Genomic DNA, 56,979 nt, shown 5'->3' with positions numbered 1-56,979 from the left:
AATATCAGTAACGACCCATTGTTCCTGTGAATAATAGAAAGATATGCTGAGAATAAACAGTGTTAAACTTAAAATTTTCTTCATATTCAAAATTAGTGAAGAATTTACAAACATCTGAAGTGAAGCTGTTAAACTTTGTTAATTAAATAAATCACAATTTTTTTAATTAAATAGATTCTGCTCGCTTGCGAATTGTTGGTATTAAGTTTGATGCCCATTCAACAACTATACATCTGAAAACATCTTCAGAATAAGTATTAATACCATAAATTTAATGAAAAAAGCGATTTTTTTATATGTCTTGTGCGTCTCTTGCTTCGTTTTCGCGCAGAAAAAGAATTCTGCGATTACGACCGACAATAGTAATTCAGTTTTTTCAGGAATTCCTGATTACGAAATCATTAAGACTAAATTAGATTTAAAACAAGTCGTTACAAAAGCAGATTCCTTACCTGAATTTCCCGGCGGAATGAATGCTTTCAAAAGAAAATACTTCGAAAATATAGAAACGCTCGATCTTAAAAACAATGAGAAAGTAGATACACATCTCTATTTTATTGTTGAAAAGAACGGTTATGTGAGAAATGTTACTGCAGTTGCCAACAACAAAAAACACGCAGAAGCTGCAGAGATAGGAGTACGCAGAATCTTTGCAAGATGGAAACCAGCAAAAATCAACGGGCAGGCTGTTCGGTATTTATTTTATTTTCCTTTGACAGGTAAAAAATATAATTAATAAATACTTTCATCTTAAACATAATCGAAGTCAGAATTTGATATAGTTTTTTTGGAATAGAATTGAATAGTCTTAACTTTACATATTATCTGTTGTCACTTTTCTTTCTTCTCTAAAGGCAAAGTATGCCAAACTACCATAATACAAACCGAAAAGCAAAAACCTTCCAAAATTGGTCATTACTTTTCCGTCACCTTTAATTTCCGGGGTTGTAATACCCAAATATTCTAAAATATTTTCGGCTAAGACAGTAATTAAGATAATCGGTAAAAGAATTAATATTTTCAAAAATCGAAACTTCATTAATTTCCCATGCTGCTTTTCAGAGAAATTAAAAACAAGAAATCTGTTAGCCAGAAAAATTGAAACAAATGTGTTGAAAACAATAGAATTAAATCCCAAATTGCGATAAAAATAAATGAGACCCGCGATAAAAATCAAAGACACAGCAATAATTCGAAATTTCTGAGGAAAAAATAAAAGAAACAGAACAGGAAAGAAAATCACTAAATCATAAAACCAAAGATTCGCATATTGCCTGGAAACTTCCGGATCAATGTTTTCACCAAAAACCAAAACATAAAGATATTGAAAACATAAAACAACGTAGGATGCAGTAGTTTCATACTTCCAAAACGTCGGCTTTTTATGAATGATACCTTTCATTTTTTATTTTCCAATCATCTTTTTAATAGAATTTAACTTCATCAGAGCTTCAATTGGCGTCAAGGTATTAATATCAATTTTCGTTAGTTCTTCCCGAATATTTTCCAAAACAGGATCGTCTAACTGAAAGAAAGACAACTGCATATTTTCTTCAGTCACTCTTTTAATACTTTCAGATGAACCGCCTTGAGAACGGCTTGCTTCAAGCGTTTTCAGGATTTCGTTGGCTCTGTTGATTACCTTAGAAGGCATTCCCGCCAATTTTGCCACGTGAATACCAAAACTGTGCTCGCTTCCACCCGGAATTAATTTTCTTAAAAAGATAATATTTCCTTTGTTTTCCTGAATGGAAACGTGGAAATTTTTTATCCTCTCAAAATTAACGGTCATTTCATTCAGTTCATGATAATGTGTTGCAAATAAGGTCTTTGCCTGCGTCAGATGTTGGTGAAGATATTCTGCAATTGCCCAAGCGATGGATACACCGTCATAAGTAGACGTTCCACGACCGATTTCGTCTAAAAGAATCAAACTTCGGTCTGAAATATTATTTAAAATATAAGCCGCCTCATTCATTTCCACCATAAAAGTTGATTCCCCTGCAGAAATATTATCTGAAGCTCCGACTCTGGTGAAAATTTTATCTAAAACCCCGATTTCGGCGTGTTTTGCAGGAACGAAACTTCCTATTTGAGCCATCAAGCAAACAATTGCGGTTTGACGAAGAATCGCCGATTTACCCGCCATATTGGGACCGGTAACCATAATAATCTGCTGAGAATCTTTATCTAAAAAAATGTCGTTCGGGATATATTTTTCGCCTAAAGGAAGTGCATTTTCAATAATTGGATGTCTCGCTTCTTTTAAATCAATTTTAAAACCTTCATTTAAAACCGGTTTTGTATAACTTTCAGAAACAGCCAGTTCAGACAAACCAACCGCAACATCAAGCTGTGCAATAATATTTGAGTTCTCCTGAATCCTGTCCATATAAATCATCGTTTCCGAACAGACTTTTCGGTACAGTTGATTCTCCAGAATACTTATTTTTTCTTCAGCTCCCAAAATCTGACTTTCATATTCCTTCAGTTCTTCGGTAATATATCTTTCGGCATTTACCAAAGTCTGCTTACGAATCCAATCCCCAGGAACTTTATCTTTATGGGTATTTCTTACTTCAATAAAATATCCGAAAACATTATTAAAATCAATTTTCAGACTGGTAATTCCGGTACGCTCTACTTCACGCTGACACATTTCGTCAAGAAACCCTCTTCCTTTATTTTGTAAACCACGGAGATGGTCTAGTTCTTCGGAAATACTTTGTTTAATAACATTTCCTTTCGCAAGACTCACAGGAAGCTCTTCATTCAGATGATTTTCAAGCAATTCAATCAAATCATCTAACGAATTTAAAGGTTCCAGCCAAGCCAAAACATCGGCATGAGGATGAAGTAAACCCTTTATTTTTTTTATATTAATCAAACTTTGACGCAGATAACCTAATTCTTTAGGAGAAATTTTTTCTGCCGCCAATTTCCCCATCAACCGGTCTAAATCTGAGATGGATTTCAATAATTCTGAAATTTCATACTTAAGCTGATCGTTTTCGTTTAAAAAATCAATCAGAGAAAGTCTTCGGGAAATCTCTTCAACTGATTTTAAAGGTAAAATAATTCGTCTTCTCAACAATCTTCCGCCCATCGGCGTTGAAGTTTTATCGATAATATCCAAAAGCGATTTTCCTTTCGGATTACTTGGATATACGATTTCCAGATTTCTCAATGTAAAATGATCCATCATCAGATAATCTTCCTGCGGAATGATCTGAATTTTGGTAATATGAGCCAATAATTTGTGATGCGTATCTTCAACCAGATAAGCGAAAATGGCTCCTGCAGCGGTAATTGCTAAAGGTAAATTTTCGACTCCAAATCCTTTTAATGAATTGGTTTTAAATTGATTGGTCAGTTTTTCGTAGGCAAAATTATATTGATACGCCCAATCTTCGAGTTTAAAAACATTTCTGTTTTTCAGTTGCTCCGGAATCTGAACGCTTCGCTGATAAATAATTTCACTGGGATCAAAAGTGTTGATAATGTGTAAAATTTTATCTAAATTTCCTTCACTCACCAAAAATTCGCCTGTGGAAACATCGACAAGAGCAATTCCGTACTTTTCTTTTTCTTTATGAAGTGAAAGAAGGAAATTATTCTTTTTTGAAGTCAAAACCTGGTCGTTGAACGTAACTCCCGGCGTTACCAATTCTGTCACACCCCGTTTTACAATTCCTTTTACGGTTTTTGGGTCTTCCAACTGATCACAAATTGCCACACGAATTCCGGCTCTCACCAATTTAGGCAAATAAGAATCCACAGAATGATGCGGGAAACCAGCCAATTCGATATGCCCGTCTCCGTTGGCTCTTTTCGTTAAGACAATTCCTAAAATCTGTGAAGTTCTTACAGCATCCTGCCCGAAAGTTTCGTAGAAATCTCCCACCCTGAAAAGCAAAAGCGCATCAGGATATTTCGCCTTGATGGTATTGTACTGCGTCATTAATGGTGTTTCTTTCTTCGTCGCTTTTGCCATTGAAATCGTTCTTAAAATTGGGTTGGTAAAAATAGGGAATTTAATTTTGGAGGCAAATGAGTTATTTAGAAATCTCCCACAGATCACGCAGATTTTCACGGATGATTGAGAATATTTTTTTAAGCCTCGAATGCACGAATAAAATATTAATAGCTTATCAATACTATTTCACGTAAAAAAATTCGTGCATTCATGGTATACCTATTAAGATAGTGGAAAACTAAAAGCTTCAAAATCTGACACATCCGCATGATCTATGAGAAACATTTAATCAATTTTATATTTCTGTAAAAAACAATAATCTGAATATTTTATCTTTGCACAACACACGCAAACCATGAGAGTTTACAATACAAAGCATTTCCTGAAAATACTAGTCAGCTTGCACAAAAGCGACACGATGAAAATCCTTTTTCCAACGATGGTTTTGATGGGAATTTATTCTTTCGGAATACAATATCTGGAAATTGAATATCTTCATTTAACTTCAAAATCTAAAGTCAGCAATGTTGGAATGATTCACTCTCTACTTGGTTTTGTTTTATCTTTATTATTAGTTTTCAGAACGAATACCGCATACGACAGATGGTGGGAAGGAAGAAAACTTTGGGGCAAATTGGTGAATGACACGAGAAATTTCGCCATAAAAATTAATATTATTCTTGCCGATGACAGACAATCTGCTGATCAGATTGCAAGATATTTAAAATATTTTCCACACTTTTTAGCAAAACATCTTTCGCAGGAATCTACCAGGCTCGCTCTGGATGAAGATTATTCTGAAATTGAAAAATCATTGAGAAGTCACGGACCGACTGATATGATTATTCATTTAACTCACAAACTATATCAGCTTAAAAAAGAAGGAAAAATCTCAGATGTTGAAATGTTGTATTTAGATACTCAGATTTCCGGTTTTCTGGATGTTTGTGGCGGTTGTGAAAGAATTAAAAATACGCCGATTCCTTATTCTTACTCTTCCTTTATCAAAAAATTCATCATCTTATATGTTTTGGCATTGCCGATTGCGTATGTCATTAATCTCGGACTTTTTATGATTCCGCTGACGGTTTTTGTATATTACGTTTTGATGAGTCTGGAATTGATTGCGGAGGAAATAGAAGATCCTTTTAATAATGATGAAAATGATATTCCAATGGAAACTATTGCTCAGAATATTGAGAAAAACGTTCATCAGATAATGGGTGCAAAAAAAATATGAGATTCGATTGTGTGAAAAACCGTATAAACCTACAAGAAAATTTTGCGTCATTTGTGAACAACATTTGTGCAATTTGTGTTTAATAAACTCCCACGGATCTCACAGATTTGCACAGATAAATATTTATTGGAAAATCGAAATCCATTATTAAAGAAGAAGTCGTAAATTATAATAAGAAATAAATTATTTTGGTACACAAATTAAAACTCGAAGAGCTTAACAGAATTGATGTAGAAACTTTTAAAAAAGTTAAGAAAATACCGTTGGTTGTTGTTTTAGACAACATCAGAAGTATGCATAATGTGGGCGCAACTTTCAGAACGGCGGATGCATTTTTGGTTCAGAAAATTATTCTTTGCGGAATTACGCCTCAACCTCCACATCGCGAAATTCACAAAGCTGCTTTGGGAGCAACGGAAAGTGTAGACTGGTCGCATGAAGCAGATATTAATGTAACAATTACTGATTTGAGAAGTCAGGGTTATAAAATTTTAGGAATCGAGCAGACTTCAGACAGCCAAATGATTTCAGATTTTACAATTGATAATACAAAGAAATATGCGGTGATTTTAGGAAACGAGGTGGAAGGAATCAGCGATGAGGCATTACCAAACATTGATACTTTTCTAGAAATTCCACAACTCGGAACAAAACATTCTTTAAATGTAAGCGTTTGCGGAGGAATCATAATGTGGGAGTTCGCAAAAGCTTTAGGTTTAAAATAAATAAAATTTTTAACGAAATTCAGTTAAAACCTTCAGTTCTTTGCTGAGTGAAATCGAAGATTCGATGTAGTCAAACGCCTCTGCCTTAAATATATATTTAATTTATTTGAATCGGCGAAACTTCGTTTTGCGAACGAAAAATATGCAGAATAATATTAAAAAATCTTAGCGAACCTTACTTTGAAAATAATTTTATAAAGATCAAAAAAAGTCTTAAAATAAAAAACTGCGTCTGTCTAAAAGACAGTGCAGTTTGAAATAAATCTAATAAAAAGTAAAAATGAAAGGCGACAAAGATACATTTATTTTCTACACAAACAAATTATTCCGGCTGAATTCTCTTTTTTATTAAAAAAAACCACAATTTTAAGAAAATGATTCGTTTAATTTTTTATAAATTAGCACAATGTTTATCAAAGACTACGTCTCAAAAGATTTTCCCTGTTTTCATCTTACTGACTCTATAGAATCAGCTAGAGAAATGCTTGACGCTTTTGGATACACACACATTTTTATTAAAAAATCGCATCACTTCCACGGAGCCATCGCCAAAGATTTTCTCTACGAAGAAGAGGGTACGTTAAAAAACCTCGAACATCAGATTGAGCGTTTTGCGATTTTGGAGGATAATAATATCATGGACAGTATTCGTCTGTTTTATACCTTCAATACCAACGTAATTCCTGTGATTAATAAAAACGAAAAATATTTGGGATATATCGGCTGCGACGATGTTTTCCAGAATCTTTCGCTATATCCTTTATTTTCTGAATCGGGAGCAACTTTAACGGTTGAGGTTCCGGCAAGAAGATATTCGATGACAGAGATTGCCAATATTATTGAAAGTAATAATTCAAAATTTTATGGCGGATTTATCAGTCTGATGTCTGAAGAAGCCATTCAGGTGACCATAAAAATCAGCAATGAAAATCTTGCGTCTATTGATGCAACTTTTGACAGATACGACTACAGAATTGTTGAAAAATACTATTCTGACGAAAAGACCGATATGTTTAAAGACCGATTTGGCTTTTTACAAAAATTTATAGAAATTTAATATGAAGGCAGCCATCTATTCTCAGAAAAAAGATCTTGATACTTTTTTATATTTAAGCAAATTTATTTCTGAACTGGAAAGCAGAGGCGTAAAATCTGTGTTGTTTGATGAAATGGCAGAAGCCCTTCAATTTTCAAAAATATTTGAAACGTTTGCCAACAAGCAGGATCTTATTGAGAAAAAAGTAGATTTATTTTTCACATTTGGTGGCGACGGAACAATTGTAAACTCATTAACCTTTATTGAAGATTTAGAAATCCCTGTTGTTGGTGTAAATACCGGAAGACTGGGGTTTTTGGCAAGTTTTACCAAAGAGGAAGCTTTTAAAGAACTAGATTCTATTTTAAAAGGTGATGTGAAAACAAGCCGTCGTTCAGTTATTCAGGTGATTTCGCCAGAACTGGATGATTTTTTCCCTTATGCCTTAAATGATGTTACCGTTTCAAGAAAAGAAACTACCTCGATGGTAACCGTAGATTCATATATAAATAATGAATTTTTAAATGTTTTTTGGGGTGATGGTGTTATCGTTTCCACGCCGACTGGTTCAACAGCTTATTCTTTAAGTTGTGGCGGACCTATTATTTCACCAATTAATCAAAACTTCGTCATCACTCCTATTGCACCTCACAATCTTAACGTGAGACCTTTGGTTGTGAATGATACCGTTGAAATTAAATTTAAAGTAGAAAGCAGGGTTCCGCAATATTCTCTTTCCTTAGATTCAAGATTAATTCACATTGAAACTGATAAAGAAATTGTGATTAAAAAAGCTAGTTTTCAATTGTTATTGGTGCAGCCCAACAATTTAAGTTTCTACGAAACCATTCGCCAAAAGTTACTTTGGGGAAGAGATAAAAGAAATTAATCATTTCTTAAAATTGATTATCTTTACAGGAATTTTTAAAATATACCCTAATTTTATATAAAAGCTAAAATATGAGCAGAATTTTCCCGGCAGGAGTTGCCACAGGTCAGTTAGTTACAGATATTTTTCAGTATGCAAAAGAAAATAAATTTGCATTACCGGCAGTAAATGTTATCGGTTCGAGCAACGTGAACGCTGTAATGGAAACGGCTGCAAAGCTAAACTCACCGGTAATTATTCAGTTTTCAAACGGTGGAGCATCTTTCAACGCAGGAAAAGGATTGAGTAACGACGCTCAGAAATCAGCAATTTATGGTGGTATTGCAGGAGCAAGACACATTCACACTTTGGCTGAAGCTTACGGAGCGACTGTAATTCTTCACACAGATCATGCTGCAAAAAAATTATTGCCCTGGATCGACGGTTTAATGGATGCTAACGAAGAATTCTTCAAGCAGACAGGTAAATCTCTTTACTCTTCTCACATGTTGGATCTTTCTGAAGAATCTTTGGAAGAAAATCTTGAAATTTCTGCTGAATATTTCGAAAGAATGGCAAAAATGCAGATGACTTTAGAAGTTGAAATCGGTGTAACAGGAGGTGAAGAAGATGGAGTTGATAACTCTGATGTTGATAATTCTAAATTATATACTCAACCAGAAGATGTAGCTTACACTTACGAAAAATTAAAAGCTATTTCTGATAACTTTACAATCGCTGCGGCTTTCGGAAACGTACACGGTGTTTACAAACCAGGAAACGTAGTTTTAACTCCGAAAATCTTAGACAATTCTCAGAAATTTGTTCAGGAAAAATTCGGAACAGCTGAGAAACCAATCAATTTTGTATTCCACGGTGGTTCGGGTTCTACTTTAGAAGAAATCAGAGAAGCCATTGATTATGGGGTAATTAAAATGAATATTGATACCGATCTTCAGTTTGCGTACACAGAAGGAATCAGAGATTATATGGTAGATAATGTAGAATATCTGAGAACACAGATTGGAAATCCTGATGGAGAAGAAAAACCAAATAAAAAATTCTACGATCCAAGAGTTTGGGTAAGAAAAGGTGAAGAAACTTTCTCTAAGAGATTGGTTCAGGCATTTGAAGATTTAAATAACGTAAATACACTTAAATAATTTGAGATTTGGGGTTTGAAATTTGAGATTATCGCAATATACAGTTTTTATCGCCTGATCTAAATTTCAAACCTCAAATAAATAATTTCAAATCAACAATATGGCATTCGACTGGTTTAAAAGAAAAGCACAAAATATTACCACTTCTACAGACGAGAAAAAAGATGTACCAAAAGGACTTTGGCATCAGACTCCGTCGGGAAAAGTTGTAGAACACGACGAATTAAAAAGAAACAACTATGTATCTCCTGAAGACGGATTCCATGTAAGAATCGGAAGTGCAGAATTTTTTGACATTCTTTTCGACGAAGGAAAATTCACCGAGCTTGATGCAAATGTTGAAAGTATTGATATTCTTAACTTTAAGGATACAAAATCGTACACAGACCGTCTGAAAGAAGTAAAAACAAAGACAAAACTGACAGATTCTATCAGAAATGCTGTTGGAACTGTAAACGGAACAGAAATGGTCGTTTCATGTATGGATTTTGCGTTCATTGGTGGATCTTTGGGTTCTGTAATGGGTGAAAAAATCAGAAGAGCAATTGATTACTGTATAGAAAAAAAGCTTCCATATATGATCATTTGTCAGTCTGGAGGTGCAAGAATGCAGGAAGCAACGTATTCTTTGATGCAATTGGCTAAAGTTCAGGCAAAACTGGCTCAGCTTTCAGAAGCAGGGCTTTTATATATCGCTTATCTTTGTGACCCAACTTTTGGTGGTATTACCGCTTCTTTCGCAATGACTGCAGATATTATTATGGCAGAACCAAAAGCATTGATCGGATTCGCAGGACCAAGAGTGATCCGTGAAACGATCGGCAGAGATTTACCGGAAGGTTTCCAGACCTCCGAATTTTTGCAGGAAAAAGGGTTTGTAGATTTCATCGTTAAAAGAACAGAGATAAAAGATGTCGTTTCTAAAACAGTCAATCTTTTAGCTGTTAAAGCTTAAAATTTGAAACCAAAAAAGATATAATCTCTCTCAATTTGGGAGAGATTTTTATTTAATTATTATAATGACAGTTTGATTTTAAGGCCAAAACACTAAAGTAATTATGAGGACTTTCAGAGTAATTTTCGATACCATCAGAAGCATGAGCTTAAAGAAAATTCTTAAGCTCTTATCGGCTGTTTTGCCTCACCCAATATTTTCAATTTTAAGTTTCTATGCAACAATAAAAGCATTTTCTATTGCTCAGAAACTTTACCCTAAAACAGCATCTAAAAACGGAGAAGGGAATGCTTTTCGTCACGCCTTCTGGTGTTGTTTAATTATGATGTACTGTAGCAAAGTTTCATCACCTCAGAAAGCTTTTGATTTTTGTAAAAAAATTACAGATTTACATGAAGAATTATTCCCCAACAAACCATTAGAAACCAAAATGGATCTTCACAACAATAAAATCGGCATGGATTATTTCATGGAAATTTTACCCGGAATTCACCGTCAGTTTTTTGAGAAAAGTTTTTTCATTGATGAATTACAGAAGAAAACTGCAAATGCAAAAATTTTGAAAAATCTGGATGATGACTTTGAGGGTTTTTTGGTTTATTTGGATGAAGAGTAATTTTAATATTTCTCAATAACAAAAATTAAAAAACAGATTAATTTTGTTATTTTTGAATACAACTATTCAATTTACAATCTCTTCCATCAATGCCTAAAAATAAAATACTTAAAGTTCAGGATATTGAAATATCAATTACTTCGATAAATGATACAGACTATATCTGTCTTACAGACATGGCAAAAGCAAAAGAGGATAATAGCAGAGCCGCCGACATTATAAAAAACTGGATAAGAAACAGAGGTACAATTGAATTTTTAGGAACTTGGGAGTCAATTTATAATCCAGATTTTAAAGTGGTCGAATTTGACCACTTTAGAAAAGAAGCCGGTTTACCTACATTCACTTTGAGCGTTAATAACTGGGTTCAACAAACAAATGCCATCGGAATATTCTCAAAACAAGGAAAACATGGTGGAACGTATGCTCATAAAGATATAGCATTTGAATTTGGTTCTGCTATAAGTCCTGTTTTTAAGCTTTATATCATTAGAGAATATCAAAGACTTAAAGAAATTGAAAACGACAAGTATGGAATTGAATGGGATATAAAAAGGGTTTTAAGTAAAGCCAATTATCAAATTCATACTGATGCAATAAAAAATTATATAATTCCCACTTTGACTTATTCGCAAAAAAAAGATTGGGTTTATGCCGAAGAAGCTGATTTGTTAAATATTGTTCTCTTTGGATGTACTGCAAAACAATGGCGAGAAGCAAATCCTCAAAAAGTACTTACAGGTGAAAACATAAGAGATATGGCGAGTATAAATGATTTAACAATTTTATCAAATCTCGAAAGTTTAAATTCCGCCTTGATCAAAAGCAAGATTGACAAAAAAGACAGGTTTAAAATTCTTTTAGACACAGTGAAAGATCAAAGAAAATCTTTAGAATCTATTGATATTGTTAAATCATTAAAGAAGATTTCCAATTCTACTTTTTTGGATGCACAGAAAAATATAGATTTGGATTAGTACGAAATCAATAAAATAAAATTAAAAAACTCAAATGGTTCTTAGCAGAATTTGGTCGGCTTTCATTATTATTGCCATTGCGATTGCAAGTATAAAGTATATTTCTTCAAGTCATTATAAAACAATTTTCAACGACATGGTTGTTGGGAAAGGTGGTGATAGCGTGCAGATTGCAACCCAAAATATTGGCACAGTTTCTTCGATTGTGAAAGACAGTCTGATGAAAAAAAATGATTTTGCCGAAAACAGAATTCATTATAAAACCGATTCTTTAAAACAAAACGTAAAAGTTTACAGAGTTCAGTCTGCAGATGGCGTTATTAACACGTCAAAAACTGCTGTAGACATCTGTCTTGGCTTAATCGGAATTATGACTTTATTTATGGGTTTCATGAGCATTGCTGAAAAAGCAGGCGGAATCAATTTATTAAGCCGATTAATTCAGCCATTTTTCTCAAAATTATTTCCTGAAATTCCAAAAAATCATCCCGCTTTTGGGCACATGCTGATGAATTTCAGTGCAAATCTTTTAGGTTTAGACAACGCAGCAACGCCTTTCGGATTAAAGGCTATGGAAAGTTTGCAGACTTTAAATCCAAATAAAGACACCGCAAGCAACTCACAAATTATGTTTCTATGTCTTCACGCAGGTGGAATGACATTGATTCCGGTTTCTATCATTGCCATAAGAGCTTCCATCGGTTCTAAAACACCAACGGATATTTTTCTTCCGTGCATGATTGCGACATTTGCCGCTACTTTAGCTGCAATGATTGTTGTTTCAGCTTATCAGAAAATTAATTTATTAAGACCGGTTGTCATCGCTTACGTGGGTGGAATTTCAGCTGTTATCGGACTTTTAGTCGTTTATTTAGTTCAATTAAGTAAAAATGAATTAGACGATTTTAGCAAAGTTTTAAGCAATGGTTTGATTCTTTTTATTTTCGTGGCTATCGTTCTTGGAGCAGTTTATAAAAAAATAAATGTTTTTGATGCGTTTATTGAAGGCGCAAAAGAAGGTTTTTGGACGTGTGTAAAGATTATTCCTTATTTAGTTGGAATGTTAATTGCCATTTCACTTTTAAGAACTTCCGGAGTTTTTGAAGTCATTATCGATGGAATGAAGTGGGCTGCATATGCTTCTAACCTAGACGCAAGGTTTGTTGACGGACTTCCGACAGCTTTAATCAAACCGTTATCTGGTTCCGGAGCGCGAGGAATGATGGTTGATACGATGACAACTTTCGGAGCCGATAGTTTTCAGGGGAAACTGGCAGCCGTTCTTCAGGGAAGCTCAGATACGACATTTTATGTCATTGCTGTTTATTTTGGAGCAGTAGCCGTGAAAAACACAAGATATACGGTAATTGCTATGCTTTTGGCTGATTTAGTGGGAATTATTACTTCTATCGGATTAGCTTATTTATTTTTTGCGTAAAGTTGCTTGTTGATAGTTTTCAGATTTTGAAACTAAAAATATATCAGTACAAACTCTTAATGGGTAGAATAAATAATATATTCAAATTATCCGGCGTATGTAAACAAGCTACCATAAACCAACAACAATCAACCATACTATGATCACAGATAAAGAATTTACATTAAGACTCATCCGCCAGTTAACTCAGGCATTAGAAAAACTTATTCTGGAAAAACCGGAAGAAAGTTTAATGCAGAAAGATTTGGATTTTGATTCTTTAATGAAAGATATTTTCAAAATGGATTTTACTGAAGTTTCTTCAAAAGCCAAAGAAAATGTTATTGAAATCGTCAATGAGAGGCAGGAAAGAGATCATAAAGATTATTACGAAATGCTTGGAAATCTATTCTATTTTAAAGGGAAAGAAGCCAATAACTTAGACTTTCTGGATAAAGCAAAAACATTCTACGAATTATACCTTCAAACCAGCGGAATTTTTGCACTTCCAATTATTAATAGAATTAATGAGTTAAAGAAAACATTATAATGAAAGCTTTAAATATTCTATTGATTTTGTTTTTTGTTTTGAATTGTAAACAGGCAGAAAAACAAATAGAAATTGAAAAAAAACTTTCTACAATTTCTAAAATTCCTCAAAATAGCATTCTAAAAATTAAAGGAGATTTTGTTGTCTTTCTTCGTCCGGATAGTTTAAAATTTAATAGTATGATAAATGAAGAAGGAATTTATGAAGCTGATTCAGATTTTGGATTTGGAATTACTTCCACAACTGATAGTTTATCAAAAAATAAAAAATATAAAGACATAAAGGTTGACGTTACAGAAAAAAGATATGTTCTAATTGAAACGTCAGGAAAGTTAATTGATAGAGATACTATAGATTACGGTATCATTTTCTCATCAGCGAAGAAAAATTACAAGATTTCAACCTTTATACACAGTTATCCTTATATACAGGATATTGATGATTATTTTTTCAAAAATTAGAAGGTAATTTTATAGGTTCCGGTGGAAGATGTGCTTGCTTTTTCAGCTTTCACATACTTTTTAACCCAAGAAACTGATGTAGAAGACACACAAGGATCTGAAATACCTCCCGATCTTCTTGCAGAAACCACATTTCCGGCTTTATCAACGGTATAAGAAATCGTAATTGAACCACTTGCAGAACAATTGTGTGATGGTTGCGCTCCTCCTCTTCCCATAGTTCCTGGAATATATCCGATCAGTTTTCTGTCAATCCCTATTTTGCTGTCTCCATTTCCGTCACCACCTAAAGGATCACCCGCATTTCCAATTCCGTCTCCTGTTCCCTGACTTCCCGCTTTTGTTCCTCTCCCTCTTATCAAATTTCCGATAGCGGCAGTTCCTTTTCCGTCACCACTTCCTGTTTTAGAATTGGCTGTTGTTGCAGAGCTTTTTGTACTCTTCGTAGTCGAACTTGCCGTTGATTTTTTATTCGTTTTGGAATCTTCTTTTTTCGGTGCGGTAACTTTTGTGTTATTACCAGTAATGATTTTATCTTTTACCTCAGTTTTCTTAGATTCAGGTTTTGGATCGGGAGTAATTACGGTTTTTGGTTCAGAAACTACATTTTCAACTGGTTCAGGAGTCGTTTCTACAGCTTTTGCAGCCAAACTTCCTTCCTGATTTGCTGGTTCGTCAATTCCTGCTCCATTTCTGTTGTCTCCGAAATTAACGAGCATGGTTGTAATCACTTCAGGCTCTTTTTCACGCACCGTAGGTTTCATCTTATAAATAAAAACGAAGATCAAAATAGCAGACCAAATAATGATAGAAAGCACTGCGCTTTTTAACTTATCTTTATTTTCTTCGTCCCTATTTATTGTATAACCTCTCATTTTGATTATTGTCTTACATTATAGTTGAAAATATAGTCAACTAATAGTTTTTAATTTCTGCCACGAATACACGAATAAAAACTATATGTGAATTCGTGGGAATTTTTTCACTTATTCTTTAACCGTTGCAATCGCAATATTAAATTTATGTTTTTCTGCAATTTCCATTAAAAAAACAACGTCTTTATGCATGGTGCTTTCATCTGCTCTTATGGTAAACGATTTTGCCGATTTGTTTTGAAGATCATTCACAATTGTTTGCTCTACCAATTCTCTGCTTACCGGTTTATCGTCGACGTAATACGAACCATCCGGTTTTACGCTTACCGTCATCGGATTCGGAATATTGTCTTCCACGCTTCCTGTCTGAGGAAGTTTTACATCAATCGCACTTTGATTAGCCGCCGAAGAAGTAATCATAAAGAATATCAACATCAGCAGAATAACGTCTGTCATTGCTGCTAAGCTGAATTCCGGGTGCGCCTTATTTCTTCTCTGAATTTTCATAGATTTATAAAGGTTTATTAATGATGTCTAAAAATTCTCCGGAAATATTCTGGGTTCTCAACACGAACTTATCAATTCTTGTTAAAAGAAAATTATAAAAGAAGTTTGCAGGAATTGCCACTGCCAAACCGACCGCAGTTTGTCCAAGAGCAGTATAGATCCCTTCAGACAAAGTTTTTGGTGAAAAAGCACCTTCTGCGTGAGACAAATCAAAGAAAGCAATAATCATCCCGATAACGGTTCCCAAAAGTCCCAACATCGGAGCAATACTTGGAACGGCTGCCAAAAGATTCAAGTGCTTTTCCATATTGGCAACTTCTATCTGAGCCTGAGATTCCATTGCGCTTACAATATCAGAAACCGGTCTTCCCAATCTTAAAATTCCTTTTTCCAGAATTCGTGATTCCGGTGAGTTCTGCGTCTTACAATAATCAGCTGCGGCTTCTATTTTTCCGTTTCTTATGAAGTCTTCAATGTTATTCATAAAATTAGAATCTGTTTTAGATGCCATTCTTTGGATAAAGAAAAGTCTTTCAAAAAACAGATACACCGAGAAAACTCCCAATGACAAAACGGTTACCATCACTATCTTAGCGAAAATTCCGCCATGGAAAAGAATATCCCAAAAAGAAAATTCAATTTTCTCGAGAGGTACAGCAGGTACAGCGGCCTGTGCAAATAAAATCTGAGTAAGTTCCGTTAACAGCATTAATTGATTATTTTATAATGGTTTTAAACGACAAAAATAACGGAATATTATTAATACTTATCTTAAAATAAGCTTAAAAAATACATTCCAAATATAATAATGTCACAAAAAAGCAAATTTCTTTCCAAAAAAAGATTTGAAAAGAAATTTACAGTTAATATTTTAAAAGACGATTAGTCTTCGTCTACAATAATTTCGTCTGGAGTAAATTCACACTTAAGCCTGAAAGGAAGCGGTGTATCTGAACCGGTATAAAAATCATCGATTGTTCCTTTCCAGGTTACCTGAAGCTCATCTTCATCATTTTTATCAAAGCAAAGCTCGTTATCATAAATGAAAGCGTCTTCATCGTCAAACAAATTTACTTCTGTATACACCTCATCATCAGAATCGTTGATTTCAAAAGTTTTCCCTTCAATTTCTGAAGAATCTATCGGAAATTCAATCACTTCAAGCGATAGCTGAGGAAAATTATATTGTAAAGAATCATCATCAACATGGTCTAAACTGTCGTCTGTAATGACCTCAACTTCCAGAAAATGTTTTTGATTACTGTAAAACGCTTTGCAATAAGTATTTTTAATATTGTATTTGAGCGTTTCGTCCGGATGGTAAATTTTTAAAATCCCTTTCATTGTTTCTTAAAAAAGAACTGTAATACTATGATTGTTAAATGCTTTAGGCAAAGATAAAAAAATGTGCGAATTTGAAAACTGTTTTGAAAATTATTTTCATTAAAATCTCAGTTTAAAACAGATTTGATTTACAATATTGGTTATTTTTGTTACTTATTTCTTTAAATGAAATGCTGATGACAAATTTTTCTGCATTTCTTCTTACAAACAGAAAATAAAGACTATCAATGAAAAATATTGTATTTAAAACCTTACTCGGACTTGGTTTGGCTGTAACTGTTGCCTCCTGCAAAAAATCAGATTCGCCATTAACGAAAGTGACTCCGACAAATATTGATTCTATCGCCTCAAATTATTATGAGCAATATTTAAAATTATATCCTTTAGAAGCCACTTCACAAGGAGATTTAAGATACAACGACCAACTTCCGATTAATATCGACAAAGATTTTATTTCAGGGGAGGTCGCTTTTTATAATTCAGTTCAGAAACAGCTGGAAAATGTAGATTATAAAAGTCTTTCCGACGAAGATAAAGTGGTTTATGATGTTTTAGATTACACTTTGAAAGATAAAATTGAAGCCTACTCTTTTCATCCTGAATACATTCCGCTTACGCAGTTTGGCGGACTTCCTTTAAATTTCCCTTTGTACGGAAGCGGACAGGGAAGCCAGCCTTTTAATACTGAAAAAGATTATGAAGACTGGTTGAAAAGAATGGAAAAATTTCCGGAATGGATGAATGCTGCAACTGAAAACTTCCGAGAAGGAATTAATAATAAAATTGTTCTCCCTAAAAAATTGGTGGTAAAAATGATTCCTCAGATGAAAGCGGAAGAAATTACAACTCCTGATTTTGAAAAGAATATTTTCTACGGACCGATAAAAAATTTCCCGAAAGATTTCACCAAAGAACAAAAAGAAAAATTAACAAATCTCTATAAGGAAGCGATTACAAAAGATATTATTCCGGCTTATAAAAAAATGGGTGAATTTTTAGAGAAGGAATATTTGCCTAAGTCAAGAGAAACAGATGGTTACAACAGCCTTCCAAAAGGAGACAATATGTATAAATATTATGCTAAAAGCTGGACGACCACTAACAAAACACCCGAAGAAATCAATAAAATCGGACTTCAACAAGTGGCAATGCTTCGTGGGGAAATGGAAAAAGTAAAACAGCAAGTGGGTTTCAACGGAACGCTTGAAGAATTTATCAACTCTGTAAAAACAGATCCGAAAGCGATGCCTTATAAGACCTCAAAAGAAGTTTTAGACGGTTTTAACGGGATTTTAGCCAAAATAACGCCGAAGCTGAAAACGATGTTCAGTGTAACGCCAAAAACAAAATTTGAAATCAGACAGACTGAAAAATTCAGAGAAGCGAGCGCAAGTGCAGAATATATTCAGGGAACTCCGGACGGAAAAAGACCGGGAATTTTCTACATGCCGCTTCCCGATCCATCAAAATTCAATGTTACTTCGGGAATGGAATCTCTGTTTTTACATGAAGCAATTCCGGGACATCATTATCAGGTTTCTCTACAGCAGGAAAATACCAAGCTTCCGAAGTTTATGAGATTCGGCTGGTTTGGAGCTTATGGCGAAGGTTGGGCACATTATTGTGAAACTTTAGGCCCGGAATTCGGTTTATACACCGATCCTTATCAGAAAATGGGATATTTAAGCGATCAAATGCTTCGCGCCGTTCGTTTGGTGGTTGACACCGGAATTCATACCGGAAAAATGACGAGAGAAGAAGCGATAACTTATTTTTTAAACAATATTGCTTACGATGAAGCCGGAGCAACTGCCGAAGTTGAACGTTATATGGCAATGCCCGGTCAAGCTTTAGGCTACAAAATCGGTTCTTTGAGAATCCGTGAATTAAGAGAAAAATATCAGAAAGAATTGGGAAGTAAATTCAGTCTGGCTAAATTTCATGATGAAATTTTAAATCAGGGTTGCCTCCCTTTGGATGTTTTAAACAGAAAAATGGAGCTTTGGGCGAAGAAGCAGAAGTAAAATATAAATTAAATTATTAGAAATAGAAGTCACGAATTAATTTTTAGTGGCTTTTTTGTTTTAGATTTGTTAAATTCGATCATGAAACAAACTTTATATTTTTCATTTATTTTCTACTTATTAATAGTAAGCTGCAAAAAAGAGGATAAGATTAGTCAGACTTTTGAAAAATTTTCCATTGACGAGAATCTCCCACAAAATGATACCATAAAGTTATTTTCAAAATATCCTGAACTAAAACTTTATAAAAAGGAAAAATTAGAAAGTAAGACAAGAACTGCTTATATTATTGAAACAACAGCGCTGTTTCAGACCGATAAATACAAATGTAAAGCCGTTTTAAAAAATGATACGTTAGAAATTTCACTTAATAATAACAATGGTTTTTTTGGAAATGGAGTTTTGGTTAAAGTATTTGATGATAATTTTTTAATTCAAGATATTGACCCGAAAACTTTACATAGCGAAATGAAATTTATTGAAACTGGACCTGTTTATCAGAAATTAATTTTGAATAAAGCTAATTTTCAGAAAAACGACACCATTTATGGCTTCATCAATTACAATACAAAAGTAGAAAAGTTCACCAAAGATTTCAGAGGATATTTTAAAGCGGTTGTTAAATAAATGCACTAAAAAAATTTAATTATAATCTTAAAATTATGACAGAAAGCATAAAATCACTATTCACAAGAGATTTAAACCAATTAAAAAAAGAAATAGAATCTTACCAAAACGAAGATATAATCTGGAAAACAGATAAAAACATTTTAAACTCTGCAGGAAATTTGACTTTGCATTTGGTGGGAAACATCAATCATTTTATCGGATCTGTTTTAGGAAATTCGGGATATGTAAGAAACAGAGAACTTGAATTTTCACTGAAAAACATCCCGGGAACTGAATTGATTGAGAAGATTGAAAAAACAATTGAAGCTGTACATTCTTCGCTTGAAAAAGTTTCAGAAGAAGATTTGAAGAAACACTATCCTATTGAAGCGTTGGGTTATACGATGACGACAGAACATTTTCTGATTCATTTGTTTGGGCATTTAGGTTATCATTTGGGACAGATTAATTACCACAGGAGATTGTTGGATTTGTAATGATTTTTTATTATTATTCTGTTTAACCACCCCGTCAAAAAATCGAAGATTTTTCGCCACCCCTCCATTGGAGGGGAATTTTTCATGATATCAATTTATTTGTTTTCTTCAAACAGCATTTTCGTAATAAAATCTTTTTCACCTTTTCCTCTTGCGGGAGAATATTCTCTTCCATAGAAAATTATCTGAAGATGAAGTTTATTCCAAACGTCTTCTTTCCAAAGAATTTTGGCGTCTTTCTCGGTTTCTACAACGTTTTTGCCGGAAGTGAGCTTCCATTGAATCATTAATCTGTGAATGTGAGTATCGACAGGAAAAGCAGGAAATCCGAATGCCTGACTCATTACGACAGAAGCTGTTTTGTGACCAACTCCGGGAAGCGCTTCAAGCTCTTCATACGTTTGTGGTACTACTCCGTTATGTTTTTCCAGAAGAAGTTCAGCCATTTTTTTCAGATTTTTTGCTTTTGTATTTGAAAGTCCGATTTCTTTGATTAATTCTTTGATCTGATATTCTTCCAATTTTGCCATTCTTTGTGGAGTTCCTGCAACAGCAAAAAGTTCTGGCGTTACCTGATTGACTTTCTTGTCGGTCGTTTGAGCCGAAAGTGCAACAGCAACCATCAAAGTGTAAGGATCGGTGTGATCTAATGGAATAGGAACTTCAGGATATAATTTTTCTAATTCTGACTGAACGAGCGCCGCTCTCTGCTTTTTTGTCATTTAATCATTAAATTTGAACAAAAATAAATCATTATGCTGAAAGTTGGAGATCAATTACCAAAATTTGAAGGAATAAATCAAGACGGAGAAACCATAAATTCTGAAAAGTTAATCGGAAAAAAATTAGTTATTTTCTTTTATCCACAAGCAAATACGCCGACCTGTACGGTAGAAGCTTGTAACTTAAGCGATAATTATTCCCAGCTTGAAAAGGCAGGATTTCAACTATTAGGAATAAGTGGAGATTCCGTAAAAAAGCAGAAAAATTTTCACAGCAAATTTGCATTTCCGTATGATTTAATTGCAGATGAAAATCGTGATATCATCGAGAAATTCGGAGTTTGGCAGGAGAAAAAAACATTCGGAAAAACCTACATGGGAATTGTAAGAACCACTTTTATTTTCGACGAAAAAGGAATTTGTACGAGAGTTATTGAAAAAGTAACTTCTAAAACGGCGGCTGCGCAGATTTTAGAATAAATTTAAACACAAATTGCTCTAATATTTTCACAAATAGCGCACTAATTTCTGTGAGATTTGTGAAAGTATTTGTGGTATTCGTGTTTAATCAGTAGTTTCGTAATACATCAACTCTTCATCTTCATTCGGAAGCGTCACATATTTTTGGAATTTTAAGCCTAATCTTTCGATTAATTTTTGAGATGAAGAATTGTCTTTTGTCGTGATGGCTGAGATTTTCTTTAAACCAAATTCATCCATTCCAATAGATTTTATTTTTTTTGCTGCTTCAAACATCAGACCTTTTCCTTCAAACTTTTCAAGCACTGAAAAACCAATATCTACGACATCCAAACCTTCTCTTTCGAAAATTCCTACTGCACCAATTTTTTGATTTCCTTCTTTTAAAATAATGAGATAATTCCCAAAGCCCGATCTTTCGATTTGCGGTAAAAATCTATTTTTAATGTAGTTTTCAGCATCAGAAAGGGTTTTGATATTTTTATCACCAATAAATTTGATGAAATTCGGCATATTGTAGAGCTCAAGAATTATATCCGCATCTTCTAACGAAATCAGACGAATCAAAAGCCTTTCTGTTTCGTAGAAATTATTTTCTTTTTTTGGCAGGTTGTTTTTTGGGGTCATCTTTTGGTTCTTCTTTCTTTTCTATTTTTAAAAGTCGTGGATTATTTTTGCAGTTTTTAGTATAAACTTCAATATAAGTCCCGTTCTCTTTTACATCTGAAACAACACCTGTAGCTTTATTCACCGTCAATGTAAAATGAGATTTTTGATACGGACATTCTTTCGACGTCACTTTTCCTAAATCCAGATAATAATTGGTTTTATCTTCATAATAATTAGCCGCAACATCCACAAACTGCTCATCTATGATATAACCATCTAAAACTGCATCTATAGCCGCTTCTTCTACATTATCTACCTTACCCACAAATGCCTTTAACTCTTTAATGTCAGTCAGATAGCTTATTTTTCCACCAGTGGAAGACACAATATAGTAAAAGCTTTCTTCACCTGTTCTGAAATTAAATCCGGCAAACTGTGGTAAATAATCTATTTTGTTTCCCGAAAATTTCACTTCTCTATTTTTACCATAATTATTGTGTACCAATACCCAGGAATCAACTTTCCGGTTAGGAATTATTTTAGCTAAAACCCCGTCAATATTAGAGAATTTTTTCTTGTCTTGAGAGAAAACAGAGATTCCCAAAAAAAGAAAAACAAAAAGAAAAATGTGATTTGTATTTTTTTTCATAGTTTGAAATGCAGACAGAAACTATGTCTAAATTTACATAAATTTCTCTCCTTTTTTAAGGCTCTTTAAATCTAAGACATAATCTTTAATCTGCTGATCATGTTCTCTAGGGCAGATTAAAAGTACTTTATCTGTATCTACCACTATAAAATCTTTTAATCCGTCTATAACGACAGCCTTGTTATTTTTTACATGAACGATATTTCCGGTAGAATCGTATGTAATGGCTGTTTTAATATTAACTGCATTATCATTTTCGTCTCTGTCGCTGTTCTCGAAAACGGAAGTCCACGTTCCCAAATCACTCCACCCTAAATCTGCAGGAATCACGTAAACATTTTTTGCTTTTTCTAAAATTCCGTTATCGATTGAAATTTTCTGAATTTTAGGATAAATCAATTCAATACAGCTTATTTCGGCTTCCGCATTGTATTCGCAAGCCGTAAACTGTTGCATCATATCTGGAAGGAAAGTTTCAAAAGCTTTGTGAATAGATTTTACGTTCCAGATAAAAATTCCCGCATTCCAGAGGAAATCACCGCTTTCAAGGAAGCTTTTAGCAATTTCAAGAATAGGCTTTTCGGTAAAAGTTTTAACTTTGTAGTAATCTGAATCTTTTTTGTCAACAAACTGAATGTATCCGTAACCTGTATCGGGCCTTGTTGGCGTAATTCCTAAAGTCACCAAATAATCTTGCTGTGAAGCAATATTAAATGCCAACTCAACTTTTTGCAGGAAAACATCTTCTTTTAAAATCAAATGATCTGCAGGAAGCACAATCATCGTTGCATTTGGGTTGATTTCTTCAATCTTATTTGCCATGTAAAGATTACACGCAGCCGTATTTTTCATCAAAGGTTCTCCCACAACATTATCTTGCGGAATTTCCGGCAATTGCTGATGAGAAAGAGCAATATATTCTTTATTTGTAATTACAAATATATTTTCGCTGGGAATAATTTTACTGATTCTATCGTAGGTTTGCTGAATCATGGTACGGCCCGTTCCTAAGATATCCTGAAATTGTTTGGGAAACTTCTGTGTGCTTAAAGGCCAGAATCTGCTACCGATTCCTCCTGCCATAATTACACAGTATTTATCTGAATTTGACATATTTAACTGCATTTTTTCACTCTCGCCAAAGGTTTGAAAGAATACTTCCGCCCTGTAGCCAGATTTACACAAAGATAGTTTTTTTTGATAAGACCTTCCAACAAATACTTCTCGTTTCTGTAAAGGAAGTGCTCGCCTTTTTTTAATTCTTCAATATACTGAAGTTCATCTTCGTGATTTTCAATATGAAAGTATTTTACCAAATCCGGACTCGCCATAAAGTTGGCTTTGGGAGAATATGAAAATTTAGCAATAATCGGTTTTAAATCTTCTTCATAAACATCGAGGCTTTCCAAAAGCATTTCTCGGAAGGTCAATTTCCACTCGGTTCCGTGCGGAGAAATTCTTCTACCGTATTTTTCGAAAGCAATGAGGTGTGCCATTTCGTGAGTTAGAACGAAAAAGAAAAGCTGTGGAGCTAAAGTTGAATTGATGGTAATTTCATGCGATTGATCACGAAGTTTACGGTAATCTCCAAGCTTCGAATTTCGGTTTTTAGTAACTTTTATGTGAATATAATAGTCTGAAAACCATTTTTTTAAATAGAATAGTGTATTTTGGGGTAGATATTTTTCTAAAGACTGAATAGACATTCTACAAACTTAGCGGAATTCCTGAATAAAAATTCAATAATTTAAGACTGAAAAGATAATTAAATTTCGCCTGTTGCACAGAACCTTGAGCATTGGCATAGTTATTTCGGGCAATATTCAAATCGAAAATTGTTGTACGACCGGCAGCGTAGCTTTTATCTGCAAAATCCATTGCCAGTTTTGTGCTTTTTTCAGCTTCTGTTGCGGCAAGATAAATTTCGTAATTGGCATCTGCATCAAACTGAGCCTGCTGTACATTTTGTCTGACCGTTAATTTTTGCTGCTCTAAAGTTGTTTTAGCAATATTCTCATTGATTTTTGATTGCTCCACCTGAAGTTTTGTAATTCCTTTATTGAAAATAGGAATATTTAAACTTATCCCACCTTGCTGCCCGAAGTTATCTTTATACTGCGAAAAAAAAGAACGTTCATTGGCAGCATTGCCAAATTCATCAAATCCCGAAAAACTTGTGTTTAGTAAATTATTATAAAAACTTCCTATTCCCACACTTGCAGTAAGAGTTGGCCAGAAAGATGTTTTGGTAACTTCAGTCTGTGCTTCTGCAGCTTTTATTCTACTTTCTGCAGCTTTTATCTGAGGCTGATTTCCGTAAGCTTTTTCTAAGACATCTTCTACAGCAATTAATTGCGGCGTTAAGCTTTCAGAAACCTCAACATCTACTACATCAAAGTTTTTATAATCTTTTAACTGGAGCAACTGTGCCAAAGCAAATAAACTTCTTCCAACGTTTACTTCTGCAGTTTTAAGGTTTTGTTTTTCTCTTGCCCAGGCTGCCTCTGCTTCTGCCTTTACTGTTTGAGCAGTTGTACCAACTTCTGTCGTAATTTTTGCTCTGTCTAATTGTTTTTTGGCATTCTCTGCTGCACTTTGAGAAATTTTCACAATTTCTTTATTCAGCAAAGTGGTTAAATATTGCTGGGCAATCTGAAGAGAAATATCATTTTTGATGGTTTCAATATCGTAATGACTAGCTTCTACATCAAACTGGGTTTTTCTGACTGTTTTTTCAAGCCTGCCGTTATTGTAAAGTAAAATATCCGCTGATAGATTCGCAGAATTGCTAAATCTATCGTTTCTAATACTTCCTGTTCCCAAAGAAGCCTGACCGAAACTTACATTATTTCCCATATTTGCGCTTACAGAAGGAAGATAATTTCTCTGAGCAATTTTAAGATTAGAATCCTGAATCTGTTTTGAATATTCATTCTGAATTACCTGAAGATTATGCTTCACGGCATAATCTACACATTCACGCAAAGACCATTTCTCCTGTGCGTTTACTCCTGCAAAGGCTAATCCTAAAACGACTATCAAAACTCTTTTCATAAGGAAATATTTATGTTTTTAACCATTATCATCGTTCTTAAAACTTAAAAAATTGAGCCACGACGATTTTGAATTCTCTTTTTCCCATTAGACGCTAAGATTTAAAAAAAGTTACAGATTTAGAAAAATATTGTTTTATTTTAATGAAAGTTTTGAGAATTTTGCGGCATGACAAACGAACAATATCAGGAAGCTGTAGAATGGCTTTTCGTTCAGGCTCCAAACTATCAGATTGATGGTGAAAAAGCATATAAACCGGGATTAGAAAATATCAGGAAGCTTTGCGCTTTTTTTGGTAATCCACAAGATAAAATAAAATGCATCCATATCGGCGGAACCAACGGAAAAGGCTCTACGAGCAATATGCTGTCTTCTGTTCTTCAGGAATCGGGTTACAAAGTTGGTTTATACAATTCGCCCCATCTTATTGATTTTACCGAAAGAATTAAAATAAACGGGAAAAATTGCGATAAAGAATTTGTCTATAAATTTATTCAAAAACTAAAAAAGCTTCCGGGCGATATTTTACCCTCCTTTTTTGAGTTTACGACCATTATGGCATTTGAATACTTTGCCCAACAAAATGTCGATATAGCAATTATTGAAGTTGGTTTAGGCGGAAGATTAGATTCAACCAATATCATTAAGCCTCTCGTTTCTGCGATTACCAATGTACAATTAGACCACCAGAATATCTTAGGAAATACAATTGAGGAAATTGCAGGCGAAAAGGCAGGAATTATTAAACCTACCATTCCAATTATTTTTGGCGATGATAATGAATCTGTAAAAAATATTATTAAAATCAAAGCCAATAAAGAACAAGCAACGTTCATCGATGCTACTTTACTTAAAACCGAATTAAAATCAGATTTAAAAGGAAATTACCAAGAGAAAAATATTAAGGTAGTTTTAGGTTTAATTGAAGAATTAAGAAAATTATATTTCACAATTTCTGATCAAAATATAGAAATTGGACTTCTTAATGTTCATAAAAACACAGGATTTATCGGTCGTTGGTTTGAATTTTCACAAAACCCTTTGATAATTTGTGATACGGGACACAATCAAGCCGGTCTGGAATATGTCTTTTCACAGTTAAATTCAATTGAAAAGCACAAACACATCGTTTTAGGTTTCGTTAATGACAAAAAAATCGATGAAGTAATGACTATACTGCCCCATAATTCTGAATTTTACTTTGCAAAACCTTCAATCAACAGAGGAAGACATCCGCAAGATTATGAAAATCTATTGATGGATGCAAAAATAATTTACAAAATTTTTGACTCTGTACAGGAAGCGTATCTTTCTGCAAAACAAGAATGTACTTACGAAGAAATGATTTTCATTGGTGGAAGTAACTTTGTAGTTGGAGAATTTTTAGAAAAAAATTTGGAGATTTGTGAATAAGTCGTATATTTGCACCACTCTAAACAACGGCAACGTTGAAAAGGGCTCTTAGCTCAGTTGGTTCAGAGCATCTGGTTTACACCCAGAGGGTCGGGGGTTCGAATCCCTCAGGGCCCACAAAGGTTTACTGAAACCTTTCAAAAAAATTCAGGGCTCTTAGCTCAGTTGGTTCAGAGCATCTGGTTTACACCCAGAGGGTCGGGGGTTCGAATCCCTCAGGGCCCACAAAAACTCTCAGATTATTCTGAGAGTTTTTTATTTTATGCCTATTCATAGGAGTTTTCAGGGCTCAATCTGGATCAGTAACAAAATCGGCTCAATCTCAAAACTTGGGGACTAAGCAAAAAGTTTATATAATCTGAATAGGAAAAACGATTTATCCCTTACGCCTCGCAGCTGTAATCTGAAGTTTTTAATTTTTGCATTGAAAGATTCTGCTGAAGCATTTGTACTGCGTGCATTAAAGTAATTTAGAATACCATTATAGTTTAGCATTATTGTTTTCATTAAGGTGTTGAAAGATTTAAATCCGGATTCCTCAGCGTTCTTGAACCAGTGCGCCAGCTTGAGCATCGCCACCGATTTCGTGATATTTTGATTGTAAATTTTGCGAAGTCCATCAGACAGACTGTATGCTTTTTCCAAATCGGGATACTGATAAAATAAAATTTCCGCTCTGTGAGTTTGTTCCAGAGTCCATTTCTCTTTGCTTTTGTATAAGAGGTATCTGCTTCTTGCCAAAAGCTGTTTTCTGGTATCGCCATTGCTGAAAATTTCAATTTCTGTTTTTACTTCTTTTTCTTTAGATCTTTCCAAAAGCTCATTTTCCAGCTCAATAGCTTCCCAGCGGTGTTTTATTCTTATCTCCTGCAGCGCTTCGGTGGCAAGCTTCTGAACGTGGAAACGGTCTATAACCTGCGTTGCAGCCGGAAAACATCTTTTAGCAATCAGCTTCATTGAACCTGCCATATCAAGAGTGATTTCTTTAACTTTCATTCGTGTTTTTCTACTTAATTTTAAAAGATGTTCAATGACGGTTTCACTTTTTGTTCCCCTGATAACAGCAACAAGACATCCTTTTCTGCCTTTTGCCTTTTTTGAGGTTAAAACGGTGTAGAGTTCACCCTCGGAAAGTGCTACTTCGTCAATGGAGAGCTGTGATGAGATATTTTCAGGATAAAGAATCTGTTCTTCAGCATGCGGTTTTTGTTCCCAATCGTTAAAATTGCTGAGGCTTTGTTTATACTGCCTTTGGAATTTCTTACCATCCACGCCATACATCTCGCCAATTGTTTTGCAGGGAAGTGCTTTAGTATCGGCTGATTTTTTTTAAGAACTCGGCAAAATCCTGTGTCATGCGCGTTCCATTGGCAATAAGATTCCAGTCTCTCTGAATAATCTTTCCGGTTTTTGTTTCCGTCCATCTTCTGCGTTTAATATGGAGTTTTACGGTTTTTCCGCGGAGAGGAAAATCATCTGCCGTAATTTCAGGAACAAATCCTTTTGACTGCAAAATGAGTGTGGAAAACTCTTTGGGAGCTGTATTTTTCTCTTCAAAATAAATATGGAGAATTTTATTTTCCTCTTCAAATTTCACAATCTCAAAATGTTCAATCAAGAGTTCCGGTAAAAATAATTTAAAAAGTTCGGCATTGTTTAACATATAACAAAGTTATTATTTTATTTTGCTCCCCAAGTTTTGAGATTGATCCTTTATTTTCTTCAGTAATAATCCCAGTTTAAACAAATCAAGATATTTAAGATTGGGATTCTCGGAAAGTAAATTCTTTTTAATCCTTTTCTCAGCTAAATTGTAAAAATTTAGAAATACGTTTTTCAATCCTGTTTTTATAATCTTTTTTGCGAATCTGTAAACCTTAATATCATTAATGAACAGCCTATTTTCAGAATCCTGATGAAGTTGGAAAAGAGAATTAATAGCGGTCTCTGTTTTATTTAGAAAAATCTCGTTAGAGGTATCATCAATATGAATAACAGGATTTTGAATTGCAGAAAATTTCACATTTCCAAATTCCAGAGTTTTGGCAAATACAAAATCTTCGTAACCGTAATTTATCAAGTGTTCATTGAATGGAAATTTCTCAAAAACATCTCTTTTAATAGTAAAATTAACTGTTTTCAGAAGTAAAAAGTCAGATGATCTCTCAACTGAAAAAATTTCTTTTTCAACAGAATATCGATTCCGTAAAGTTTTTGAATATGCTGAATCTATTTTGAAATTACCATAAACAACCTCAACATCTCTATTTTCTTCTATTTCCTGTAAATAATTCGTCAGAAAATTTTTGTTATCTATTTTAACATCACAATCCAGAAACAGCAAATAATCGCCGTCTGTATATTTCAAAAATAAATTCCTGATTTTAGACCTGCCAACATTTTTCTCAAGTAAAACAAATTTTTCTACTTGATTTTGAAGTTCGTTATTTATCTGTTTGAAAGCATCATCAGAAGCATCATCAATGAGAATAATTTCAGCGTCAATAGAATTGTTTTGTATCTGTTTTTTTAGGTCATTAACCAGTTCTCTGACATCAAAATTATAGATCGGGATGCAAACAGAAATTTTCATCTGCTAAATTTTATCAATGATTTGCTGCACATTAATTTCTTCAAGACAAGCCCAATCTCCACGGAAACATTCTTTATCTCCGAAAACGGAACAAGGCCTGCAAGTAAGATCTTTAATCTGTACAACATCGCCTTCACTCTGTCCGAAACCCAGAAATCCGGCATAGGGATGAGTAGATCCCCAAACAGAAACACAACGGGTTCCTACAATACTGGCTAAATGCATATTAGCTGAATCCATTGAAATCATTACTTCAAGATGAGCAATTTTATTCAACTCTTCAGAAAGGTTGAGTTTTCCGGCTAAACTTTTTGTATTCGGAATTTGCTGTTCCCAACTTTCAAGGGTTTCAGTTTCTTTTTTTCCGCCCCCGAAAAAGTAAATGGTGTTTTTTTGCGCTAAAAATTTTACAAGCTCAAAAGACTTTTCCAAAGGAAGCATTTTCCCTTTATGCTGAGCAAATGGCGCAAAACCAATTCCGGATTTTTGAATTGATTTTGGCCTTAACTGATGAGAAAGCTCAAGTTTAAAACCCATATCACGAAAAACATCTGCATAGCGTTCTACCGTTTTTCTAAGCTGAGTTTTGTCTAAATTCCAAATATCAGTAAGATTTTCTTTTTCTTCCTTCCCTTTATTGATTTTAAAAACTTTTAACCCTTTTCTTACATACAGTTTATCCAATATTTTAGACCGGATAACATCGTGTAAGTCAGCAACATAATTTGGTTTGTATAATTTCAGCAATTCTTTTCCCAATCTTCTGATTCCTAAGAAACCCTTATATTCATCAAGGTCAATTCCGTGAAATATAACATTCGGAATATCAGCAAATAAGCTCTCAAAATTATTTCGAGAGACCATTACAATTTCCACATCGGGATTTTGCTCTAGAAACTCACGAAAAACCGGCACTGTCATAGCGACATCACCAAAAGCGGAAAAACGGTATGCTAAAATTCTGGTCACAACTAAGATTTCAGTTGATATGCAACAGCGTAAAACTTAATTTGTTTGGTCATTGCCATCAAACCATTGGCTCTGGAAGGCGATAAAAATTCCTGCAACCCGATTTCTGAGATAAATTCAAAATCAGAATCAAGAATTTCTTTTGTAGAGTGACCACTATAAATACTTACCAGAAGAGAAACAATTCCTTTAGGTAAAATCCCATCTGAATCTGCATTAAAGAAGAGTTTTCCATCTTTAAATTCAGCGTCGATCCAAACTTTACTTTGACAACCTTTAATCAGATTCTCATCGTTTTTTTTGTCATCAGACAAACCTTTTAATTCTTTACCGAGATCAATAATATATTCATATTTCTGCTCCCAATCTTCCAAAAAGGCAAATTCGTCGATTATTTCCTGCTGTTTTTCTTTAATGGTCATTCTAAACAATTAATTTCCGCAAAGATACTAAATTTAGAAACTTAAATATTTTGCTGAGATATTTTGAAACACCAATGGTATTGAACGTTTAAGTTTCATTAAAGAAAAATTATCTTTGAGAAGCCTTTTCAAAAACTTCCAGCAATTTTACCTCTTCATTTTCCCAGCAAAGAATATCTGCAGCTTTTTCAAGTTCGTTTTGATAATTTTTTCTTCCTTTATCTAAAACTTTTTGAATCACAGAAGCAATATTTTCAGGTTGATGATTCTCAATAATTTCTCCCACATCAAATTGATTTTTAATATTCAACATCTCCGGCAAATTCGCCATAATTAAAGGAACCCGAGCCTGAATACAATCTAAAACCTTGTTGGGAAGCGAATAAAAATAACTTTCGCCACCATTTTCTTCAATGCTCATTCCCAAATCGGCAGTAATAGTGATTTTTCTTAAATCTTCGGGCAATAATTTTCCTAAAAACTGAACTTTACTTTGAAGATTTTCTTTAATAACTAAATCTTCATATTCTTTTTTTCTTGGTCCGTCTCCTGCAATTTTAAAAATAGCATTTTCGAGATGATGCATTGCCAAAATGGCTTTATCAATTCCACGGAAAGGATTGATTGCGCCCTGATATAAAACGGTTTTAGGCTGATTATTGGGAATTTCGATATCAAAATCTATTTTTCTTGGTGCATTCTGAACAATTATTGGCTTAATTCCGTATTTATTCTGAAACCATTTTCCATAACTTCCACTTGCCGTAATCATGAATTTGATATTCGGAACAATTTTATCCTGTAAATAACGCCACAATTTCTGAGACATTTTTCCCTGAACTGCAGGCATTTCAGAAAAAATTTCATGACTGTCGAAAACCAATGGAATCTTATATTTTTTTGAAATAAGATAATTGGGTAAAAGTGCATCCAAATCGTTGGCATGAAGAATTATATTTTTGTTTTCTTTCACTTTTCCGTACAATTCCCGATACAATTTCCAGTTAAATTCAAAATAAGCCGTTTTCAAAGTTTTAGAAACAAGAAGAATTCTGGAAAATTGATAAGGACGTTCCATTTTTCCTGCTCCGCCCCAGTTATTTCCGATTAAATCAACTTCATAGCCGTTTTCATGTAAAGTTTGGCAGACTTTTTCGATTCTTTGGTCAGTATACAGATTGCTGAATGCGGAAGTAATGACTTTTTTTCGGCTCATTATTTTTTCTTTGCTGTCAGTAAATGATACACTTGTACAAAGCATACAATGGCATTCGGGATAATAACCGGCCAAAGCATTCCGCTGAAAATACCGTAAACGACAAAACAGATGCAGCCTATTAAATTAACGATCCTGATTTTGGTTAAATCTTTAAGGATGAAACTTAAAACAATGAAAACTGAAGCGGCATAGCCTATATAATTTGTAATCTCGGAACTCATGAGAAAAATTTGAGGAAGACAAACTTAGTCATTTTCAATAAGATAAAAAACATTTATCTGCCATAAAGTCATTCTTTGTTTTTTGGTAAAATATTTGTAATTTAGATTACGATTAAAAGTAATACTGCTTTTTTTCTAACGAGATACATTATGGATTATAAGTTTTCACAGGGTTTGAGCCAAGTGTTCAAACAAAGCAAAAGCGAAGCTAAAAGGCTGAAAAGTGAATTTCTTAATACAGAACATCTACTTTTAGGTATTATAAAAACAGAAAACTCTGCAAAAGAAATCCTTCAAGGGCTTAATGCCGATTTAACACAAATCAGAAGAAAAATTGAAACTTTAAACACAGCAAGTTTAAATCCTATTTCTGAGGAAGTCACCAATATTTCATTCACTAAAATGGCAGATCATTCCATTAAACGTGCAGAATTAGAGTGCAGACAATATAAAAGCAACGAGATTAATACCGTTCACTTGCTTTTGGGCATTCTATACAAATATGAAGATCCTACCTCAAATATTTTGGGAGCTTACGATATTGATTACGAAGGAGTTTCAAGAGAATATCAAACGATGCTCAAAAACTCCGGAGAAGCGCCACAAAATTCAGCTTACGATGACGATGACGACAGAGAGGAATTTGAGCAGATGAGAAAACCTACAGGTAATCTCGGTTCTGCAAAAAGCAAAACGCCCACCTTAGATAACTTTGGTAGAGACTTAACTTCTTTAGCAAGAGACGGAAAATTAGATCCCGTTATCGGACGTGAGAAAGAAATCGAAAGAGTTTCTCAGATTTTATCAAGAAGAAAGAAAAATAATCCGCTTCTAATTGGTGAACCCGGAGTTGGTAAATCTGCCATCGCTGAAGGTTTGGCCTTAAGAATTCAGCAGAAAAAAGTTTCAAGAGTTCTTTTTGGTAAAAGAGTAATTACGTTAGATCTGGCGAGTTTAGTTGCCGGAACAAAATATCGTGGTCAGTTTGAAGAAAGGATGAAAGCGATTATGACGGAACTTGAAAAAAACCGTGACGTCATTTTATTCATCGACGAATTACACACAATTGTCGGAGCAGGAAGTTCTACAGGAAGTTTAGATGCTTCCAATATGTTCAAACCGGCTTTAGCAAGAGGTGAAATTCAGTGCATTGGAGCAACAACTTTAGATGAATACCGTCAGTATATTGAAAAAGACGGAGCTTTAGAAAGAAGATTCCAGAAAGTAATGGTGGAACCTACTACAATTGATGAAACGATTCAGATTTTGAATCAGATCAAGGATAAGTATGAAGAACACCATAATGTAGTGTATACCGAAGAAGCAATTCAGGCCTGTGTAAATCTTACGGCAAGATATATTACAGACCGTTTCTTACCAGACAAGGCGATTGATGCTATGGATGAAGCAGGATCTCGTGTTTATATTAAAAACATGAAAGTTCCTACTGCAATCATTGATTTCGAAAAGAAAATCGAAGACATCAAAGAATTGAAGCAAAAAGCGGTAAAAGCTCAGGATTATCTTGAAGCGAGAAAGCTTAAAGATGAAGAAGAACGTCTTCAGATGGAATTAAATTCTGCTCAGGATCAATGGGATAAAGATGTAAAAGAGAAAAAAGAGACTGTTTCTGAGGAAAATGTAGCTGAAGTTGTTTCGATGATGAGTGGTGTTCCTGTAACGAAAGTTGGCAAAAATGAGCTTGATAAATTAGCGAAAATGGATGACCAGCTTAATGGAAAAGTGATCGGTCAGGAAGATGCTGTGAAAAAAGTTGTAAAAGCAATTCAAAGAAACAGAGCGGGATTGAAAGATCCTAACCGACCTATCGGTACATTTATTTTCCTTGGTACAACCGGAGTGGGTAAAACTGAGCTGGCAAAAGTAATGGCAAGAGAACTCTTTGATTCTGACGAAGCTTTGATTAGAATCGACATGAGTGAATATATGGAGAAATTTGCTGTTTCAAGATTGGTTGGTGCGCCTCCGGGATACGTTGGTTACGAAGAAGGTGGACAATTAACAGAAGCTGTAAGAAGAAAACCTTATGCTGTTGTTCTTTTAGATGAGATTGAAAAAGCGCATCCTGATGTATTCAATATTCTTTTGCAGATTTTAGATGAGGGTCATGTTACAGACAGTTTGGGCAGAAAAATTGATTTTAGAAATACAATCATTATTCTTACATCAAACATCGGTACAAGAGATATTAAAGACTTTGGTGATGGTGTAGGATTCGGAACAAATGCTAAGAAAACAAATTCTGATTCCAGAGCGAGAGGAACGATTGAAAATGCCCTTAAAAAAGCATTTGCACCAGAATTCCTAAACAGAATCGATGATATTGTCATCTTCAACTCTCTTGAACAAACCGATATCAAGAAAATTATTGATCTTGAATTAGGAAAACTTTACGGAAGACTTGAAAAATTAGGCTATAAAGTGGAGTTAACTACAGAAGCCAAAGATTTCATCTCTGAAAAAGGTTGGGATAAAGATTTCGGAGCAAGACCATTAAAGAGAGCTATTCAGAAGTATATTGAAGATTTATTGGCAGAAATGTTGGTGAATAAACAATTATCTGAAGGTGAAACGGTTGTTTTAGATGTAAATGAAGCCAAAGATGGATTGGAAGGTAAAACTTCAAAGCCTAAAAAATCGGCTGAAAAGTCACAATCTTAGAGTAATTGATTGATTATAAATGAAAAGCATCGGGAAAAATTTCTCGATGCTTTTTTAATTAATACTTAAAATCCTCTCCTTAATTATACTTAACATTAGGTTTGACAAAATAATGTTATTAAAACCGTTTTTAAAAGAAAAATTTTTCCTCTTTAACATTTTCAATTTGCAGATATGAAATCAAAACTTTACCTTCGCTTCGAAGACAAAGTCTCTCGCAATGCGGGGGGCTTTTTTTGTTTATATACCCTGCAAATTGTCTTTATTGTGTCTAGGGTTGATTATAAATTTAAAAAAATTATTAATGGACTTATTTTTAATTATCAGTTTATTAGGATTATTTGTTCTTTTTACTTTAGGTTTGAATAAAAGAAAGTTTAAAGGATATTTTAAAAATCCATTTTTTGAAATCAAATTTGAATCTGAAAACTAATTTTATTGATTCAATTACTAACAAAAATAACCATGAGAATTTTCATGGCTATTTTATTTACAATCCAACCACAAAACCCACAGTAGGAATCAAACCACCTGAGAAAATACTGCTGTTTTCTTTATACAAAACATTGTACATCAAACCGAGCTGCAAAAAAGAATTATTACCAACCTGCTGCATATAGCCTCCTCCTAAATAGAGCGCAGTTTCCTGTTGATTCGATGTAAAATCATAAAATTTATCCTGATAATTGACGAAAAAGTGCTGCAGATTTCCGCTTACAAAGAATGATCTTGCAAAATAATAATTCACGAACGGACCAACGCCAAACATCGTAGATTTATAAAAATCCGAAGTCTGCCACGAAATACTTCCAATTAAACCCGCTTCCAAATCATTTGTTAAACGATACCCCACTCTGGGTGCAACCTGCAAATTAAAATAAGAATTGCTTCCAAAACCTACGCCTAAACCTCCTCCGAAAGTCCATCTGTTGGTTTCAGAAGTTGGTGTTCCTACTGCAACTTGAGAGAATGATAATCCAAAAATCAAAACACATGAAGTAATAAACAGTTTTTTCATATTTAAATATTTTTGTTTGGCGAAATTAAGCGATAACTGATTTTATCGTTTTTATCAATCCCTAAAATTATCATTTTTTTTGAGAACAGGATTATTGTAATTTTGCAGCTCAACTAAGAACTCCCGTTAAGAGTTTCGTAAAATTGAAATTATGAAAGTAGTAGTAGGCCTTTCAGGAGGTGTAGATTCGAGTGTTACAGCGTATTTGCTGCAACAGCAAGGGCACGAAGTCGTCGCTCTTTTTATGAGAAACTGGAATGATGCTTCCGTAACACTGGAAGATGAATGTCCGTGGATTGAAGACAGCAATGATGCTTTAATGGTGGCTCAAAAGCTTGGAATTCCGTTTCAGGTGATTGATATGAGCGAACTTTACAAGGAAAGAATCGTTGATTATATGTTTGATGAATATCAGAAAGGAAGAACTCCGAATCCTGATGTTTTGTGCAACAGAGAAGTTAAGTTTGACGTTTTCATGAAGACCGCAATGTCTTTGGGAGCCGATAAAGTAGCAACAGGACATTATGCAAGAGTAGATTCTACTTTTGATGAAAACGGAAAAGAAATTTTTCATTTGCTGGCGGGAAAAGACAGCAATAAAGATCAATCGTATTTTTTATGTCAGTTGAGTCAGGATCAATTGTCTAAAGCTTTATTTCCGATTGGAGAATTGACGAAGCCCGAAGTAAGAGAAATCGCAAGAGAAATGGAACTGGTAACCGCTGATAAAAAAGATTCTCAAGGGTTGTGCTTTATCGGAAAAGTAAGTTTACCTCAATTTTTACAGCAGCAACTGGTTTCTAAAGAAGGCGAAATTGTTGAAATTTTTAAAGATTCTCCACTTTTTGCTCAGGAAACTCCGGAATTTTCTTCAAAAGAAGACGAACTGGAATATTTAAGCAAAAAAATCGATTATAAAAAAGCTGACGGAAAAGTAATCGGTAAGCATCAAGGTGCTCAGTTTTTCACAATCGGACAAAGTAAAGGACTTGGAATTGGCGGACATAAAGAAAGCTGTTTTATCGTGTCAAGAGATATGAAAAACAATATCATCTTCGTTGGTGAAAGTCATCGTTTCCCTGGATTGCATAAAAAGGCTTTGAAAATCGATAATTCTGAACTCCATTGGGTTCGTGAAGATTTAAGGTTACAAAACGGAGAATCGATGGAAGTATTGGCCAGATTCCGTTACAGACAGACTTTAGAAAATGCAACGATTTATCAGTTTGAAAATGCGTTTTACATGGAATTTGAAAACCCACAATCTGCAATCGCCGAAGGGCAGTTTGCAGCTTGGTATTTGGATGATGAGTTGATTGGAAGCGGCGTGATTTCGTAGAAAAATATTTTAAATAAAAAATTTTTATTGAGAGGTTTTGAAAAGATTCAGGCCTCTTTTTTTTGTTGATTTAAAACAAATCAATTCACCAGCCAATCTTTGAAATCTTTTACCCTTTCTCGACTAACTGTGATTTCTTCGTTGGGCTGAAAATTCAGTTCCACTTTATAATTGGGCGAGGTATGAATATTTTTGATGTAATCTGAATTGATAATAAACTGTCTGTTCACACGGAAAAACTTCTTATCATCGAGAACTTCAGTAAGCTCATCTAAAGTAAAGTCTGAAGGATAAACTCTGTCCTGAGTTTGTAAATAAACAATCTTGTTTTCACTGTAAAAACAGCTGATTTCGTGAGTCTGAACAATCTTTAAATTGTAGCCAATCTTTACCAAGATTCTTGAAAGTGTAGATTTTTCTTTCTTAATTAATTGCTTAATATCATCAGAATTCACCGATTGATCAGAAGGAATAAACGATTTGAATTTCTCAATTGCTCCCGCAAGATCTTCTTCCATAATTGGTTTTAGAAGATAATCGATGCTGTTGAGTTTGAACGCTTTTAAAGTATACTGATCAAAAGCGGTCGTATAAATGATAAAAGCCTTTGTTGAAATTTTTTCAAAAATGTCGAATGATAAACCGTCTCCTAAAACAATATCAGAAAAAATCAATTGTGGATGTTCATTCTCCGAAAACCAGCTTACTGCATCCTCTACCGATTCGAGGTTTGCAACAAGCTCTAAATCAGGAAATAAACTCAACATTCTTTCTAATTTTCTTGCCGCAGGTTTTTCGTCTTCGATAATGACAGTTCTGATCATTGAGTTTGGTTTTTAGCTTTAATTCTGATAAAATTAATTAAATCTTTTCAGTTTTAAAAATTAATCGGTTTTTTGGTCTTTTGAAGTTCTTTTTCAATGATTTTATTTTCCCATTCAGCATCAAAAACAAAAAGTTTTACGGCTTTTACGGATAAAATAATTCCCCAAACTGTCAGTATAATTGAACCGTGAAAAATATGATCAGTTTCTATATATTTTACGAAATTTCTTATGAAGATAATTCCGGCAACGATTCCGAACCACATACAATTTTTATAGAATGATTTTAAATCTTTTACTCTGTTTTTAGCGTTGTTATAATCCATAATATTAAATTTTTATTGATGATTAATTAAAGTGATTTTTTGCTTCTTCTCTCTTCATCCATCAGTTGCTGGATTTTTTTCTCTTCCCAATCTTTTCCTATTCCGAAAACGTTTACTGCGTGAGCTACAATTCCTATTCCCCAACCTAACATTGGCCAGTAAAACCATAATTCATTCGGAGATGTCAAAAGATTAATGACCAGTAAAAAAGGAATTACCAGACAATAAGAAGTAAGGTTTCCGTAGAATCCTTTTAAATCTTTTACTCTTTTTGCTGCTTTGCGGTATGCTAAATTTTCTTGGTTGACAGATAAATTTTCCATGATGTTTTGTTTTAAAATTAGTATTTGTTTGTTTTCTTGAGTCAAATGTAGGGCGAAAGCTAAGCTCGATTCAACTTTATATGACCGAGCTGTAATTTTTCGATACTGAACTGCAAAAATCCCGACTCAGCCGAATCGGGATTTTTTATTTTTCTTTAAACACAGAGAAATTATACGTTTATCACCTGTATTTCTTTGATAAACGAAGTGCCTTAGTTTTACTTAGTCCAGCATAGTTTTGGAGTTTCTTTCGTTTAACCTTGCGTTTATTTTATCGCAAAACAAAGAATTTAAATCAAAAAGCTTTTTAAAGATCAACAATGGCGTTTCACTTACGGAAGTAAAACAAATTTGTAAATGAACAACAGGTGTTTATCATTTATTTTTATCCATAATTTCTTTAATTTTTTTCTCTTCCCATTTTTTAGCAAAGTCAAAATTGGGTAAGAAAACAAATAAAGCGTGAGCAAGAAGCCCTATTCCCCAAAATGTAGCCGTAAAAAAGTTTTTGAATTGAAAATAACTTTCATTCGGAGCCAGATTGGTATAATTAAAATAAGCAATCATCAAATTTACACCGATGTAAGAAAACAAATGCCCATAAAAACCTCTGAGTTTATCTACCTGCTTTTTTGCCTGTTGATAATGAATATCGTTTTCGTTAAATTTTTCCATGATCTTTGTTTTTTTGTTTGTTCATAATTTCCTGAATCTTTTTTTCCTGCCACGATTCTCCGATTCCAAAAACCTGAAAAGCATGAGAAGCAACGCCAATTCCCCATCCTAAAAGCGGCCACCAAAACCAATGGTATTTATTTTGAGTATAAAGATTTATAAATATTAAAAAAGGAATGATAATGCAGTATGAAGCAAGATTTGCATAAAAACCTTTGATCTCTTTTACTCTCTTTCGGGCTCTTTCATAAGCTTTATCTTCATCATCACTATTTATACTGATAACATTTGGTTTATCATCAAGAACCGGAAGTTTTACTTTAAAATAATCCTCAGATTTTTCTATAAAAACATTTCTGTCTGTCAGTAAAGAATAACGCTGAACAATATTTGCCAAACCAATTCCTGCACTTTCTTTGATCTGTTCACGAATCTGAAGATTATTTTCAATACATACAACATCTCCTTGGGTAAAAATTCTGATCATCAAAGGCTTTGAAGATGTGGCAAGGTTATGTTTAATACAATTTTCCAAAAGCAACTGTAAAGAAAGCGGAACGACAAATTTTCTAAGATTTTCTTTATCCAAATCAAACTCAAAATTCACACTGTCTTCAAATCGGGTTTTCAACAAATCACAGTAGATTTTGGCAAATTCAATTTCATCTTCCAACGTTACTAATTCTTTATCTTTCTGTTCTAAAACATATCGGTAAATCTTTGACATTGACGCAGTAAACTTCTGCGCCTGAACCGGATTTTCATCAATTAACGAACTTAAAACATTTAAAGAATTAAATAAAAAATGAGGATCGAGCTGATTTTTTAAGCTTTCAAACTGTGCATTGGCAGATTTTGCGATCAGTTTCTGCTCTACAACTTCTTTTCTGGATGTTTTTTTCAGCTCATCCATAAAACCTTTTGCATGAAGAAAAGCCGAAATCAAAAGCGCAATATTGATGGTAAACCAATTGATATAATTATATTTTCCCATAAAATATTCCTCCGTCGTCGCTCCTTTCTGAAGAACTACAAAATTCATATAATTACAGAAATATACCATAATAATGTTCGCAATCAGAATCGTTACAATGCTGATGATTCCTCTTTTCGTTGTTGCTTCAGACCACGGAAACTTTTTATTCAGAAAATCGTTTATTAAGCCATTTCCGCCACCCAAAACGAATGAATACATGAATGAAATAATAATGGTATATAAAAAATTCTCAATATTTTTCTCATCTGTGAAGACAAAAAAGAAGAACATCGACGTTCCGAGCGATACCCACGCTAATGTTATAAAATTTTTGCGTTTCATAAATTGGTTTCATGCTTAAGAAAAGCATTAATTCAAAAGTTATTGCAGACAAAATTAAATATTTATTTCTCTGCAGACTGACTGATAAAATATTCTGCCTCAGATTTTCCCCAATTCGGATCTAAAGCAGTTTTTGGCGTGAATGAATTGAATTTATCCAAAGAAGCTTTAAATAGTTCCATCCCTTTCTTTTTACTTCCGCCAAATTGCTCCGGAGTAAAGTAAATATCTTCTGCTTTAATTAAAGTTACCCTTGGGTTTTGAGGATTTAGTTCTTCTGCTTTTTTAAGCATTTCGTCGGCCTTTGTTCCGAAAGTCATATATCTTTCCATCGGATTCACCATCATTTTTAATGAATAGATCATTTTCTGTAAGAGATAAATTTCAGAATTGTTTTTGTCTGCTTCTTTGGCTAAATCTACAAACTTCTGCGCCTGGTCTGCAATGGCATCGAGCTCGGTCATTTTATTTTCACGCATCAACACTCTTCCTTTTTGAATTTGTGAAAATGCTGCATAATAATTCGGTTGCCACTTCCCTTTTTCTTTATCGGCAATTCTCTGAAAATCGTTTGACAGTGCATTAAAGTCTTCCGGTGTTTTGCAGGTTTCGATTTTGGCAATTTTTTCAGTCATTACCTTTTCATAATGGCTCTGTGCAAAAGCTGTTAAACTCAACATACTTAAAGCAAAACTTAAAACTAATTTTTTCATGATTTCTAAATTTTAATTGTTTGATATTTATAATTTTTAAACGCAAAGTGCGCAAAGTTTTTTTAAAATTAATGAGAATATTTTTTGTTCGCAAAACGAAGTTTCGCCGATTCAAATAAATTATATATATATTTAAGGCAAAGGCGTTTGACTAGGTCGAATCTTCGATTTCACTCAGCTAAAACTATTATTTTTCCTGAATGAAAATCTTCGATTTTTAAAAAACTAATGTGTTCTTATCAATGTTTTCATTTTATCTAAAACTATGTGACTCATGTGTCAAAAAGCTTTTGTTATTTTTAAGGTTAAAAATATTTTATGTATATCCGTAATTTGTAATAATTTAATTTTTAGCTTTATTTTTGTCATTCTGAAAGAATCTCATCACGTTGAAATAAAACGATTTAGATTCCTTCGGAAAGACAAAAAGACTGTCGATTTTTGGTATTATAATTAAAAACGGACATTCATAAAATATTTTAAAGATTATTATTAATTGCATCCTGCGTTTTATCCACACCAAGATTGATAAATGCTCCCACGAAAACAAATGTATTCACAGGGGGAACAACAGCAGATCTGAAATTTCCGTCATTTGAAAAGTTATAGCCATACATATTTTTTCTGCCTAAAACATTCGAAACACTCAACACAAAAACAGTAAACGCTTTAGCATCTTTTTTACCAATATTTGGCAGGTAATTGAAGCTGAGATTGAGCGAACTGTAATCTTTCAGACTTCCTTCGTTTCGGATGATATTGGCTCCGTTTTCAGAAATAATATCATAATAAGGACGACCTTTTGCATAATTAAATGAAAGATTCGTCTGAAATTTTATTTCAGGAAAAAACCTTTTAGCGACTACAGAAACCGTATGTTGTGATGCAAAACCCGGCTTTAGAGTCATCGGATAATTCATAAAATCTCTTTCAGAATCCAGATAAGAATAGCTTACCCAATAATCGATATTTTTAATCGTTTTTTTATCTCTCCAAAACAATTCTGCTCCTTTTGCGAAACCATTTCCCTGATTGTTAACGGCAGTTTGCACCGGTTGATATTGTCCGGGAATATTTGCAATATTCTGAACTTTAATCAAATCATCATATTTTTTGTAAAATGCTTCCAGTCTCAAACTTCTCCCATCCGCAGTTCGCTGAACCTGAAAAATATAATGTTGTGACTGCTGAAAATCAAGTTTTGCAGGCGAATTGATGTATCTGCTTTCAGGATTTTGATAGAAAATTCCATACGCCAAAGAGGTTGTCCAGTCTTTATCCAAACGATAAGCAAGCGCAAAACGGGGCGCAAAATTGCTTTCTTTTAAATAAGATGAATATTCTGCTCTCACTCCGGCTTTTGCTGAAAATCTGTTGCTCAATGAAAGGTCTGTTTCCAAAAAAGCTGAAGAGATTAAATCTTTATAATCTTTCCGAACTTCATAAACAGAAAGTTCTTCGTGTGCATGATTCAGTTCAAAACCTCCTCTTGCTGTCACTTTTCTGTTTATTTTTCTTTCTAAAACGGTTTTAAAATTCAAATAATTTCCGTCAGTTAATAATCTTGCAGGCTCAGACTGTACTCCATTGGTTTCAGTACCAAAATTGAGATCTGAACGGTTGAAAGAATATGACGAACCAATATTCAGAAGATATTTGCCAAACTTTTGTTTAAATGACAGATTGTGGAAAATATTTTTCCCTTTTAAATCAACTAAAGAATATTGCGAATCAGGATTTAAACTTGCTGTTTTTACGCCCATCAAATCATTGCTGAACATTCCGTAATATTTAATAAAACCGCCTGATTTTGTTTTTATTCTAAAATTAAGATCTCCGTTAAAACCACTTGGAGGTTTATTAAAATCTGTATTAAAGTTTAAAACTTCCTGCATTAATTTTAAATTAGAATATCCTGCACTTGCTCCGTAAGAATAAGTTTTGTCATCATTTACTCTCTGAAAACCTGCGTTTAAAAATATAGGAGAAATTCCAAAATCGTAAGAACTCTGATCGGGAAGATCTACGCTTTCAAGAATCAGAACTCCGGAAAGAGCCTGTCCGTAAAGTGCAGAATATCCTCCGCTCGAAAAAATATTTCCTTTAAATAAAGACGTATTAAAACGATCACGACCTGCAATTCCCGGAACTGAATTGGAAAAATAATTGTTGATCAGGCTTCCATCCATAAAGATTTTAGCTTCCGTTCCTGTTCCGCCACGAATCGCAATACCTTCACTTTCTCCTACTTTCTGAACTCCCGGAAGATACGTGAGATAAGATGAAATCTGCGCATCTGAACCTGCAGTGGTATAAACATCCAACGGACTGATAATTGCCGATCTGTTTTTGTCACTCGCTTCAATCGAGCCTGCCGTAATCACTACTGCATCAATTTCGTTTATCTGCTCTTTAAGTTCAGTATCTATAATCAAATTTTGATTTGAAATGCTGATATTTTTTTCAACTTCTATATATTTTGAATGTGAAAAACTAAGAATCTGATCCCCTTTTTCGGAAGTTTCAAAAGAGAAATTACCATCTTTATCGGTCGTTGCTCCATCATAAGTATCTTTTAAAGTAACATTTACTGCAGCAATTCCTTTGTTTTTATAGCTTACTTTTCCTGTAATTTTGATGCTTTGAGAAAAATGCATTACACTGATTAAAAATGCGAAAAAGTAAAGAAATTTAAGATAAATAGTCTTCATGGCGGTTTATTTGCTTACAAAACTATATTTAAAACTTATCGTTTCATCTTTTTTTTGACTGAACGGTCGATTTGAAGTGCTGAACAGTATTTTCAGTTTAAAAAGATGATAAAAAACACCAATTATTAAACTTAAATATCAAAATATGAAACCAACAAAATTATTATTAGCTGCCGGAATTGCTTTATTTTCGGTTTCCTGCTCAACATCGAAAACCTACAACGTTATCGCGAAAAGCGGAACAAAGACAGAAGGAACGGCAAAATTTGCACAAAACGGAAATAATGTTATTCTGAATCTGGAAGTAAGTAATTTAACTCCGGGAATTCATGCGGTTCACATTCATGAAAAAGGAGACTGTTCTGCTCCCGATGCTTCTTCTGCAGGAGGACACTGGAACCCTTCAAAATCTGATCATGGAAAGTGGGGAAACGCTCATTTCCACATGGGCGATATCGGAAATCTTGTTGCTGACAAAGACGGTAAAGCAAAATTGACTTTTAAAACCGATAAATGGTGTCTTGACTGTCCTGAAGAAGCCAAAAACATTATGGGAAAAGGTTTGATTATTCATGCGGATAAAGACGATTATCAAACCCAGCCGACAGGAAATGCAGGCGGAAGAGTAGGTTGTATTGAGATTAAATAGATTTGTTTTACCGCAAAAGTGACAAAAGAATCTTTATTATTTTTTTGTTTGCTTTTGATTTATCTAAAAAGTGACAAAATCTTTTGTTGCTTTTGCAGTAAAAAATAATCCACAAAAACATAAAAAACCACTAATTTTTAGTTAGTGGTTTTCTTTGTTTTGATAAGCTTTTACTGCTTTGCTTTCATATCTGAAACGATATTCATCGCCTCCTGTAAATAAGAATCTTTTCTTAGATTTTTCACCCACATTTCAGATTTCTTTTTGAAAACCTCATCTTTTTTCTCTCTTTCGATTTCTGCAGGATACATTTCAAATTTCAATCCGTTATCGAATTTCGTCAGTTTTTTGAACTTTTCGATTTGAGCCTTTCTTTGCTTCATCAATTCATTAAACTTATTGATATTTAATGTAATGGTTTCTTCTTTATCCAGTTGCTCTCTCCATTGTGCAGATTCCAGCAATAACTGATAATTTGCGTTTTTTGCCATTCTGTCGTTGCTTGCTTTTTCTAATGCTTTCACATCAAAATAGCTTAACTTTTGGAAATTAGCACTCGGAATTTTATCCCAAGCTAAAGCAAAATCATCATATCTTTCGCCAATTTCTGCGTAGGTAAAGAAGTCTTTCATCTGAATATCAGAAACAATTCCTTTTCTTTGGTTTGATTCACCGGTAATTCTGTAGAACTTCTGAATCGTCAGTTTTAAAGAACCGAAATCATCTTCAGTATTTAAGAATCTGTTCAAATCAACAAAAGTCTGTACCGTTCCTTTACCATAAGATTGAGGCGAACCAACAATAATTGCTCTTCCGTAATCCTGCATTGCGCCTGCCAAAATCTCTGAAGCCGAAGCTGAAATTTCATTCTGCATTATTACTAAAGGACCCGTCCAGATTGGAGTTTCCTGTTTGTTTTTAAGCGTTTGGATTTTTCCGTTTCCGTCTTTTACCTGAACGTAAGGACCTGCATTCATAAATAATCCCATAATGTCACCAACTTCCGTTAATGAACCACCACCGTTATTTCTTAGGTCTAAAACAATTCCTTCTATATTCTGAGCTTTCAGTTTAATGATTTCATTTTTGATGTCATCAGAAGCATTTCTTCCTTTTTCATCCTCGAAATCTGCATTAAAGCTTGGTAAATTGATAAATCCGTATTTTTTACCATTTGGAGAATTTACAATAATACTTTTAGCAAATGTATCTTCAATTGCCACTTCTTCACGAATCATCGTTACTTCTACAATCGTTTTATCTTTTTTCTGAACCGTTAAAGTAACCGGTGTTCCTTTTTCACCTCTAATCAGACGAACCGCCTCATCAGAAAGCATTCCCACAACATTTACGTGGTCTTCTTTCGGTTTAGATTTTACTTTTAAGATTTTATCGCCTTCAGAAAGTTTCTTCGACTTCCAGGCAGGAGCTCCGATCGTTAAAGCCCCTAAATAAAGGTTTCCTTTTTTCTCCTGAATAATCGCACCGATTCCGATTACTTTGCCTTTAAACTGAGTATCAAAATCTTCTTTATCTTTTGGAGAGTAATAATTGGTATGCGGATCAAAAACTTCTGTGTACGCATTCATATACACAGAAAACCAGTCCATTTTCTTTCTTTTTTTGAATCTTGTGAAAGTTTCTTTTACCAGATCTTTTACTTCATCAGTTGCTTTTGTAAGCTTTTGTTGAGGCGAAAGAATTTCAAGTTTGATGGTATCTTTCAGATTAAATTTCTGTACAGAATCTTTCTTTTCTTTCTGAGCTTCTTCTTTGCTGTTCATCGATTCAATTTCCTGAAGAATATTGTATTTGATGAATTTTTTCCATTCGTTATATTGCTCTTTCTGGTCTGCAGGAACTTTTTTAAGTTTAGATTCCAGCGTCAAAGTTTCGTCTTCCTCCAAATTAATTGGTTTGCTGAAGATTTCCTGAGTAATTTTATCGATTTCGTCAACTCTCTGGTATAATCTGTCGATCGTTAATTTATAAAACTGCAGATCACCTTGGTTGATATAATCATCCAGTTTGGTTTCGTGCTTACCAAATTCATTCATATCAGACTGCAGAAAATATCTTTTTCCAGGATCAATCATTTCAAAATAATGCTTGTAAACATCTTTTGAATAGGCATCGTTAATTGGTTTTGGGCTGTAATGTAAGTATGAAAGAGTGTTTTTAACGCTCACCATTATCGTCTGCATTTTTTCATCATCATTTTTAGGCGAATTGAAACAAAACATAAGACTTGTTAATGGAATAAAGAGTAAAAATTTATTTAGCTTAAAATTTTTCCACATAAATCTGTAATGTATTTTTATTAATTTCTTTAAAAGTATTTTAATTAGTAGTAACAATTAAATTTCTGTTACAAACTATCAAATTTAATACCTTATTTAGAAATAATCATTAGTTTTCAGTTTTTTTTAATATTAAAACATTTTATAATTTAAGCTATTAAATTTCTTTAAAGAATTTTATTAATTTTTAATTAAACTGAACTTGCTTTACAGAGCAAACCTTAATTCTTATCTTTGTTAAAATTAAATATACAATATGGAAAAACCACTTATTCTGGTAACAAATGACGACGGAATTACGGCTCCGGGTATCAGAAACTTAGTAGAATTTATGAACGAAATCGGCGATGTAATTGTGGTTGCTCCCAACTCTCCTCAAAGCGGAAAAGGTCACGCTATTACCATCAACTCGACATTAAGCTATGAAGAAGTACAGCTTGAAGGTCCGCAAAAAGATTACTCCTGCAGCGGGACTCCGGTGGATTGTGTGAAAATGGCTTTAGATAAAATACTTCCGAAAAGACCGGATATTGTGGTTTCCGGAATTAATCATGGTGCAAATTCTTCGATTAATGTAATTTATTCGGGAACAATGTCTGCCGCGGTTGAAGGCGGTGTTGAAGGATTGCCTTCAATTGGTTTCTCGCTTTTAGACTTCAGTTGGGAAGCAGATTTTACGCAGGCAAAAGAATATATTCAGGGAATTGTAAGAAAAACTTTGGAAAACCCGATGCCTAAAGGTGTTGTTTTGAATGTAAATATTCCTAAACTTCTTAAAGAAGAAATAAAAGGGGTGAAAATATGTAAGCAAGCCAATGCAAAATGGGAAGAAAGTTTCGACGAGAGAATCAATCCTCACGGTAAAAAATACTATTGGTTAACAGGTTATTTCAACAATATGGATGAATCTGAAGATGCCGATGAAACAGCTTTGGCAAATGGATATATCTCCATAGTTCCTGTAAAATTTGATTTGACCGCTTATGAATATATGAACACGCTGAATGAGGTGATGAAGTTTGATTAAAAGGTCTCCCACAGATTTTACAGATCTTCACATATGATTACGTTAGAAATCTATGTTTAACTGTGAACTGATGTAGAATTTATTTACACAAATTATTTTGCCACGAATGCACGAATTATTTACTGTAATCTTTAAATAATATTCGTGCATTTGTGGCAATTTTATTTAAAAAATCCGTGCAAATCTGTAAAATCTGTGGGAAAACCTATTTATACCTCTATTAAAAATATTCTATAAAAACACTTCCTGTCAGTGTTCTTAAAAATCTTTTCCCTAATTTTAATTAAAATAATTTTTCAAATTATGCGAATAGAATATGATATAAAACTGGGATTTAAAGATGTAATGTTCAGACCGAAAAGATCTACTTTAAAATCCCGCTCTGAAGTAAATCTTGAAAGAGAATTCACATTCAGACACACTAAAAAAAAATGGACAGGAACACCGATTATTGCAGCCAATATGGATACTGTCGGGACTTTTGAAATGGCAGTTGAGCTCGCAAAAGATAAAATAATCACGGCAGTTCACAAACATTATACACCGGAAGAATGGAGTAATTTTTTAAATACTCAGTCTGAAGACATTCATCAATATATTGCTTTGAGTACCGGAACCGGAAAAGCAGATGAAGAAAAAATAAAAACAATCCTTGAAAAGCATCCAAAAATCGAGTTTCTCTGCATTGATGTTGCCAATGGTTACTCAGAACATTTTGTTGAATTTGTAAAGAACGCAAGAACTAATTTTCCCGATAAAATTATTATTGCAGGAAACGTTGTGACCGGAGAAATGGTGGAAGAGTTACTTTTAGTCGGTGCAGATATTATTAAAGTAGGAATCGGTCCCGGTTCGGTTTGTACAACGAGAGTGAAAACCGGAGTCGGCTATCCGCAACTTTCTGCGATTATTGAATGTTCTGACGCGGCTCATGGTTTAAAAGGTCACATCATTGCAGACGGAGGCTGTAAAGTTCCGGGCGATGTTGCCAAAGCTTTCGGAGGCGGGGCAGATTTTGTCATGTTGGGCGGAATGTTTGCCGGTCATGATGAAAGCGGCGGTGAAATGGTAGAAGAAAATGGTAAAAAATATAAACTTTTCTACGGAATGAGCTCCAAAACTGCAATGGATAAACATTCGGGAGGCGTTGCAGAATACAGAGCTTCGGAAGGTAAAACGGTGAAGGTTTCTTACAAAGGTCCGGTTTCGGAAACGGTGAAAGATATTTTGGGAGGGGTTCGTTCAACCTGTACTTACGTTGGAGCTTCAACGCTGAAAGAATTATCAAAAAGAACAACTTTTATCAGAGTTCAGGAGCAGGAAAATCAGGTTTTTAATGATTAAATAAAAAATCCCTTTCGTAAAATTTATGAAAGGGATTATATTTTAGGTCAAATAATCTCTTAAGTAAGCATTCCACCATCAACATTCAAAACCTGCCCGGAAATATAAGAAGACATTTCGCTACCAAAGAAAACGCACGCATTTGCCACATCTTCAGGCTGTCCTCCTCTCTTCAAAGGAATACCTTCTCTCCATCCCTGAACTGTTTTTTCATCTAAAGCAGCCGTCATTTCAGTCTCAATAAATCCTGGAGCGATTGCGTTACAACGGATATTTCTAGAACCTAATTCCAAAGCAATAGATTTTGTAAACCCAATAACGCCGGCTTTAGAAGCAGCATAATTTGCTTGTCCGGCATTTCCTTTTACACCAACTACAGAAGTCATATTGATGATAGAGCCTGATTTTGCTTTCATCATCGGCTTAATTACCGCTTTGGTAAGGTTGAATACAGAATCTAAATTTACCTTGATAATAGTATCCCAGTCGTCTTTTGACATTCTCATCAAAAGATTATCTTTTGTAATTCCTGCATTGTTTACCAAAATATCAATTTTACCAAACTCAGCCATTACGTCATCTACCAATTTCAAAGCAGCATCATAATCTGAAGCATCAGACTGATACCCTTTAATTTGAGTTACAGAACTTAAAGCAGCTTCCAATTCTTTCGCTTTTTCTACAGATCCGGCATAAGTAAATGCAACTTTCGCTCCCTGTTGAGCAAAAATTTCGGCAATACCCTTTCCGATTCCTCTTGTAGCTCCGGTAATCAGCGCTACTTTTCCTTCTAATAGTTTCATATAATGATTATTTATTTTAAACTTAAATAATTTAGTGGTTAAATTATCAGTTTGCAAAGATATTATAATTTGTTATCTGTGATAAGTCAACAGCCTAATTTTGTTTTATTTTAGTGAATTATTTACAATCAAAACAATTTCACCCTTCAATGTTTTACTTTTAGAAAACTCAATCAATTCATCAATTGTTCCTCTTTTTGTTTCTTCGAATTTCTTTGAAATTTCACGACTCAAACTAGCTCTTGTTTCTTCTCCGAAAAATTCTTTGATTTGCTCTAAAGTAGTATTGATTTTATGCGGACTTTCGTAAAAAACAATGGTTTTCTTCTCTTCTGCAAGTTGTTTCAGCTTAGTTTGTCTTCCTTTTTTAGGAGGCAAAAATCCTGCAAATAAAAATTCATTATTCGGCAATCCTGAAACGACCAAAGCCGGAATTAAAGCTGTTGCTCCCGGAAGACAGATCATTTCTATGTTGTTATCTGAACCTGCTTTTGACAATAAATACCCCGGATCTGAAATTCCCGGTGTTCCCGCATCTGTAATTATTGCAATATTTTGTCCGCTTTGAAGATCAGTAATCACTTTCTCCGTTGCAGTATGCTCATTATGCAAATGATAAGATTTTAAAGGCTTTGAAATTTCGTAATGCTTTAAAAGCACACCCGAAGTTCGCGTGTCTTCACACAAGATATAATCGACTTCTTTCAGCACTTTTATGGCTCTGAAGGTCATGTCTTCTAAGTTCCCAACCGGTGTGGGAACGAAATATAGAATTCCGCTCAAAATTAAATATATTTATTTTCTACCAATAACCAGAGTCTCTGCGCATATTCATCTACTTTATCCCATTTTTTATCGTAATAAAGTTCACTAAGATATTCTTTGGCTTCGTCAATATTTCTGCATCTGTTAAGCTCAGAAACTGCATCATTTAAATCTGCCTGGCTTCCTCCGAAAAGTACTTTTGTAAAAGCAATTCTGTCATTCAGATCAAGTCTGAATTCCGGTCTTTGCTTTTCAGCTTCCATAAAATCTGTCGGAATATTTGTTTTAATTAAACTTCCGGTATCTTCTTTTACAACAGGAATTTCAACTTTTTCATGCGGTGTTTCTCTTTCCAAAGGATCATCATCAAAAAGAGTCTGAATATTTTTTAAGCTTCTGATATTTGCCAGTTTGATTTTCTTTTCCTGACGGTAAGCTTCAATATTCTCAAAACTTTCATTGGATTTTAGATTTTCTAAGTTCGGTTCTGACGAAGGTTTATTAATTTCAACAATTTTTCTTCTGTCCGAATCATCTGGTTTTACTTCAATTTCTTCAGATTTAATTTCTTCAAATTCAGAATCTTTTTTAATTTCAGTTAGAATTGCTTCAACATTAGAATTTTCAGTGATAATTTCTTCCTGGTTATGATTAAAGTCGTTTGATTGATATTCAGTTTCAGTTTCTTCAATCAAAATTTCATCTTCATTTTGTTCTGTAGCAAAAATATCGGGAATACTGTGAGTTTCATTTTTTGCAGAATTATATTTATCTGCTTCATCTTCATTGATTTCATTTAATTGATCATTAAAAACTTCCTCTTCTTTGGTTTCCTGCTGATTGAAATTTTCTTCATTAAAATCATCATCGTTCTCAGGCTCAGAATCTTCCAAAATTCGGTCTTCATCTACAAAGCTTAAAGCCTTATCAGTATTTTCCGGTTCTTCATCAATTTCATTCAATTGATTATTAAAAACAGCCTCTTCTTCCAGCTCTAAATGATCTGAAATTTCATCCGAAACAAAATTTTCATCCGCTTCAGGTTGGTTTTCTTCAGCAAGATTTACAATACTTTCATGGAAATCGCTTTCAATAATTTCATTCAGTTGATTATTAAAAATCGCCTCTTCTTCCTCAACTAAAATATTATTTTCTTTTTCTTTAAAAGATTCAGAACCAATTTCATTAAGTTCATTATTAAAAATTGCCTCTTCTTCTGTTACCAAATGAGCTGAAATTAAAACTTCAGATTTGTGATAATCAGAAAAACCTGAATTTTCCTGGCTGTAACGTGCCAGATTTTTATTCAACAATTTCAGAAAAGCAATTTTTTCGGCAAGATCATTCATCAGATCGTGCTTCGAAATCAACTCGTCAACGTTGTTTGTTTTGCCCAAAATATCAATGATATTTTTGGATTCAAAAAAAATCCTATCCTGTAAATCTTGAATGTTCTGCATCGTAGATTCTTATTAAAATTGCTTACTTTTGATCTTAAAATATTACGGCTAATTTAACAAATGTTTTTAGAAAATACAATTAATCATTCCAAACAGAGCGGTTGGATGGAAGTTATTTGTGGCTCAATGTTTTCCGGAAAAACCGAAGAGTTAATCCGAAGATTACGAAGAGCAGAAATGGCGGGGCAGAATGTGGAAATTTTTAAACCTAAAACAGATACGAGATATTCTGAGGAAGACGTAGTTTCCCACAATAAAAATAAAATTCGCAGCACAGCAGTAGAAACCCCTAATGAAATTATTTTGTTGGGATCAAATTGTGATGTAGTGGGAATTGATGAAGCTCAGTTTTTCGATGAAAGTATTGTAGAAATAGCCAATGAACTGGCAAATAATGGAATTCGCGTAGTTATTGCAGGTTTGGATATGGATTTTTTGGGGAGACCGTTCGGACCGATGCCTAATTTAATGGCCACCGCAGAATATGTGACAAAAGTTCATGCAATTTGCAGAAAAACAGGAAATCTAGCCAATTATTCGATGAGAACTTCTGAAGGGAAAAATTTGGTAGAACTCGGAGAAACAGAAGCTTACGATGCAGTAAGCCGCAGAGTTTTTGTAGATGAAGTTTTAAATAAAAAATAATTTTATCTCATATTTATTTTTAAATTTGTTTAAATTTTAATAGTAAATACTCTCAAAAAATGATATTAGAAATAAAAAATTATATAAAAATCAGTAATTCAATCGATGAGATTTTGAAAAACTCGCCTTTTAAAATGAAGTATATCATTGAAAAGACGGGAATTTCCGAACCTACCTTCTTCCGAAAAATGAAAGAAAAAAAATTTCTTCCGGAAGAATTATTGAGAATTGCCGAGATTATTGAACTGCAACCTTCATTTTTGCAATCTTTAAATGATGCTGAAAAAGATATTGACAATGGAATTTACCACTCTCACAGCGAAGTTTTAAAAGTTTCTGAAGAACGCTTTTTGAAAAAGTATGGAAATTAAATGGTCTAGTTTTGCTCTGGAAGATCTAGAACAAATCGAAGATTACATCGGAAATAATTTTACATATAGAGAATATCAAAAATTTATTGAAATTCTCAATCGAAAAATAGAATTGATTTTGGATAGAAAAGTGATCTTTCAAAAGCTTGAACAAAATTCTGATTACAATAAAATTTTGATTACAATAAAATTTTGATTACAGAGCAAACAACACTTATCTATAAACTGGAATCTAAAATCCTTAAAATATTAAGACTTTACAATAATTATCAGGACGATGAAAAAAAGTTTGTGATTGATAATTTATAAATGAAATGAACTACACAATAAATCAAATCGCAGAAATCACCAATACTAAAGTTATTGGGGACGGAAAATTACGAATCAAAAACATAGCTTTTGACAGCAGGATTATTTATTCCACCAAAAACACTGCTTTTATTGCGATTAATACTCAGAAAAATTCGGGTGAAAAATTTATTGAAGCTGCGATCGACAGAGGAATTAGTGTGATTATTTCTGAGCATCAATATCCGCAATTTGAAAACATTAATTGGATTATTGTTGAAAATTCCGTGAATTTTCTTCAAAAATTAGCTCGACATCATTTCAAAAACACTCACTTAAAATCTATAGGAATTACCGGAAGTAACGGTAAAACTATTCTGAAAGAATGGTTGTATCAATGTCTTTGGAATGAATTTACAACCGTGAAAAGTCCGAAAAGTTTTAATTCTCAGATTGGTCTTCCCCTTTCTTTGCTTCAAATCAATGATTCTCACGAACTGGGAATTTTTGAGGTCGGAATTTCGAAGCCAGACGAAATGGAAAAACTGGAAAATATTTTCCATCCGCAGATTGGGTTATTAACGCATATCGGAACTGCCCATCTCGCAAATTTTAAGGCTGAAGAAGAATTGATTGATGAAAAAATTAAACTTTTCAAAAATTCTGAAGTGATTATTTTTAACGGAGATAATATGTTGGTTAACAAAAAAATAAATCAATTATATTCAAGTAAAAAATTAATTTCTTATGGTTTCAAAGAAAGCAATCAGGTTTATTTTAAGAATTTAAATTCTAAAGACGAATATCTTGTTGTAAAATACTTTGATGAAGAAATCTCCTTTCCAGTTCATCAGAGAGACGAGGCGACATTAACCAATGCTTTGGCGCTCGTAACTGTTCTAAAGGAATTAGGAATCGGAAATCAAAAGATAATCGAAAAGATCAACGCTTTAAAGGCAGTTGAAATGCGCTTGGAAGCCATCGAAGGGATTAAAAACAATATTATTATCAACGATTCTTTTAATCTTGATTTAGATTCTTTGAAAACTGCGCTTCAATTTTTGAATGAGTACAAAAAACCTAAAAAATCTTTGGTTTTAACCGATATTTTTGATGTCAATTTTAATTCTAAAGAATTATATGAAGAAGTTTCAGAATTAGTAAACGAACAAAAATTCGACTCTGTTTTCTTAATCGGCGACAAAATATCAAAATTTAGTGATTTATTTAAGTCTAAAACTTATACTTTCATTAATACTCAGGAATTAATTGATAGTAAACATCTTACCGAAATTGAAAATCAGATTATTTTATTGAAAGGAGCCCGAAAATTTGAAATTGAAAAAGTAAAAGATGTTCTTGAACTCAGAAAACATGATACAGTTCTTGAAATCAATCTGAATGCACTTTTACATAACATCAATTATCACAAATCTCTACTGAAACCGGCTACAAAAATGATGGCAATGGTAAAAGCAAACTCTTATGGACTAGGAAGTTATGAGATTTCAGAATTTTTGCAGCATCATCATATTGATTATCTTGGCGTTGCCTTCGTGGATGAAGGTGTTGAACTTAGGAAAAAGGGCATCACTGTTCCTATCGTAGTGATGAATCCTGAGCAGCACAGTTATGAAACTTTAATTGAATATAATTTGGAGCCGGAAATTTACAGTTTCCGTGTTTTGGAATTGTTTTACAAAGCCGTTCAAAAATCTGGTTATGATAAAAAATATCCTATTCATATCAAATTGGAAACCGGGATGCATCGTCTTGGTTTTAAAGGCTTTGAACTTGATCAGTTAAGCGAATTTTTAGAAAATTTGAATGTAAAAGTTCAAAGTATTTTCAGCCATCTTTCGTCTTCAGATATACCGGAAGAGAAAGAATTTACCTTAAACCAATTGCAAATATTTGAAAAAAATTCAAATTATTTAATTAAAAAATTGCAGTATACTCCTATCCGTCATATTTTAAATTCTTCTGGAATAACCAGTTATACCAATCATCAATATGATATGGTAAGAATTGGAATCGGAATGTTGGGAGAATCACCAAATTTTGATATACAAAAACAATTGCAGTCTGTCGTAAGTTTCAAAACAGTAATTTCACAAATTTCTTTGGTAGAAAACGGTGAATCTGTGGGTTATAGCAGAAGATTCAAAGCTGATCGTCCAACAAAAATAGCCACTATTCCTGTCGGATATGCAGACGGAATCCCAAGATTAATTGGAAATCAGGTTGGAAATGTGGGCGTTCATAAAAACTTAGCACCTATTGTAGGAAGCATTTGTATGGATATGATGATGATCAACGTAGATAATATCCCGAATATAAAAGAAGGAGATACAGTCACTGTTTTCAATTCAAAACCAAGTTTAAAAGAATTTGCAGAATATTGCAAAACCATTACTTATGAAGTATTAACATCCATTTCACCTCGTGTAAAACGGATCTATGTAAAAGATTAACTATGAGAAAAATTCTGATACTTTTATTTGCATTTCAGTTACTTTTGATTCAATCTCAGGTAAAGAAAAACCTGGTGATTCCTAAAAATCCAAGAATCGGATTGTCACTTGCAGGTGGCGGTGCAAAAGGTTTCTCTCATGTAGGTGTTCTTAAAGTTTTGGATTCTTTAGGTGTAAAAATCGATTATATTTCGGGAACAAGTATGGGATCAATTGTGGGCGGTCTGTATGCTTCAGGATATTCCGGAAAAGAAATTGAAAAGATTGTAATGGATACCGATTTCTACTCATTGATCAGAGATCCGAAATCGAGAAAAGAAAGCACTTTCTTCAACAAAGCTGTCGACAAATATCTCTTTTCTATTCCCTTGCAAAACGGAAAAATTACACTTCCCTCTTCCATCAGTTCTGGCCAAAAGAATGTTTATCTCTTGAAAGAGCTTTTTAAGAACGTTTCCAACATCAACGATTTTTCAAAACTTCCAATTCCCTTTATGTGTGTAGCTACCAATCTTGAAAGCGGAAACATGGAGATTTTTGAAAAGGGAGATTTGGTGCAGTCGATTATGGCAAGCTCAGCTTTTCCATCGTTAATGAATCCCGTAAAAATTGGAGACAGTATTTATATCGACGGAGCAATGACGGTTAATTATCCTTCAAAACCATTAAAAGACAAAGGAATTGATATCGTTATTGGTGTAGATTTAAATCAGGATCTTTCAAAAAGAGAAGA

60 protein-coding genes and 2 tRNA genes (2 of these 62 cut by a window edge) are annotated in these 56,979 nt (G+C 33.7%); 30 read left to right on the top strand and 32 right to left on the bottom strand.

The window, feature by feature from the left end; all coding sequences use genetic code 11:
* Positions 1-84, bottom strand: the beginning of a protein-coding gene (locus ACOOWA_RS16555; protein ID WP_421376881.1) for a TlpA family protein disulfide reductase. 414 nt of this gene lie to the left of the window's left edge; the window shows 84 of its 498 coding nt (coding positions 1-84); its start codon is at positions 82-84; its stop codon lies off the left edge, out of view.
* Positions 85-274: 190 nt separating this feature from the next.
* On the opposite strand from ACOOWA_RS16555, the gene ACOOWA_RS16550 reads away from it, so the two are divergent.
* The gene (locus ACOOWA_RS16550) at positions 275-736 is read left to right on the top strand and encodes an energy transducer TonB (protein ID WP_421376879.1); all 462 of its coding nucleotides are present in this window, start codon (positions 275-277) and stop codon (positions 734-736) included.
* A gap of 78 nt (positions 737-814) precedes the next feature.
* Here ACOOWA_RS16550 and ACOOWA_RS16545 read toward each other — a convergent pair whose 3' ends face one another.
* The gene (locus ACOOWA_RS16545; RefSeq protein ID WP_421376878.1) at positions 815-1,402 is read right to left on the bottom strand and encodes a hypothetical protein; all 588 of its coding nucleotides are present in this window, start codon (positions 1,400-1,402) and stop codon (positions 815-817) included.
* 3 nt (positions 1,403-1,405) lie between these two features.
* Complete coding sequence (mutS, locus tag ACOOWA_RS16540) at positions 1,406-3,994, bottom strand: DNA mismatch repair protein MutS (RefSeq protein WP_421376876.1); 2,589 nt, start codon at positions 3,992-3,994, stop codon at positions 1,406-1,408.
* 337 nt (positions 3,995-4,331) lie between these two features.
* Here mutS and ACOOWA_RS16535 point away from each other — a divergent pair, with 337 nt between their 5' ends.
* The 12 genes from ACOOWA_RS16535 to ACOOWA_RS16480 all read left to right on the top strand — a co-directional run bounded on the left by ACOOWA_RS16535 (position 4,332) and on the right by ACOOWA_RS16480 (position 13,984).
* A complete protein-coding gene (locus ACOOWA_RS16535) occupies positions 4,332-5,216 on the top strand; it encodes a bestrophin family protein (RefSeq protein ID WP_421376875.1) in 885 nt (294 codons plus the stop codon).
* Positions 5,200-5,367, top strand: a complete 168-nt coding sequence (locus ACOOWA_RS16530) for a B-box zinc finger protein (RefSeq protein ID WP_421376873.1) — start codon at positions 5,200-5,202, stop codon at positions 5,365-5,367. Before ACOOWA_RS16535 ends, ACOOWA_RS16530 begins: the two co-directional genes overlap by 17 nt.
* A gap of 37 nt (positions 5,368-5,404) precedes the next feature.
* Positions 5,405-5,941 carry an RNA methyltransferase gene (locus ACOOWA_RS16525; protein WP_421376872.1) on the top strand — a complete coding sequence of 179 codons (537 nt, stop codon included), beginning with the start codon at positions 5,405-5,407 and terminating at the stop codon, positions 5,939-5,941.
* Positions 5,942-6,347: 406 nt separating this feature from the next.
* Positions 6,348-6,998 carry a CBS domain-containing protein gene (locus ACOOWA_RS16520; protein ID WP_421376871.1) on the top strand — a complete coding sequence of 217 codons (651 nt, stop codon included), beginning with the start codon at positions 6,348-6,350 and terminating at the stop codon, positions 6,996-6,998.
* 1 nt (position 6,999) lies between these two features.
* Positions 7,000-7,866, top strand: coding sequence for an NAD kinase (locus ACOOWA_RS16515; RefSeq protein WP_421376869.1), 867 nt, complete (start codon positions 7,000-7,002; stop codon positions 7,864-7,866).
* A 71-nt stretch (positions 7,867-7,937) separates the two neighbouring features.
* Complete coding sequence (fbaA, locus tag ACOOWA_RS16510; protein WP_421376868.1) at positions 7,938-9,008, top strand: class II fructose-bisphosphate aldolase; 1,071 nt, start codon at positions 7,938-7,940, stop codon at positions 9,006-9,008.
* Between the two features lie 100 nt (positions 9,009-9,108).
* The gene (gene accD / locus ACOOWA_RS16505) at positions 9,109-9,963 is read left to right on the top strand and encodes an acetyl-CoA carboxylase, carboxyltransferase subunit beta (RefSeq protein WP_421376866.1); all 855 of its coding nucleotides are present in this window, start codon (positions 9,109-9,111) and stop codon (positions 9,961-9,963) included.
* Positions 9,964-10,066: 103 nt separating this feature from the next.
* Positions 10,067-10,579, top strand: a complete 513-nt coding sequence (locus ACOOWA_RS16500) for a DUF6973 domain-containing protein (protein ID WP_421376864.1) — start codon at positions 10,067-10,069, stop codon at positions 10,577-10,579.
* Between the two features lie 89 nt (positions 10,580-10,668).
* Positions 10,669-11,556 (top strand): KilA-N domain-containing protein, encoded by an 888-nt coding sequence (locus ACOOWA_RS16495; protein ID WP_421376863.1) that lies wholly within the window; start codon positions 10,669-10,671, stop codon positions 11,554-11,556.
* Between the two features lie 34 nt (positions 11,557-11,590).
* Positions 11,591-12,994, top strand: coding sequence for a nucleoside recognition domain-containing protein (locus tag ACOOWA_RS16490; RefSeq protein WP_421376862.1), 1,404 nt, complete (start codon positions 11,591-11,593; stop codon positions 12,992-12,994).
* Between the two features lie 139 nt (positions 12,995-13,133).
* Positions 13,134-13,523 carry a hypothetical protein gene (locus ACOOWA_RS16485; protein ID WP_421376861.1) on the top strand — a complete coding sequence of 130 codons (390 nt, stop codon included), beginning with the start codon at positions 13,134-13,136 and terminating at the stop codon, positions 13,521-13,523.
* On the top strand, positions 13,523-13,984 hold the full coding sequence (locus ACOOWA_RS16480; RefSeq protein WP_421376860.1) for a hypothetical protein: 462 nt from the start codon (positions 13,523-13,525) through the stop codon (positions 13,982-13,984). Before ACOOWA_RS16485 ends, ACOOWA_RS16480 begins: the two co-directional genes overlap by 1 nt.
* Here ACOOWA_RS16480 and ACOOWA_RS16475 read toward each other — a convergent pair.
* The 4 genes from ACOOWA_RS16475 to ACOOWA_RS16460 form a co-directional block, all read right to left on the bottom strand.
* Positions 13,981-14,859, bottom strand: a complete 879-nt coding sequence (locus tag ACOOWA_RS16475) for a ferric siderophore ABC transporter substrate-binding protein (protein ID WP_421376859.1) — start codon at positions 14,857-14,859, stop codon at positions 13,981-13,983. The two genes, ACOOWA_RS16480 and ACOOWA_RS16475, sit on opposite strands and share 4 nt — an antisense overlap.
* A gap of 111 nt (positions 14,860-14,970) precedes the next feature.
* Entirely contained in the window at positions 14,971-15,366 is a 396-nt protein-coding gene (locus ACOOWA_RS16470; protein WP_421376858.1) for an ExbD/TolR family protein, read from the bottom strand.
* A gap of 4 nt (positions 15,367-15,370) precedes the next feature.
* On the bottom strand, positions 15,371-16,075 hold the full coding sequence (locus ACOOWA_RS16465) for a MotA/TolQ/ExbB proton channel family protein (RefSeq protein ID WP_421376857.1): 705 nt from the start codon (positions 16,073-16,075) through the stop codon (positions 15,371-15,373).
* 173 nt (positions 16,076-16,248) lie between these two features.
* Complete coding sequence (locus tag ACOOWA_RS16460) at positions 16,249-16,710, bottom strand: hypothetical protein (RefSeq protein WP_421376855.1); 462 nt, start codon at positions 16,708-16,710, stop codon at positions 16,249-16,251.
* Between the two features lie 227 nt (positions 16,711-16,937).
* Between ACOOWA_RS16460 and ACOOWA_RS16455 the strand changes: the two genes are divergently transcribed.
* The 3 genes from ACOOWA_RS16455 (at position 16,938) to ACOOWA_RS16445 (ending at position 19,840) form a co-directional block, all read left to right on the top strand.
* The gene (locus tag ACOOWA_RS16455; protein WP_421376854.1) at positions 16,938-18,734 is read left to right on the top strand and encodes a DUF885 domain-containing protein; all 1,797 of its coding nucleotides are present in this window, start codon (positions 16,938-16,940) and stop codon (positions 18,732-18,734) included.
* 81 nt (positions 18,735-18,815) lie between these two features.
* Positions 18,816-19,361 (top strand): hypothetical protein, encoded by a 546-nt coding sequence (locus ACOOWA_RS16450; protein WP_421376853.1) that lies wholly within the window; start codon positions 18,816-18,818, stop codon positions 19,359-19,361.
* A 35-nt stretch (positions 19,362-19,396) separates the two neighbouring features.
* The gene (locus tag ACOOWA_RS16445; RefSeq protein ID WP_421376852.1) at positions 19,397-19,840 is read left to right on the top strand and encodes a DinB family protein; all 444 of its coding nucleotides are present in this window, start codon (positions 19,397-19,399) and stop codon (positions 19,838-19,840) included.
* A gap of 95 nt (positions 19,841-19,935) precedes the next feature.
* Here the strand turns inward: ACOOWA_RS16445 and ACOOWA_RS16440 are convergent, their stop codons facing one another.
* Complete coding sequence (locus ACOOWA_RS16440; protein ID WP_421376850.1) at positions 19,936-20,562, bottom strand: endonuclease III domain-containing protein; 627 nt, start codon at positions 20,560-20,562, stop codon at positions 19,936-19,938.
* A gap of 33 nt (positions 20,563-20,595) precedes the next feature.
* Here ACOOWA_RS16440 and bcp point away from each other — a divergent pair, with 33 nt between their 5' ends.
* Positions 20,596-21,042 (top strand): thioredoxin-dependent thiol peroxidase, encoded by a 447-nt coding sequence (gene bcp, locus ACOOWA_RS16435; RefSeq protein WP_421376848.1) that lies wholly within the window; start codon positions 20,596-20,598, stop codon positions 21,040-21,042.
* Positions 21,043-21,126: 84 nt separating this feature from the next.
* Here the strand turns inward: bcp and ACOOWA_RS16430 are convergent, their stop codons facing one another.
* The 5 genes from ACOOWA_RS16430 to ACOOWA_RS16410 are packed head-to-tail and all read right to left on the bottom strand — an operon-like array spanning position 21,127 to position 25,354.
* Entirely contained in the window at positions 21,127-21,669 is a 543-nt protein-coding gene (locus tag ACOOWA_RS16430) for a GNAT family N-acetyltransferase (protein WP_421376847.1), read from the bottom strand.
* Positions 21,632-22,300 (bottom strand): hypothetical protein, encoded by a 669-nt coding sequence (locus ACOOWA_RS16425; protein ID WP_421376845.1) that lies wholly within the window; start codon positions 22,298-22,300, stop codon positions 21,632-21,634. Before ACOOWA_RS16425 ends, ACOOWA_RS16430 begins: the two co-directional genes overlap by 38 nt.
* Positions 22,301-22,333: 33 nt before the next feature.
* A complete protein-coding gene (locus tag ACOOWA_RS16420) occupies positions 22,334-23,413 on the bottom strand; it encodes a mannose-1-phosphate guanylyltransferase (RefSeq protein WP_421376843.1) in 1,080 nt (359 codons plus the stop codon).
* A gap of 2 nt (positions 23,414-23,415) precedes the next feature.
* On the bottom strand, positions 23,416-24,006 hold the full coding sequence (locus ACOOWA_RS16415) for a SprT-like domain-containing protein (protein WP_421376842.1): 591 nt from the start codon (positions 24,004-24,006) through the stop codon (positions 23,416-23,418).
* 1 nt (position 24,007) lies between these two features.
* The gene (locus tag ACOOWA_RS16410; RefSeq protein WP_421376841.1) at positions 24,008-25,354 is read right to left on the bottom strand and encodes a TolC family protein; all 1,347 of its coding nucleotides are present in this window, start codon (positions 25,352-25,354) and stop codon (positions 24,008-24,010) included.
* Positions 25,355-25,522: 168 nt separating this feature from the next.
* Here ACOOWA_RS16410 and ACOOWA_RS16405 point away from each other — a divergent pair, with 168 nt between their 5' ends.
* From ACOOWA_RS16405 to ACOOWA_RS16395, 3 genes are all read left to right on the top strand, one after another.
* The gene (locus tag ACOOWA_RS16405) at positions 25,523-26,767 is read left to right on the top strand and encodes a bifunctional folylpolyglutamate synthase/dihydrofolate synthase (protein WP_421376840.1); all 1,245 of its coding nucleotides are present in this window, start codon (positions 25,523-25,525) and stop codon (positions 26,765-26,767) included.
* Positions 26,768-26,809: 42 nt separating this feature from the next.
* Positions 26,810-26,884, top strand: a tRNA-Val gene (locus ACOOWA_RS16400).
* Between the two features lie 33 nt (positions 26,885-26,917).
* Positions 26,918-26,992, top strand: a tRNA-Val gene (locus tag ACOOWA_RS16395).
* Between the two features lie 111 nt (positions 26,993-27,103).
* Here ACOOWA_RS16395 and ACOOWA_RS16390 read toward each other — a convergent pair.
* The 7 genes from ACOOWA_RS16390 to ACOOWA_RS16360 all read right to left on the bottom strand — a co-directional run bounded on the left by ACOOWA_RS16390 (position 27,104) and on the right by ACOOWA_RS16360 (position 32,191).
* A complete protein-coding gene (locus ACOOWA_RS16390) occupies positions 27,104-28,048 on the bottom strand; it encodes an ISAon1 family transposase (RefSeq protein ID WP_421373631.1) in 945 nt (314 codons plus the stop codon).
* A gap of 28 nt (positions 28,049-28,076) precedes the next feature.
* Entirely contained in the window at positions 28,077-28,430 is a 354-nt protein-coding gene (locus tag ACOOWA_RS16385; RefSeq protein ID WP_421375321.1) for an ISAon1 family transposase N-terminal region protein, read from the bottom strand.
* 12 nt (positions 28,431-28,442) lie between these two features.
* On the bottom strand, positions 28,443-29,360 hold the full coding sequence (locus tag ACOOWA_RS16380) for a glycosyltransferase family 2 protein (RefSeq protein ID WP_421376839.1): 918 nt from the start codon (positions 29,358-29,360) through the stop codon (positions 28,443-28,445).
* 3 nt (positions 29,361-29,363) lie between these two features.
* A complete protein-coding gene (locus tag ACOOWA_RS16375; protein ID WP_421376837.1) occupies positions 29,364-30,329 on the bottom strand; it encodes a glycosyltransferase family 9 protein in 966 nt (321 codons plus the stop codon).
* Between the two features lie 2 nt (positions 30,330-30,331).
* Entirely contained in the window at positions 30,332-30,751 is a 420-nt protein-coding gene (locus ACOOWA_RS16370) for a SufE family protein (protein WP_421376836.1), read from the bottom strand.
* A gap of 109 nt (positions 30,752-30,860) precedes the next feature.
* Positions 30,861-31,967 (bottom strand): glycosyltransferase, encoded by a 1,107-nt coding sequence (locus ACOOWA_RS16365; RefSeq protein WP_421376834.1) that lies wholly within the window; start codon positions 31,965-31,967, stop codon positions 30,861-30,863.
* Positions 31,967-32,191 carry a uroporphyrinogen decarboxylase gene (locus ACOOWA_RS16360; protein ID WP_421376833.1) on the bottom strand — a complete coding sequence of 75 codons (225 nt, stop codon included), beginning with the start codon at positions 32,189-32,191 and terminating at the stop codon, positions 31,967-31,969. The genes ACOOWA_RS16365 and ACOOWA_RS16360 overlap by 1 nt, the downstream gene beginning before the upstream one ends.
* A gap of 150 nt (positions 32,192-32,341) precedes the next feature.
* On the opposite strand from ACOOWA_RS16360, the gene ACOOWA_RS16355 reads away from it, so the two are divergent.
* Both ACOOWA_RS16355 and ACOOWA_RS16350 read left to right on the top strand, forming a co-directional pair.
* Positions 32,342-34,873: an ATP-dependent Clp protease ATP-binding subunit gene (locus ACOOWA_RS16355; RefSeq protein ID WP_421376832.1), complete on the top strand. Its 2,532-nt coding sequence runs from the start codon at positions 32,342-32,344 to the stop codon at positions 34,871-34,873.
* 304 nt (positions 34,874-35,177) lie between these two features.
* Positions 35,178-35,306 (top strand): hypothetical protein, encoded by a 129-nt coding sequence (locus ACOOWA_RS16350; protein ID WP_421376831.1) that lies wholly within the window; start codon positions 35,178-35,180, stop codon positions 35,304-35,306.
* A 57-nt stretch (positions 35,307-35,363) separates the two neighbouring features.
* Here ACOOWA_RS16350 and ACOOWA_RS16345 read toward each other — a convergent pair whose 3' ends face one another.
* Complete coding sequence (locus tag ACOOWA_RS16345; protein ID WP_421376830.1) at positions 35,364-35,891, bottom strand: hypothetical protein; 528 nt, start codon at positions 35,889-35,891, stop codon at positions 35,364-35,366.
* 151 nt (positions 35,892-36,042) lie between these two features.
* Here ACOOWA_RS16345 and mnmA point away from each other — a divergent pair, with 151 nt between their 5' ends.
* Positions 36,043-37,230, top strand: coding sequence for a tRNA 2-thiouridine(34) synthase MnmA (gene mnmA / locus ACOOWA_RS16340; protein ID WP_421376828.1), 1,188 nt, complete (start codon positions 36,043-36,045; stop codon positions 37,228-37,230).
* Between the two features lie 80 nt (positions 37,231-37,310).
* On the opposite strand, the gene ACOOWA_RS16335 is transcribed toward mnmA, so the two are convergent.
* From ACOOWA_RS16335 to ACOOWA_RS16305, 7 genes are all read right to left on the bottom strand, one after another.
* Entirely contained in the window at positions 37,311-38,054 is a 744-nt protein-coding gene (locus ACOOWA_RS16335; RefSeq protein ID WP_421376826.1) for a LytR/AlgR family response regulator transcription factor, read from the bottom strand.
* Positions 38,055-38,107: 53 nt separating this feature from the next.
* The gene (locus ACOOWA_RS16330) at positions 38,108-38,380 is read right to left on the bottom strand and encodes a 2TM domain-containing protein (protein WP_421376825.1); all 273 of its coding nucleotides are present in this window, start codon (positions 38,378-38,380) and stop codon (positions 38,108-38,110) included.
* 26 nt (positions 38,381-38,406) lie between these two features.
* Positions 38,407-38,703, bottom strand: coding sequence for a 2TM domain-containing protein (locus ACOOWA_RS16325; protein ID WP_421376823.1), 297 nt, complete (start codon positions 38,701-38,703; stop codon positions 38,407-38,409).
* A 375-nt stretch (positions 38,704-39,078) separates the two neighbouring features.
* Positions 39,079-39,378 (bottom strand): 2TM domain-containing protein, encoded by a 300-nt coding sequence (locus ACOOWA_RS16320; protein ID WP_421376821.1) that lies wholly within the window; start codon positions 39,376-39,378, stop codon positions 39,079-39,081.
* Positions 39,365-40,696 carry a 2TM domain-containing protein gene (locus ACOOWA_RS16315; protein ID WP_421376819.1) on the bottom strand — a complete coding sequence of 444 codons (1,332 nt, stop codon included), beginning with the start codon at positions 40,694-40,696 and terminating at the stop codon, positions 39,365-39,367. Before ACOOWA_RS16315 ends, ACOOWA_RS16320 begins: the two co-directional genes overlap by 14 nt.
* 62 nt (positions 40,697-40,758) lie before the next feature.
* The gene (locus ACOOWA_RS16310; protein ID WP_421376817.1) at positions 40,759-41,409 is read right to left on the bottom strand and encodes a hypothetical protein; all 651 of its coding nucleotides are present in this window, start codon (positions 41,407-41,409) and stop codon (positions 40,759-40,761) included.
* A 479-nt stretch (positions 41,410-41,888) separates the two neighbouring features.
* Positions 41,889-44,120, bottom strand: coding sequence for a TonB-dependent receptor (locus ACOOWA_RS16305; protein ID WP_421376815.1), 2,232 nt, complete (start codon positions 44,118-44,120; stop codon positions 41,889-41,891).
* 145 nt (positions 44,121-44,265) lie between these two features.
* On the opposite strand from ACOOWA_RS16305, the gene ACOOWA_RS16300 reads away from it, so the two are divergent.
* Entirely contained in the window at positions 44,266-44,769 is a 504-nt protein-coding gene (locus ACOOWA_RS16300) for a superoxide dismutase family protein (protein ID WP_421376813.1), read from the top strand.
* A 170-nt stretch (positions 44,770-44,939) separates the two neighbouring features.
* Here ACOOWA_RS16300 and ACOOWA_RS16295 read toward each other — a convergent pair whose 3' ends face one another.
* Positions 44,940-47,069, bottom strand: a complete 2,130-nt coding sequence (locus tag ACOOWA_RS16295; RefSeq protein WP_421376811.1) for a carboxy terminal-processing peptidase — start codon at positions 47,067-47,069, stop codon at positions 44,940-44,942.
* Between the two features lie 256 nt (positions 47,070-47,325).
* On the opposite strand from ACOOWA_RS16295, the gene surE reads away from it, so the two are divergent.
* Together surE and ACOOWA_RS16285 are read left to right on the top strand one after the other, a co-directional pair.
* Positions 47,326-48,096, top strand: coding sequence for a 5'/3'-nucleotidase SurE (gene surE, locus ACOOWA_RS16290; protein WP_421376809.1), 771 nt, complete (start codon positions 47,326-47,328; stop codon positions 48,094-48,096).
* 303 nt (positions 48,097-48,399) lie between these two features.
* Positions 48,400-49,440, top strand: a complete 1,041-nt coding sequence (locus ACOOWA_RS16285) for a GMP reductase (protein ID WP_421376808.1) — start codon at positions 48,400-48,402, stop codon at positions 49,438-49,440.
* Positions 49,441-49,499: 59 nt separating this feature from the next.
* Here ACOOWA_RS16285 and fabG read toward each other — a convergent pair whose 3' ends face one another.
* The 3 genes from fabG to ACOOWA_RS16270 all read right to left on the bottom strand — a co-directional run bounded on the left by fabG (position 49,500) and on the right by ACOOWA_RS16270 (position 52,468).
* Positions 49,500-50,243 carry a 3-oxoacyl-[acyl-carrier-protein] reductase gene (gene fabG, locus ACOOWA_RS16280; protein ID WP_421376807.1) on the bottom strand — a complete coding sequence of 248 codons (744 nt, stop codon included), beginning with the start codon at positions 50,241-50,243 and terminating at the stop codon, positions 49,500-49,502.
* A gap of 105 nt (positions 50,244-50,348) precedes the next feature.
* Entirely contained in the window at positions 50,349-51,026 is a 678-nt protein-coding gene (gene rsmI, locus ACOOWA_RS16275) for a 16S rRNA (cytidine(1402)-2'-O)-methyltransferase (protein WP_421376805.1), read from the bottom strand.
* A gap of 2 nt (positions 51,027-51,028) precedes the next feature.
* The gene (locus ACOOWA_RS16270; protein WP_421376804.1) at positions 51,029-52,468 is read right to left on the bottom strand and encodes a hypothetical protein; all 1,440 of its coding nucleotides are present in this window, start codon (positions 52,466-52,468) and stop codon (positions 51,029-51,031) included.
* 60 nt (positions 52,469-52,528) lie between these two features.
* Between ACOOWA_RS16270 and ACOOWA_RS16265 the strand changes: the two genes are divergently transcribed.
* From ACOOWA_RS16265 to ACOOWA_RS16250, 4 genes are all read left to right on the top strand, one after another.
* Positions 52,529-53,113, top strand: coding sequence for a thymidine kinase (locus tag ACOOWA_RS16265; RefSeq protein WP_421376802.1), 585 nt, complete (start codon positions 52,529-52,531; stop codon positions 53,111-53,113).
* Between the two features lie 59 nt (positions 53,114-53,172).
* Positions 53,173-53,484, top strand: a complete 312-nt coding sequence (locus ACOOWA_RS16260) for a hypothetical protein (protein ID WP_421376801.1) — start codon at positions 53,173-53,175, stop codon at positions 53,482-53,484.
* 314 nt (positions 53,485-53,798) lie between these two features.
* A complete protein-coding gene (locus ACOOWA_RS16255; protein WP_421376800.1) occupies positions 53,799-56,246 on the top strand; it encodes a bifunctional UDP-N-acetylmuramoyl-tripeptide:D-alanyl-D-alanine ligase/alanine racemase in 2,448 nt (815 codons plus the stop codon).
* A gap of 2 nt (positions 56,247-56,248) precedes the next feature.
* Positions 56,249-56,979 carry the beginning of a patatin-like phospholipase family protein gene (locus ACOOWA_RS16250; RefSeq protein ID WP_421376799.1) on the top strand. 1,426 nt of this gene lie beyond the right edge of the window, so 731 of the gene's 2,157 nt are visible here — the first part of the coding sequence; the start codon lies at positions 56,249-56,251; the stop codon falls past the right edge of the window.

The organism is Chryseobacterium sp. GP-SGM7 (genome assembly GCF_049166575.1).
Lineage (GTDB): Bacteria > Bacteroidota > Bacteroidia > Flavobacteriales > Weeksellaceae > Chryseobacterium.
Note: the sequence above shows the minus strand (reverse complement) of the source record. Positions and strands in the feature narration are given on the sequence as shown.

Excerpts from the sequence above, each read along its gene's own strand:
- ACOOWA_RS16550 (WP_421376879.1), top strand. The coding sequence starts at position 275 with ATGAAAAAAGCGATTTTTTTATATGTCTTGTGCGTCTCTTGCTTCGTT.
- ACOOWA_RS16545 (WP_421376878.1), bottom strand. The coding sequence starts at position 1,402 with ATGAAAGGTATCATTCATAAAAAGCCGACGTTTTGGAAGTATGAAACT.
- mutS (WP_421376876.1), bottom strand. The coding sequence starts at position 3,994 with ATGGCAAAAGCGACGAAGAAAGAAACACCATTAATGACGCAGTACAAT.
- ACOOWA_RS16535 (WP_421376875.1), top strand. The coding sequence starts at position 4,332 with ATGAGAGTTTACAATACAAAGCATTTCCTGAAAATACTAGTCAGCTTG.
- ACOOWA_RS16520 (WP_421376871.1), top strand. The coding sequence starts at position 6,348 with ATGTTTATCAAAGACTACGTCTCAAAAGATTTTCCCTGTTTTCATCTT.
- ACOOWA_RS16515 (WP_421376869.1), top strand. The coding sequence starts at position 7,000 with ATGAAGGCAGCCATCTATTCTCAGAAAAAAGATCTTGATACTTTTTTA.
- fbaA (WP_421376868.1), top strand. The coding sequence starts at position 7,938 with ATGAGCAGAATTTTCCCGGCAGGAGTTGCCACAGGTCAGTTAGTTACA.
- accD (WP_421376866.1), top strand. The coding sequence starts at position 9,109 with ATGGCATTCGACTGGTTTAAAAGAAAAGCACAAAATATTACCACTTCT.
- ACOOWA_RS16500 (WP_421376864.1), top strand. The coding sequence starts at position 10,067 with ATGAGGACTTTCAGAGTAATTTTCGATACCATCAGAAGCATGAGCTTA.
- ACOOWA_RS16495 (WP_421376863.1), top strand. The coding sequence starts at position 10,669 with ATGCCTAAAAATAAAATACTTAAAGTTCAGGATATTGAAATATCAATT.
- ACOOWA_RS16490 (WP_421376862.1), top strand. The coding sequence starts at position 11,591 with ATGGTTCTTAGCAGAATTTGGTCGGCTTTCATTATTATTGCCATTGCG.
- ACOOWA_RS16485 (WP_421376861.1), top strand. The coding sequence starts at position 13,134 with ATGATCACAGATAAAGAATTTACATTAAGACTCATCCGCCAGTTAACT.
- ACOOWA_RS16480 (WP_421376860.1), top strand. The coding sequence starts at position 13,523 with ATGAAAGCTTTAAATATTCTATTGATTTTGTTTTTTGTTTTGAATTGT.
- ACOOWA_RS16475 (WP_421376859.1), bottom strand. The coding sequence starts at position 14,859 with ATGAGAGGTTATACAATAAATAGGGACGAAGAAAATAAAGATAAGTTA.
- ACOOWA_RS16470 (WP_421376858.1), bottom strand. The coding sequence starts at position 15,366 with ATGAAAATTCAGAGAAGAAATAAGGCGCACCCGGAATTCAGCTTAGCA.
- ACOOWA_RS16465 (WP_421376857.1), bottom strand. The coding sequence starts at position 16,075 with ATGCTGTTAACGGAACTTACTCAGATTTTATTTGCACAGGCCGCTGTA.
- ACOOWA_RS16460 (WP_421376855.1), bottom strand. The coding sequence starts at position 16,710 with ATGAAAGGGATTTTAAAAATTTACCATCCGGACGAAACGCTCAAATAC.
- ACOOWA_RS16455 (WP_421376854.1), top strand. The coding sequence starts at position 16,938 with ATGAAAAATATTGTATTTAAAACCTTACTCGGACTTGGTTTGGCTGTA.
- ACOOWA_RS16450 (WP_421376853.1), top strand. The coding sequence starts at position 18,816 with ATGAAACAAACTTTATATTTTTCATTTATTTTCTACTTATTAATAGTA.
- ACOOWA_RS16445 (WP_421376852.1), top strand. The coding sequence starts at position 19,397 with ATGACAGAAAGCATAAAATCACTATTCACAAGAGATTTAAACCAATTA.
- ACOOWA_RS16440 (WP_421376850.1), bottom strand. The coding sequence starts at position 20,562 with ATGACAAAAAAGCAGAGAGCGGCGCTCGTTCAGTCAGAATTAGAAAAA.
- bcp (WP_421376848.1), top strand. The coding sequence starts at position 20,596 with ATGCTGAAAGTTGGAGATCAATTACCAAAATTTGAAGGAATAAATCAA.
- ACOOWA_RS16430 (WP_421376847.1), bottom strand. The coding sequence starts at position 21,669 with ATGACCCCAAAAAACAACCTGCCAAAAAAAGAAAATAATTTCTACGAA.
- ACOOWA_RS16425 (WP_421376845.1), bottom strand. The coding sequence starts at position 22,300 with ATGAAAAAAAATACAAATCACATTTTTCTTTTTGTTTTTCTTTTTTTG.
- ACOOWA_RS16420 (WP_421376843.1), bottom strand. The coding sequence starts at position 23,413 with ATGTCAAATTCAGATAAATACTGTGTAATTATGGCAGGAGGAATCGGT.
- ACOOWA_RS16415 (WP_421376842.1), bottom strand. The coding sequence starts at position 24,006 with ATGTCTATTCAGTCTTTAGAAAAATATCTACCCCAAAATACACTATTC.
- ACOOWA_RS16410 (WP_421376841.1), bottom strand. The coding sequence starts at position 25,354 with ATGAAAAGAGTTTTGATAGTCGTTTTAGGATTAGCCTTTGCAGGAGTA.
- ACOOWA_RS16405 (WP_421376840.1), top strand. The coding sequence starts at position 25,523 with ATGACAAACGAACAATATCAGGAAGCTGTAGAATGGCTTTTCGTTCAG.
- ACOOWA_RS16390 (WP_421373631.1), bottom strand. The coding sequence starts at position 28,048 with ATGTATGGCGTGGATGGTAAGAAATTCCAAAGGCAGTATAAACAAAGC.
- ACOOWA_RS16385 (WP_421375321.1), bottom strand. The coding sequence starts at position 28,430 with ATGTTAAACAATGCCGAACTTTTTAAATTATTTTTACCGGAACTCTTG.
- ACOOWA_RS16380 (WP_421376839.1), bottom strand. The coding sequence starts at position 29,360 with ATGAAAATTTCTGTTTGCATCCCGATCTATAATTTTGATGTCAGAGAA.
- ACOOWA_RS16370 (WP_421376836.1), bottom strand. The coding sequence starts at position 30,751 with ATGACCATTAAAGAAAAACAGCAGGAAATAATCGACGAATTTGCCTTT.
- ACOOWA_RS16365 (WP_421376834.1), bottom strand. The coding sequence starts at position 31,967 with ATGAGCCGAAAAAAAGTCATTACTTCCGCATTCAGCAATCTGTATACT.
- ACOOWA_RS16360 (WP_421376833.1), bottom strand. The coding sequence starts at position 32,191 with ATGAGTTCCGAGATTACAAATTATATAGGCTATGCCGCTTCAGTTTTC.
- ACOOWA_RS16355 (WP_421376832.1), top strand. The coding sequence starts at position 32,342 with ATGGATTATAAGTTTTCACAGGGTTTGAGCCAAGTGTTCAAACAAAGC.
- ACOOWA_RS16350 (WP_421376831.1), top strand. The coding sequence starts at position 35,178 with ATGGACTTATTTTTAATTATCAGTTTATTAGGATTATTTGTTCTTTTT.
- ACOOWA_RS16345 (WP_421376830.1), bottom strand. The coding sequence starts at position 35,891 with ATGAAAAAACTGTTTATTACTTCATGTGTTTTGATTTTTGGATTATCA.
- mnmA (WP_421376828.1), top strand. The coding sequence starts at position 36,043 with ATGAAAGTAGTAGTAGGCCTTTCAGGAGGTGTAGATTCGAGTGTTACA.
- ACOOWA_RS16335 (WP_421376826.1), bottom strand. The coding sequence starts at position 38,054 with ATGATCAGAACTGTCATTATCGAAGACGAAAAACCTGCGGCAAGAAAA.
- ACOOWA_RS16330 (WP_421376825.1), bottom strand. The coding sequence starts at position 38,380 with ATGGATTATAACAACGCTAAAAACAGAGTAAAAGATTTAAAATCATTC.
- ACOOWA_RS16325 (WP_421376823.1), bottom strand. The coding sequence starts at position 38,703 with ATGGAAAATTTATCTGTCAACCAAGAAAATTTAGCATACCGCAAAGCA.
- ACOOWA_RS16320 (WP_421376821.1), bottom strand. The coding sequence starts at position 39,378 with ATGGAAAAATTTAACGAAAACGATATTCATTATCAACAGGCAAAAAAG.
- ACOOWA_RS16315 (WP_421376819.1), bottom strand. The coding sequence starts at position 40,696 with ATGAAACGCAAAAATTTTATAACATTAGCGTGGGTATCGCTCGGAACG.
- ACOOWA_RS16310 (WP_421376817.1), bottom strand. The coding sequence starts at position 41,409 with ATGAAAAAATTAGTTTTAAGTTTTGCTTTAAGTATGTTGAGTTTAACA.
- ACOOWA_RS16305 (WP_421376815.1), bottom strand. The coding sequence starts at position 44,120 with ATGAAGACTATTTATCTTAAATTTCTTTACTTTTTCGCATTTTTAATC.
- ACOOWA_RS16300 (WP_421376813.1), top strand. The coding sequence starts at position 44,266 with ATGAAACCAACAAAATTATTATTAGCTGCCGGAATTGCTTTATTTTCG.
- ACOOWA_RS16295 (WP_421376811.1), bottom strand. The coding sequence starts at position 47,069 with ATGTGGAAAAATTTTAAGCTAAATAAATTTTTACTCTTTATTCCATTA.
- surE (WP_421376809.1), top strand. The coding sequence starts at position 47,326 with ATGGAAAAACCACTTATTCTGGTAACAAATGACGACGGAATTACGGCT.
- ACOOWA_RS16285 (WP_421376808.1), top strand. The coding sequence starts at position 48,400 with ATGCGAATAGAATATGATATAAAACTGGGATTTAAAGATGTAATGTTC.
- fabG (WP_421376807.1), bottom strand. The coding sequence starts at position 50,243 with ATGAAACTATTAGAAGGAAAAGTAGCGCTGATTACCGGAGCTACAAGA.
- ACOOWA_RS16270 (WP_421376804.1), bottom strand. The coding sequence starts at position 52,468 with ATGCAGAACATTCAAGATTTACAGGATAGGATTTTTTTTGAATCCAAA.
- ACOOWA_RS16265 (WP_421376802.1), top strand. The coding sequence starts at position 52,529 with ATGTTTTTAGAAAATACAATTAATCATTCCAAACAGAGCGGTTGGATG.
- ACOOWA_RS16260 (WP_421376801.1), top strand. The coding sequence starts at position 53,173 with ATGATATTAGAAATAAAAAATTATATAAAAATCAGTAATTCAATCGAT.
- ACOOWA_RS16255 (WP_421376800.1), top strand. The coding sequence starts at position 53,799 with ATGAACTACACAATAAATCAAATCGCAGAAATCACCAATACTAAAGTT.